At 63.5% G+C, this 55,363-nt stretch carries 52 protein-coding genes (2 of these 52 only partly in view); 24 read left to right on the plus strand and 28 right to left on the minus strand.

The genetic code is table 11. The annotated features are described in order from the left end of the window. Positions 1–675 carry the 3' portion of a 2-hydroxyacid dehydrogenase gene (locus tag ACGYK9_RS10690; RefSeq protein ID WP_394410385.1) on the plus strand. Its footprint begins 276 nt before the window's first position, so only the last 675 of its 951 coding nucleotides appear in the window; its start codon lies beyond the left edge, outside the window; the stop codon is at positions 673–675. On the opposite strand, the gene ACGYK9_RS10695 is transcribed toward ACGYK9_RS10690, so the two are convergent. Next, positions 672–1,253 (minus strand): thymidine kinase, encoded by a 582-nt coding sequence (locus ACGYK9_RS10695; protein WP_394410382.1) that lies wholly within the window; start codon positions 1,251–1,253, stop codon positions 672–674. The two genes, ACGYK9_RS10690 and ACGYK9_RS10695, sit on opposite strands and share 4 nt — an antisense overlap. A gap of 77 nt (positions 1,254–1,330) precedes the next feature. Then, a complete protein-coding gene (locus ACGYK9_RS10700) occupies positions 1,331–2,455 on the minus strand; it encodes a beta-ketoacyl-ACP synthase III (RefSeq protein ID WP_394410379.1) in 1,125 nt (374 codons plus the stop codon). 416 nt (positions 2,456–2,871) lie between these two features. Here ACGYK9_RS10700 and ACGYK9_RS10705 point away from each other — a divergent pair, with 416 nt between their 5' ends. From ACGYK9_RS10705 to ACGYK9_RS10715, 3 genes are read left to right on the plus strand one after another with little or no spacing between them, the layout of a single operon-like run. Continuing rightward, positions 2,872–4,554, plus strand: coding sequence for a pilus assembly protein TadG-related protein (locus tag ACGYK9_RS10705; protein ID WP_394410376.1), 1,683 nt, complete (start codon positions 2,872–2,874; stop codon positions 4,552–4,554). Continuing rightward, a complete protein-coding gene (locus tag ACGYK9_RS10710) occupies positions 4,551–5,081 on the plus strand; it encodes a TadE/TadG family type IV pilus assembly protein (RefSeq protein WP_067267295.1) in 531 nt (176 codons plus the stop codon). The genes ACGYK9_RS10705 and ACGYK9_RS10710 overlap by 4 nt, the downstream gene beginning before the upstream one ends. Beyond that, positions 5,078–5,641 carry a TadE/TadG family type IV pilus assembly protein gene (locus ACGYK9_RS10715; protein WP_394410372.1) on the plus strand — a complete coding sequence of 188 codons (564 nt, stop codon included), beginning with the start codon at positions 5,078–5,080 and terminating at the stop codon, positions 5,639–5,641. Before ACGYK9_RS10710 ends, ACGYK9_RS10715 begins: the two co-directional genes overlap by 4 nt. Positions 5,642–5,696: 55 nt before the next feature. On the opposite strand, the gene carB is transcribed toward ACGYK9_RS10715, so the two are convergent. Together carB and ACGYK9_RS10725 are read right to left on the minus strand one after the other, a co-directional pair. Beyond that, positions 5,697–9,056, minus strand: a complete 3,360-nt coding sequence (gene carB / locus ACGYK9_RS10720) for a carbamoyl-phosphate synthase large subunit (RefSeq protein ID WP_394410369.1) — start codon at positions 9,054–9,056, stop codon at positions 5,697–5,699. Positions 9,057–9,215: 159 nt separating this feature from the next. Continuing rightward, positions 9,216–10,001, minus strand: coding sequence for an alpha/beta fold hydrolase (locus tag ACGYK9_RS10725; protein ID WP_394410366.1), 786 nt, complete (start codon positions 9,999–10,001; stop codon positions 9,216–9,218). Between the two features lie 53 nt (positions 10,002–10,054). Between ACGYK9_RS10725 and ACGYK9_RS10730 the strand changes: the two genes are divergently transcribed. Further along, a complete protein-coding gene (locus tag ACGYK9_RS10730) occupies positions 10,055–10,429 on the plus strand; it encodes a hypothetical protein (protein WP_394410363.1) in 375 nt (124 codons plus the stop codon). Between the two features lie 18 nt (positions 10,430–10,447). On the opposite strand, the gene ACGYK9_RS10735 is transcribed toward ACGYK9_RS10730, so the two are convergent. Continuing rightward, positions 10,448–10,846 carry a cupin domain-containing protein gene (locus tag ACGYK9_RS10735; protein WP_394410360.1) on the minus strand — a complete coding sequence of 133 codons (399 nt, stop codon included), beginning with the start codon at positions 10,844–10,846 and terminating at the stop codon, positions 10,448–10,450. A gap of 276 nt (positions 10,847–11,122) precedes the next feature. After that, a complete protein-coding gene (gene glyA / locus ACGYK9_RS10740) occupies positions 11,123–12,400 on the minus strand; it encodes a serine hydroxymethyltransferase (RefSeq protein ID WP_394410357.1) in 1,278 nt (425 codons plus the stop codon). A 181-nt stretch (positions 12,401–12,581) separates the two neighbouring features. On the opposite strand from glyA, the gene ACGYK9_RS10745 reads away from it, so the two are divergent. Further along, entirely contained in the window at positions 12,582–13,343 is a 762-nt protein-coding gene (locus tag ACGYK9_RS10745) for an NAD kinase (RefSeq protein ID WP_067267283.1), read from the plus strand. Between the two features lie 123 nt (positions 13,344–13,466). After that, a complete protein-coding gene (locus ACGYK9_RS10750; RefSeq protein ID WP_067267282.1) occupies positions 13,467–13,664 on the plus strand; it encodes a CsbD family protein in 198 nt (65 codons plus the stop codon). 64 nt (positions 13,665–13,728) lie between these two features. On the opposite strand, the gene ACGYK9_RS10755 is transcribed toward ACGYK9_RS10750, so the two are convergent. The 3 genes from ACGYK9_RS10755 to ACGYK9_RS10765 all read right to left on the minus strand — a co-directional run bounded on the left by ACGYK9_RS10755 (position 13,729) and on the right by ACGYK9_RS10765 (position 18,203). After that, on the minus strand, positions 13,729–14,970 hold the full coding sequence (locus ACGYK9_RS10755; RefSeq protein ID WP_394410354.1) for a saccharopine dehydrogenase family protein: 1,242 nt from the start codon (positions 14,968–14,970) through the stop codon (positions 13,729–13,731). Between the two features lie 20 nt (positions 14,971–14,990). Next, entirely contained in the window at positions 14,991–16,085 is a 1,095-nt protein-coding gene (locus ACGYK9_RS10760; RefSeq protein WP_394410351.1) for a carboxynorspermidine decarboxylase, read from the minus strand. A 225-nt stretch (positions 16,086–16,310) separates the two neighbouring features. Further along, positions 16,311–18,203: a propionyl-CoA synthetase gene (locus tag ACGYK9_RS10765; protein WP_394410348.1), complete on the minus strand. Its 1,893-nt coding sequence runs from the start codon at positions 18,201–18,203 to the stop codon at positions 16,311–16,313. A gap of 190 nt (positions 18,204–18,393) precedes the next feature. On the opposite strand from ACGYK9_RS10765, the gene ACGYK9_RS10770 reads away from it, so the two are divergent. Beyond that, positions 18,394–19,155, plus strand: a complete 762-nt coding sequence (locus ACGYK9_RS10770) for a MipA/OmpV family protein (protein WP_394422508.1) — start codon at positions 18,394–18,396, stop codon at positions 19,153–19,155. A gap of 42 nt (positions 19,156–19,197) precedes the next feature. Here ACGYK9_RS10770 and ACGYK9_RS10775 read toward each other — a convergent pair whose 3' ends face one another. Beyond that, the gene (locus ACGYK9_RS10775; protein WP_394410342.1) at positions 19,198–21,471 is read right to left on the minus strand and encodes an NADP-dependent malic enzyme; all 2,274 of its coding nucleotides are present in this window, start codon (positions 21,469–21,471) and stop codon (positions 19,198–19,200) included. 220 nt (positions 21,472–21,691) lie between these two features. On the opposite strand from ACGYK9_RS10775, the gene ACGYK9_RS10780 reads away from it, so the two are divergent. The 5 genes from ACGYK9_RS10780 (at position 21,692) to ACGYK9_RS10800 (ending at position 26,816) form a co-directional block, all read left to right on the plus strand. Further along, positions 21,692–22,084, plus strand: coding sequence for a cytidine deaminase (locus ACGYK9_RS10780; RefSeq protein ID WP_067267269.1), 393 nt, complete (start codon positions 21,692–21,694; stop codon positions 22,082–22,084). A 4-nt stretch (positions 22,085–22,088) separates the two neighbouring features. After that, positions 22,089–23,393, plus strand: coding sequence for a thymidine phosphorylase (locus ACGYK9_RS10785; protein WP_394410339.1), 1,305 nt, complete (start codon positions 22,089–22,091; stop codon positions 23,391–23,393). Next, positions 23,393–24,583: a phosphopentomutase gene (locus ACGYK9_RS10790; RefSeq protein ID WP_394410336.1), complete on the plus strand. Its 1,191-nt coding sequence runs from the start codon at positions 23,393–23,395 to the stop codon at positions 24,581–24,583. The genes ACGYK9_RS10785 and ACGYK9_RS10790 overlap by 1 nt, the downstream gene beginning before the upstream one ends. Before the next feature lie 70 nt (positions 24,584–24,653). Next, entirely contained in the window at positions 24,654–25,295 is a 642-nt protein-coding gene (gene upp / locus ACGYK9_RS10795; RefSeq protein WP_067263778.1) for a uracil phosphoribosyltransferase, read from the plus strand. 87 nt (positions 25,296–25,382) lie between these two features. Beyond that, a complete protein-coding gene (locus ACGYK9_RS10800) occupies positions 25,383–26,816 on the plus strand; it encodes an SPOR domain-containing protein (RefSeq protein WP_394410333.1) in 1,434 nt (477 codons plus the stop codon). Positions 26,817–26,884: 68 nt separating this feature from the next. Here the strand turns inward: ACGYK9_RS10800 and ACGYK9_RS10805 are convergent, their stop codons facing one another. Then, positions 26,885–27,898 carry a hypothetical protein gene (locus tag ACGYK9_RS10805; RefSeq protein WP_394410330.1) on the minus strand — a complete coding sequence of 338 codons (1,014 nt, stop codon included), beginning with the start codon at positions 27,896–27,898 and terminating at the stop codon, positions 26,885–26,887. 84 nt (positions 27,899–27,982) lie between these two features. Then, a complete protein-coding gene (locus ACGYK9_RS10810) occupies positions 27,983–29,608 on the minus strand; it encodes an AMP-binding protein (RefSeq protein WP_394410328.1) in 1,626 nt (541 codons plus the stop codon). A 94-nt stretch (positions 29,609–29,702) separates the two neighbouring features. Between ACGYK9_RS10810 and ACGYK9_RS10815 the strand changes: the two genes are divergently transcribed. Together ACGYK9_RS10815 and ACGYK9_RS10820 are read left to right on the plus strand one after the other, a co-directional pair. Further along, a complete protein-coding gene (locus tag ACGYK9_RS10815; protein ID WP_394410325.1) occupies positions 29,703–30,635 on the plus strand; it encodes a DMT family transporter in 933 nt (310 codons plus the stop codon). Then, entirely contained in the window at positions 30,632–31,273 is a 642-nt protein-coding gene (locus ACGYK9_RS10820; protein WP_394410322.1) for a sulfotransferase family 2 domain-containing protein, read from the plus strand. Before ACGYK9_RS10815 ends, ACGYK9_RS10820 begins: the two co-directional genes overlap by 4 nt. Before the next feature lie 224 nt (positions 31,274–31,497). On the opposite strand, the gene ACGYK9_RS10825 is transcribed toward ACGYK9_RS10820, so the two are convergent. The 7 genes from ACGYK9_RS10825 to ACGYK9_RS10855 form a co-directional block, all read right to left on the minus strand. Next, the gene (locus tag ACGYK9_RS10825; protein WP_394410318.1) at positions 31,498–33,699 is read right to left on the minus strand and encodes a 3-hydroxyacyl-CoA dehydrogenase NAD-binding domain-containing protein; all 2,202 of its coding nucleotides are present in this window, start codon (positions 33,697–33,699) and stop codon (positions 31,498–31,500) included. 20 nt (positions 33,700–33,719) lie between these two features. Next, positions 33,720–34,934 carry an acetyl-CoA C-acetyltransferase gene (locus ACGYK9_RS10830; RefSeq protein ID WP_394410315.1) on the minus strand — a complete coding sequence of 405 codons (1,215 nt, stop codon included), beginning with the start codon at positions 34,932–34,934 and terminating at the stop codon, positions 33,720–33,722. 15 nt (positions 34,935–34,949) lie between these two features. Next, positions 34,950–35,588 carry a glutathione S-transferase family protein gene (locus tag ACGYK9_RS10835; protein WP_394410312.1) on the minus strand — a complete coding sequence of 213 codons (639 nt, stop codon included), beginning with the start codon at positions 35,586–35,588 and terminating at the stop codon, positions 34,950–34,952. A gap of 134 nt (positions 35,589–35,722) precedes the next feature. Beyond that, positions 35,723–36,871, minus strand: coding sequence for an acyl-CoA dehydrogenase family protein (locus tag ACGYK9_RS10840; protein ID WP_394410309.1), 1,149 nt, complete (start codon positions 36,869–36,871; stop codon positions 35,723–35,725). 23 nt (positions 36,872–36,894) lie between these two features. Further along, the gene (locus tag ACGYK9_RS10845) at positions 36,895–37,107 is read right to left on the minus strand and encodes a hypothetical protein (RefSeq protein WP_067261198.1); all 213 of its coding nucleotides are present in this window, start codon (positions 37,105–37,107) and stop codon (positions 36,895–36,897) included. Between the two features lie 50 nt (positions 37,108–37,157). After that, positions 37,158–38,939 carry an acyl-CoA dehydrogenase C-terminal domain-containing protein gene (locus ACGYK9_RS10850; RefSeq protein ID WP_394410305.1) on the minus strand — a complete coding sequence of 594 codons (1,782 nt, stop codon included), beginning with the start codon at positions 38,937–38,939 and terminating at the stop codon, positions 37,158–37,160. A 52-nt stretch (positions 38,940–38,991) separates the two neighbouring features. Further along, positions 38,992–39,393 carry a MerR family DNA-binding transcriptional regulator gene (locus ACGYK9_RS10855; RefSeq protein ID WP_067261195.1) on the minus strand — a complete coding sequence of 134 codons (402 nt, stop codon included), beginning with the start codon at positions 39,391–39,393 and terminating at the stop codon, positions 38,992–38,994. A gap of 185 nt (positions 39,394–39,578) precedes the next feature. Between ACGYK9_RS10855 and ACGYK9_RS10860 the strand changes: the two genes are divergently transcribed. Both ACGYK9_RS10860 and ACGYK9_RS10865 read left to right on the plus strand, forming a co-directional pair. Beyond that, positions 39,579–40,340, plus strand: coding sequence for a LuxR C-terminal-related transcriptional regulator (locus ACGYK9_RS10860; protein WP_394410302.1), 762 nt, complete (start codon positions 39,579–39,581; stop codon positions 40,338–40,340). A gap of 99 nt (positions 40,341–40,439) precedes the next feature. Beyond that, positions 40,440–40,664, plus strand: coding sequence for a hypothetical protein (locus ACGYK9_RS10865; protein ID WP_394410299.1), 225 nt, complete (start codon positions 40,440–40,442; stop codon positions 40,662–40,664). 9 nt (positions 40,665–40,673) lie between these two features. Here ACGYK9_RS10865 and ACGYK9_RS10870 read toward each other — a convergent pair whose 3' ends face one another. Continuing rightward, positions 40,674–41,054: a MerR family DNA-binding transcriptional regulator gene (locus ACGYK9_RS10870; RefSeq protein WP_067261191.1), complete on the minus strand. Its 381-nt coding sequence runs from the start codon at positions 41,052–41,054 to the stop codon at positions 40,674–40,676. A gap of 118 nt (positions 41,055–41,172) precedes the next feature. Between ACGYK9_RS10870 and ACGYK9_RS10875 the strand changes: the two genes are divergently transcribed. From ACGYK9_RS10875 to ACGYK9_RS10885, 3 genes are read left to right on the plus strand one after another with little or no spacing between them, the layout of a single operon-like run. Beyond that, positions 41,173–41,595 carry a PaaI family thioesterase gene (locus tag ACGYK9_RS10875; protein WP_067261213.1) on the plus strand — a complete coding sequence of 141 codons (423 nt, stop codon included), beginning with the start codon at positions 41,173–41,175 and terminating at the stop codon, positions 41,593–41,595. Then, positions 41,592–42,104: a PaaI family thioesterase gene (locus ACGYK9_RS10880; RefSeq protein ID WP_209218213.1), complete on the plus strand. Its 513-nt coding sequence runs from the start codon at positions 41,592–41,594 to the stop codon at positions 42,102–42,104. The genes ACGYK9_RS10875 and ACGYK9_RS10880 overlap by 4 nt, the downstream gene beginning before the upstream one ends. 22 nt (positions 42,105–42,126) lie before the next feature. Then, a complete protein-coding gene (locus ACGYK9_RS10885; RefSeq protein ID WP_394410803.1) occupies positions 42,127–43,479 on the plus strand; it encodes an MATE family efflux transporter in 1,353 nt (450 codons plus the stop codon). Here the strand turns inward: ACGYK9_RS10885 and arsC are convergent. From arsC to ACGYK9_RS10900, 3 genes are read right to left on the minus strand one after another with little or no spacing between them, the layout of a single operon-like run. Beyond that, complete coding sequence (arsC, locus tag ACGYK9_RS10890; RefSeq protein ID WP_394410296.1) at positions 43,476–43,817, minus strand: arsenate reductase (glutaredoxin); 342 nt, start codon at positions 43,815–43,817, stop codon at positions 43,476–43,478. The two genes, ACGYK9_RS10885 and arsC, sit on opposite strands and share 4 nt — an antisense overlap. Further along, positions 43,814–44,857, minus strand: coding sequence for a quinone-dependent dihydroorotate dehydrogenase (locus tag ACGYK9_RS10895; protein ID WP_394410293.1), 1,044 nt, complete (start codon positions 44,855–44,857; stop codon positions 43,814–43,816). The genes arsC and ACGYK9_RS10895 overlap by 4 nt, the downstream gene beginning before the upstream one ends. After that, the gene (locus ACGYK9_RS10900; protein WP_394410290.1) at positions 44,854–45,204 is read right to left on the minus strand and encodes a DUF952 domain-containing protein; all 351 of its coding nucleotides are present in this window, start codon (positions 45,202–45,204) and stop codon (positions 44,854–44,856) included. The genes ACGYK9_RS10895 and ACGYK9_RS10900 overlap by 4 nt, the downstream gene beginning before the upstream one ends. Before the next feature lie 129 nt (positions 45,205–45,333). Here ACGYK9_RS10900 and ACGYK9_RS10905 point away from each other — a divergent pair, with 129 nt between their 5' ends. Both ACGYK9_RS10905 and ACGYK9_RS10910 read left to right on the plus strand, forming a co-directional pair. Next, positions 45,334–46,893: a bifunctional metallophosphatase/5'-nucleotidase gene (locus ACGYK9_RS10905; protein WP_394410287.1), complete on the plus strand. Its 1,560-nt coding sequence runs from the start codon at positions 45,334–45,336 to the stop codon at positions 46,891–46,893. Positions 46,894–47,072: 179 nt separating this feature from the next. Continuing rightward, on the plus strand, positions 47,073–47,486 hold the full coding sequence (locus tag ACGYK9_RS10910; protein ID WP_394410284.1) for a VOC family protein: 414 nt from the start codon (positions 47,073–47,075) through the stop codon (positions 47,484–47,486). Positions 47,487–47,556: 70 nt separating this feature from the next. Here ACGYK9_RS10910 and ACGYK9_RS10915 read toward each other — a convergent pair whose 3' ends face one another. Together ACGYK9_RS10915 and ACGYK9_RS10920 are read right to left on the minus strand one after the other, a co-directional pair. Continuing rightward, the gene (locus tag ACGYK9_RS10915) at positions 47,557–47,886 is read right to left on the minus strand and encodes a hypothetical protein (protein WP_394410281.1); all 330 of its coding nucleotides are present in this window, start codon (positions 47,884–47,886) and stop codon (positions 47,557–47,559) included. A gap of 89 nt (positions 47,887–47,975) precedes the next feature. Next, a complete protein-coding gene (locus ACGYK9_RS10920) occupies positions 47,976–48,875 on the minus strand; it encodes a LysR substrate-binding domain-containing protein (protein WP_394410278.1) in 900 nt (299 codons plus the stop codon). A gap of 97 nt (positions 48,876–48,972) precedes the next feature. On the opposite strand from ACGYK9_RS10920, the gene ACGYK9_RS10925 reads away from it, so the two are divergent. Then, positions 48,973–50,196: an acyl-CoA dehydrogenase gene (locus tag ACGYK9_RS10925; protein WP_394410275.1), complete on the plus strand. Its 1,224-nt coding sequence runs from the start codon at positions 48,973–48,975 to the stop codon at positions 50,194–50,196. A gap of 138 nt (positions 50,197–50,334) precedes the next feature. Continuing rightward, positions 50,335–52,509, plus strand: a complete 2,175-nt coding sequence (locus tag ACGYK9_RS10930) for a thiamine pyrophosphate-dependent enzyme (RefSeq protein WP_394410272.1) — start codon at positions 50,335–50,337, stop codon at positions 52,507–52,509. A gap of 224 nt (positions 52,510–52,733) precedes the next feature. On the opposite strand, the gene ACGYK9_RS10935 is transcribed toward ACGYK9_RS10930, so the two are convergent. The 3 genes in view from ACGYK9_RS10935 to ACGYK9_RS10945 are tightly spaced (at most 23 nt apart) and all read right to left on the minus strand, a layout consistent with a single transcriptional unit that may run on beyond the window. Next, positions 52,734–53,966, minus strand: a complete 1,233-nt coding sequence (locus tag ACGYK9_RS10935) for a mandelate racemase/muconate lactonizing enzyme family protein (RefSeq protein WP_394410269.1) — start codon at positions 53,964–53,966, stop codon at positions 52,734–52,736. 23 nt (positions 53,967–53,989) lie between these two features. Beyond that, entirely contained in the window at positions 53,990–54,832 is an 843-nt protein-coding gene (locus tag ACGYK9_RS10940; protein WP_394410266.1) for an NAD-dependent epimerase/dehydratase family protein, read from the minus strand. A 12-nt stretch (positions 54,833–54,844) separates the two neighbouring features. After that, positions 54,845–55,363: the 3' portion of an HpcH/HpaI aldolase/citrate lyase family protein gene (locus tag ACGYK9_RS10945; RefSeq protein ID WP_394410263.1), read on the minus strand. It continues 261 nt past the right edge of the window; 519 of the gene's 780 nt are visible here — the last part of the coding sequence; its start codon lies beyond the right edge, outside the window — the gene reads right to left on this strand; its stop codon occupies positions 54,845–54,847.

A 55,363-nucleotide genomic window follows, 5' to 3' on the forward strand; every position in this document is an offset into this window, starting at 1 on the left:
GTGACCAACACGCCCGGCGCCGTCACCGATGCCACGGCGGATGTCGCCATGACGCTCATGCTGATGTCCGCCCGCCGCGCTGCCGAAGGGGAGCGGCTGGTCCGCTCCGGCGGATGGGCGGGCTGGCACCCGACGCAGATGTTGGGGCTGCATTTGACCGGCAAACGGGTCGGCATCGTTGGCATGGGCCGGATCGGGCAGGCCATCGCGCGGCGCTGCCACTATGGGTTCGAAATGCAGGTCAGCTATTTCAACCGCAGTGAGAAAGACCTCGATTTTCCCGCCACCCGTGTCGAAAGCCTGCCCGCGCTGGCCGAAGCCGTGGATGTGCTCGTCATCGCCGTGCCCGGCGGCGGCGAGACGCGGCATCTGATCGATGAAGCCGTTCTCGGCGCGATGCAGCCCCATGCCCATCTGATCAACATCGCCCGCGGCGATGTGGTGCAGGAGGCCGCGTTGATCGAAGCCCTTCAAGCGGGGCGCATTGGCGGTGCGGGTTTGGATGTCTATGAGTTCGAGCCCAAGGTGCCGCAGGCGCTGCGTGATCTCGACAATGTTGTGCTGCTGCCGCATCTCGGCACCGCGGCGCATGAAGTTCGTGTCGATATGGGGCTGATGGCGGTGGCCAATCTGCAAGCCTTCATTGACGGAGAGACCCCGCCAAACCGGGTTTAACCGTCGCCCACAGCGGCGCGCCAGTGTTTGCGGCAGAGCGAGACATAGGTCTCGTTCCCGCCAATCTGCACCTGCGCGCCGTCCCGCATCGCTTGCCCTTCGGCGTCGCGGCGCACGACCATCGTGGCTTTCTTGCCGCAATGGCAAATGGTGCGCACTTCGCGCATCTCATCGGCCAGCGCCAGCAGGGTGGCGGAGCCGGGGAAAAGCTCACCCCGGAAATCGACGCGAAGGCCAAAACACATGATCGGCACGCCCAGATCATCCACCGCGCGGGCCAGTTGCCAGACCTGCTCGCCCTCAAGAAATTGCGCCTCATCGACAAAGATACAGGCGCAGGGGCCTTGCTCCAACCGGGCTTCGATCTTGGCCAAAAGGTCTTCGCCCGGGGCGAAAGTATCGGCCTCTTGCCCAATGCCGATGCGGGAGGCGATGCGCCCTTCGCCCGCGCGGTTGTCGAACTGCGCGGTGAGCAAAAAGGGCACCATGCCGCGTTCCACATAGTTATGCGCCGCTTGAAGCAGCACCGTGGATTTACCGGCGTTCATGGTGGAGTAATTGAAGTAGAGCTTTGCCATGGGCAGGGTGTTACGCCGCCCATGACAGCGGATCAAGATGCAAACCCCGCCCTGATCTTAGGGCCGGGCGCCGCGGGTTAGCCGCGCTTTTTGACGATGACGGAGCCTACGGAATAGCCCGCCCCGAAGGAGCAGATCAGCCCAGTGTCGCCGTCTTCCAGATCGTCGGAGTTCTTGGCGAAAGCGATGATCGACCCGGCGGAGGAGGTGTTGGCGTAGTCTTGCAGAATGTTGGGCTGTTCGCCCGGCTCAGGCTCCCGCCCCAGCACTTTGCGCCCGATGAAATCGTTCATCGACTTATTCGCCTGATGCAGCCAGATGCGCTTGAGGTCGGCGGACTCCAACCCATTGTCGGCCATATGCCCCCCGATATGGTCGGCCACCATGGGTAACACTTCCTTAAACACTTTGCGCCCATTCTGCATGAACTGCATATCGCGCCGGTCGCTCAGCCCATCGGGGCGGGAGCGGCGGAGGAAGCCGTTGTTGTTGCGGATGTTGTTGGAATATTCGGTCGCGCAGCGGGTCGAGATAACGTCGAAACAGGGGCCGTCGACATCTTCGGCCCGTTCCAGCAGCGTGGCGGTGGCCACGTCACCAAAGATGAAGTGGCAATCGCGGTCACGCCATTCGAGGTGGGCGGAGCAAATCTCGGGGTTCACCACGAGGGCGGAGCGGATAGAGCCGGAGCGGATCATATCCGCCGCCGCCTGAATGCCGAAAGTGGCCGAAGAACAGGCGACGTTCATGTCAAAGGCAAAGCCCTTCACGCCAAGAAGCTCCTGAATCTCAATGGCCACGGCAGGATAGGCGCGCTCGAGGTTGGAGGCGGCGCAGATCACCGCGTCCACATCCTCGGCACTCTTTCCAGCGGCTGCGAGCGCCTTTTGCGCGGCATCAATGGCCATTTCGGCCATGAGGGAAGGCTCCTCATCCGCGCGCTGGCGCAGCAGGGGGTGCATCACATTGGGGTCCAGTACGCCGGATTTATCCATGACATAGCGCTGTTCGATGCCGCTGGCTTTGACGATGAACTCTTCCGAGGAATGCGCCTTGGCCTCTAGGGTGCCCGCTTCGATCGCCTCGGCATTTTCGGCGTTGTAGAGGTCGGCATAGGCGTTGAAGGCTTCAACCAATTCGGCGTTGGTGATGGTTTGCTTCGGCGTGAAAACGCCCGTACCGGTGATGGCGGCTTGATACATCGGTGTGATCCCTTTCTCTCCAACGGCATGGCTGGTCTGATAAAGCTGAGCAGCCCCGGGCGAATTGCAAGGGCCGTTGTCATGTCGGTGCACTTTGATGCAGGGGGCAGCAAGGTGCAGGTTCCATACTTTAGCGAAACCGCGCAGGACTTGCCACGGCTTTGACGGGGCAGACGTGTGAATGCCGCTACAGTTGCGAATTTTGATCGCCCCGGCCCCCGCGCGCTGGCTTGACTATGCAACCGGAAGCGCGCAGTGATTGAGCATTAGCAATCATTAATTGAACGAGAACAGTCAGGGTTTTTTTGAGGCAGCGGCCCCTCCGGCGCGTGATTTACAGGTCCACCATCCGCGGATGCCGCAGCCTAAAGCACAGAATTTGCTTACGGATTCAACCTCCGAAAAAGAGAGGTGTCATGAGGCGCAGTATTATCAGTCGAATGCTTTGCGAGCGGGCAAAGCGTTTTCGCAAGGACGAGGGCGGCGGCATGCTGGTCCTCATGTTGGTCGTGTTTTTCGGGATCACGATCTTTGGCGGGCTGGCCGTGGATCTGGCGAACCACGAGCGGACGCGGACCACCTTTCAGACCCATCTCGACAATGCCGTGCTGGCCGCGGCGAGCCTGTCGCAAGACCTCGACCCAGAAGAGGTCGTGCGCAGCTACCTGACCTCCGCGGGGCTTGATCCATCCGAGGTGGTGATCGACTCGAGCGAAGAAAAGATCGGCGGCATTCTGGTGGGGCGCACCGTCGAAGCCTCGCTCCCCGCCGGGCTGAACACCTATTTCTTCCGGTTTTTCGACATCGATTCACTCGGGATGACGATCAGCTCTGAGGCGACCGAACGGGTCGAGGACATCGAGATTTCGCTGGTGTTGGATGTGTCGGGGTCGATGGGGGAGAGGACCAGCGACCGCAGCCGAATGGTCAAACTTGACCTGCTCAAGAACGCGGCCAGCGATTTCGTTGAGACGATCTTGAGCGATTCCGAAGAGGGGCGGGTGTCGATTTCAATTGTTCCCTATTCGACCAAAGTGAACCCCGGCTCAGCGTTGCTGGGTCATTATACGGTGACTGAAGAGCATAGCTATTCACATTGTGTCGATTTCGACGCGAACGACTTTGGCTCTCTCGGGATTAGCACAAGTGCACAATTGCAGCGCACCGGTCATTTTCTTATTGGCGAAGGGTACTACTCGATACCGATGTCAGGTCAATGGGTGTGTCGTTTCGATGCAGGTTTTGCGATAACGCCTCTGTCGAGCTCCGTGGCTGAATTGCAGGCCCAAATTCGAGCGCTTACGGCCTTAGGTTCGACTTCAATCGATATGGGGGCAAAATGGGGGCTCGCCTTGCTAGATCCATCGGCCCAAAGCCCCGTCTCGGGATTGATCGCTGCAGGCCAGATTGACCCAGCCTTTCGTGGGCGCCCTCATGTCTATGGTGCTGACAATAGCATGAAGGTACTGGTCTTGATGACTGACGGAGAGAACCGCGAAGAATATCGCCTGAAACCCGAGTTCGCTTCAGGACCGTCGGAACTGATTAAGACGACTTATGGAAGTAGCACCTACTACACTGTGGATTCTTCTGAAAATAGGATGGAGAACGACGGCGACCGATCCTATCCAGAACCCTATTTCTACGCTCAGCATCCTTTCGGAAGCCGTGCCATGTGGAGCCGCGACACGATCGCCAATAACTCAGACTACCGCTTTGCGAACCGTGCAAGCGAAGAGCGCCTTGATTGGCCTGAGGTTTGGGCAGAAATGTCACCCCTTTTCTATGGCTACAAAATGTATGCGCGGCGCTTTGATAGCTATTGGGAGTACCGCGCGGAGGCTTACCGCGATTATGTTCAATGGACAGTTGACGCCGAGGAAAAAGACCGTCGTTTGCGTCAGATTTGCGGTTTGGCGAATACCGCTGGCGTCGTTGTCTATTCCATCGGCATGGATGTCGACAACACCAATTCCCTTAGCCTGTTGAAAGACTGCGCCTCTTCCGAGGCCCATTACTTCGACGTTCAGGGTCTGGAGATCCAAACCGCCTTCGACATGATCGCGGCGTCCATCTCCATGTTGAGGCTGACCAAGTGATCCGCTTCGTCAAAGACCGCTTTCGCCGGTCCGAGGCGGGCGGGGTCACCATTGAGTTCGTCATCCTCTTGCCGCTCGTCTTTTACTTTTTCTTCCTCGCGCTTGAGACGGGCCTGTGGAGCGCGCGTGAGATCATGCTGCGCCGGGCCACGAATTTGGCCGTGCGGGACGTGCGTTTGGCCACCGGTTCTGTGCCAGGCTATGACGCGATGAAGGCGCTGATTTGTGAGCGGTCGGTTTTCGATGCGGGCTGCATCGAGAATATCCGGATCGAGATGCGCGCCATGCCGATTGCCGATTGGGCTGATCTGAGCGGGGCTGCCCCCTGTGTCGACCGGGATGAGGATTTCGACCCGGCAAATGGCTTTCTGCCCGGCCAGCAAAACAATCTGATGATGATGCGGGTCTGCCGTCTGTTCGATCCGCTTTTGCCGGGGACAGGCTTGGGCCGGAAATTGCCCGAAGGGTCGGATGGCACATATGGCGTGCGGGTCACCACCGCTTTCGTGACGGAGCCGCGCGGATGAGGGGGGGCGTATTCAAAGGTTTCGTCCGGTCGGAAGAGGGCAGCCAGACGATTGCCTTTCTGGTTCTGCTGCCGTTGTTGGTCTGGTCGATCATGGCGATGCTGACCTTTACCGATGCCTTTCGGGTGCGCGGGATGGCGACCGATGCCACCGCCGTCATCGCCGACAGCCTGTCGCGGCAGACGACGCCGATCAACGCCGCTGACCTCTTGGGCCTGCAATCGGTGGCGGAGCAACTCACCGGTTACGAAGTCTCTCTGCGCGTCACGCAGGTGCGGTGCATTCTGAATTGCGACAGTCTGGACCGCCGGATTTTGGCGGTGGATTTCTCGCAAGGCATAGGGCTGGACAGCCTGCTCGACATCGACTTTATCGCGGGGCTTTCGCGTGAACGGGTGCCGCTGATGGCCAATGGTGACCGTCTGGTGCTGGTGGAGACTTCTTTCATGCACGAGCCGATTGCGCAGATCGGCTTGGAGGGCACGGAGGTCAACGTCTCGCATGCCACAAGGATGCGTTTCGCGCCTCAGCTTTGCTGGATCCGGTGCATCATCAGCTAGGCGGGCACCGATGCCCAAATGCGAAAGGGGCCGCCCAATGGGCAGCCCCTTTTTCTTATCCCTGAAGCGCTTTCACGCCGATCGCATCCTCGGCCTGCGCCTTGATCGCCAATGCGGCGGCATGGGCGCCTGCGGCGGTGGTGAAATAGGGGATCTTGTCATAAAGCGCGATGGAGCGGATCGACTTGCTGTCTTCGACCGCCTGCGCGCCTTCGGTGGTGTTCATCACCAGATGCACCTCGCCGTTCTTCATCATATCGGTGATGTCGGGGCGCCCCTCGTAGACCTTGTTCACCACATCGCAGGCATGGCCATTGGCGGTGAGCCATTCCGCCGTGCCACGGGTGCCGATGAGGGTAAAGCCTTGGTCCAGCAGGATCTTCGCCGCATCCAGCATGTTCTGGCCCTTATCCGCATCCTTGACCGACAGGAAGGCGCAGCCCTTGCGCGGCAGCGGGTTGCCCGCGCCCATCTGCGCCTTGAGGAAGGCGCGGGGGAAGTCGCGGTCCCAGCCCATGACTTCGCCGGTGGAGCGCATCTCTGGCCCAAGCAGCGTGTCGACGCCGGGGAAGCGGGCAAAGGGCAGCACCGCCTCTTTGACCGAGAACCAAGGCATATCGGGGTCGGCCAGTGTCATCGGGTCGCCCAAGGGCAGCGTGTCTTCGTAGGCCGCCTGATCGGGGTAGGGCGGGCGCTGCGGGAAGTTCGACAGCGGCTCGCCGGCCATGATCCGCGCGGCGATGGAGGCAATGGCAGAGTCGGTCGCCTTGGCCACGAAGGGCACGGTGCGCGAGGCGCGGGGGTTGACCTCGATGAGGTAGATTTCGCCGTCTTTGACCGCGAACTGGATGTTCATCAGGCCCACGACATTGAGCGCCTTTGCCAAAGCGCGGGTCTGCTCTTCGACCTCTTCGATCACCTCGCGCGGGAGGGAGTAGGGCGGCAGCGAACAGGCGCTGTCGCCGGAGTGGACGCCCGCCTCTTCGATGTGCTGCATGATGCCCGCGACATGGACATTCTCACCATCGCAGAGCGCGTCGACATCAAGCTCCACCGCGCCCGACAGGTAGCTGTCGAGCAGCACCGGGCTGTCGCCCGAGACGACGACGGCGGTGGTGATGTAGCGCTCAAGGCTGGCCTGATCGCGCACGATCTCCATCGCGCGACCGCCCAGAACGTAGGAGGGGCGGATCACCAGCGGGAAGCCGATTTCCTTGGCGATTTCCATCGCCTCCGCATCGGAATGGGCGATGCCATTGCGCGGCTGTTTCAGGCCGAGGTTCAGCACAAGCTGCTGGAAACGCTCACGGTCTTCGGCCAGATCGATCATGTCGGGCGTGGTGCCGAGGATCGGAATGCCCGCTTCTTGCAAACCATTGGCAAGCTTCAGCGGGGTCTGGCCGCCGAACTGGACGATGACGCCGTGTAGCGTGCCGTTCTCCTGCTCGACGCGCAGGATTTCCATGACATGCTCAAAGGTAAGCGGCTCGAAATACAGGCGGTCCGAGGTGTCATAGTCAGTCGAAACCGTCTCGGGGTTGCAGTTGACCATGATGGTCTCATAGCCCGCATCCGTCAGCGCGTAGCAGGCGTGACAGCAGCAATAGTCGAACTCGATGCCCTGACCGATCCGGTTCGGGCCACCGCCGAGGATGACGACCTTCTTGCGGTCCGAAGGCCGCGCTTCGCATTCCGCCTCGCCCATCAGCGGGGTCTCATAGGTGGAGTACATGTAGGGTGTCTGCGCCTCGAACTCGGCGGCGCAGGTGTCGATGCGTTTGAACACGGCCTTGACGCCAAGCGCCAGCCGCGCGTCGCGGACCTGTGCCTCGCGGCTGTCGGTCAGCATGGCGAGGCGGGCGTCGGTGAAGCCCATCATTTTCAGCTCGCGGAAGGTATCGGCATCGCTTGGCAAGCCGTTTGCGCGAACGCCTTCCTCGGCCTCGATGATCTCGCGGATGCGGGCAAGGAACCACGGGTCGAACATCGTATGCGCGTGCAGATCGTCGTCGGACATGCCGTGGCGCATCGCTTGGGCGATGGTGCGCATCCGGTCGGGCGTGGGCGCCGACACGGCTTTGATGAGTGCCGCCATATTCTCGGGCGCGTCGCCGGGCAAGTCACTGTTAAGGCCAGCGATTTCGACTTCGTCAAAGCCTGTGAGGCCCGATTCCATCGACGCCAGCGCCTTTTGCAGGCTCTCGTGGATGGTGCGGCCAATGGCCATGGTCTCACCCACCGATTTCATCGCGGTGGTCAGGTTGGGCTCGGCCCCGGGGAATTTCTCGAAGGCAAATTTGGGGATCTTGGTGACCACATAGTCGATGGTCGGCTCGAAGGAGGCGGGGGTGACGCCGGTGATGTCGTTGTCGAGCTCGTCCAGCGTGAAGCCCACGGCGAGCTTCGCGGCGATCTTGGCGATGGGGAAGCCCGTGGCCTTGGACGCCAGCGCGGAAGAGCGCGACACGCGCGGGTTCATCTCGATCACCACCATGCGGCCATCGGCGGGGTTCACCGCCCATTGCACGTTGGAGCCGCCGGTCTCCACCCCGATCTCGCGCAGCACCGCGATGGAGTGGTTACGCATGATCTGGTATTCTTTGTCAGTCAGCGTCAGCGCAGGGGCCACGGTGATGCTGTCGCCGGTGTGCACGCCCATCGGGTCGATGTTCTCGATGGAGCAGACGATGATCGCGTTGTCGGCGGTGTCGCGCACCACCTCCATCTCGTATTCCTTCCAGCCGAGCAGCGACTCATCGACGAGGATTTGCCCCATCGGCGAGGCATCCATGCCCGAGCGGCAGTAGAATTCGTAGTCTTCGCGGTTGTAGGCCACGCCGCCGCCGGTGCCGCCCATGGTGAAGGCGGGGCGGATGATCGCGGGCAGGCCGACGTATTCAAGCGCCTCAAGCGCGAGGTTTACACCTGCGGCGAGGTCTTTCTTGCCGTCCTCGCGCTTGGGCGCGGTGACGATGGTGGCCTTGGGGTTTTCGATGCCCAGACGGTCCATCGCTTCGCGGAACAGCTTGCGGTCTTCGGCCATCTCGATGGCCTCGCGCTTGGCCCCGATCATCTCAACGCCGAATTTCTCCAGCACGCCCATTTCTTCGAGCGCGAGCGAGGTGTTGAGGCCCGTCTGGCCGCCCATGGTGGGCAGCAGCGCATCGGGGCGCTCTTTCTCGATGATCTTGGCGACGATTTCGGGCGTGATCGGCTCGATATAGGTGGCATCGGCGAGCCCGGGGTCGGTCATGATCGTGGCCGGGTTGGAGTTGACGAGGATAACGCGGTAGCCTTCCTCTTTCAGCGCTTTACAGGCTTGGGCGCCGGAATAGTCGAACTCGCAGGCTTGTCCGATGACAATCGGCCCCGCACCAATGATCATGATCGACTGGATGTCGGTACGTTTCGGCATGGCGGCCCCCTAATTTTGCAAATTGTCCTGCCTTATAGGCAAGGCGGCTCTGGCTGCAAGGGGGGAATGGCCATCACGGCCCGAGAAATAAGGGTGGCGCTGTGGCTTTACCCCCTCAAGGGCAACGATCCGGGGGGCCTTAGGGGGCTGCTGAAAGGATCAGCTTGGCTGGTCGGACCCTTCGGTATTGAGGAAGATGCGCAGCGTCGCCTCGAACTCGCGCGGTTTTTCCGCGTGCAGCCAATGCCCCGCGCCGGGGATTTTGGCAAAACGGGCCTGCGGGAAAAGCGCCTTGATCGGCTCGCGATGTTCGGGTTGGACATAATCCGAGGCACCGCCCGACAGGAACAGGGTTGGTCCCGTGAACTGGCCGGTCATATCCTCGGGCCAGCCGACGATCTTGGGCATCTCCGCCTCAAGCGCGTCAAGGTTCAACCGCCAGCGTTTGCCGGGCAGGTCGAGCGATTGGGTGAAGAAACTTTGCAACGCACGCTCGACCCCGGCTGAGGCCAGCTGCGCCTCGGCGTCCGAGCGGCGCTCGACCCCGGTTAGGTCCACGCCGCGCATGGCGTCGATGAACATTTGCTGCGTGTGGCCATAGGTGACGGGCGCGATGTCGGCGACGATCACGCGGCGCAGCAGCTTGGGCCGGGTCAGCGCCAGCATCATCACCGCCTTGCCGCCCATGGAGTGGCCGCAGATATCCACCGGGCCGCCGAGCTGCTCAATCACCTCGGCCAGATCCTGCGCCATTTCGGGGTAGCTATGGGTGTCGTGATGCGGGCTGCTGCCGTGGTTGCGCATGTCGACGGTGACGACATGACGCTCGTCCGCAAGACGCTTGGCGATCACGCCCCAGTTGCGGCCAGAGCCATAGAGGCCATGGACGATCAGCAGGGTCGGGCGGTCGGCGGCGGCTTCGCCATATTCGGTGTAATTCAACATGCGGGCAAATTACGGGCATTGCAGCCCGGGGACCAGAGCGATTAGATGCGCGCATGATTGACCGGCAAAATTTCAACACCCGCGCCGAGGCGCTGCGCCCCCTGTTCGAGGACCGTCTGCGCATCAAGGCCCGTGACCTACGCGAAGCGTTTCACCGCGCCGGACCAGAACTGCCACGCGGCATTCGTGGTGACGGGGTGTTGCTCAGCAAGACCGAGCATTTGGTCGGCAATCCCCACATTGCCCGTCAGTTGGAAGATGCCCCGGTTTGGGCCGCCTTCAACCGGGTTGCAGCGCATTTGAAAGAGATCGACCCCAAAGCCCGGCGGCGCGGCATCATCCTTGACCGTTTGGCCGGGGTTGCCTTCAACATCCTTGTGGTCATCGTGGGCTTCGTGATCTGGCTTTGGTGGCGCGGCTACGTGTAAGCCGCCGCGCCCAAGGGCTCAGGCCGGGTCGTAATCCGCGTCCGTTACCTTTTCCATCCATTCGACCGCCTCACCGACCTGTGCCTCTTGCAGGGCGATATGGGTCATGGCGCTGTCGGGCGCGGCGCCGTGCCAGTGTTTCTCTCCGGGGCCGAACCAGACGACATCGCCCTTGTTCAACGTTTGCACCGGGCTGCCTTCGGTCTGGGCGCGGCCTGTGCCTTCGGTAACGATCAGGGTCTGGCCCAGAGGGTGGACATGCCACGCGGTGCGCGCGCCGGGCTGAAAGGTTACCGTCACCCCGCGCAGGCGGGCGGGGGCGGGGGCCGAGATCAGCTGCGTCATCTCGACCTCTCCGGTGAAGTAATCGTCAGGGCCGGGTTCAGAGGGGCGGCTGCCCTTGGGATGAATGATCATGCGGTTCTCCTTTGCGAGAGAATGTGGCGCGGGGAGGGGGGATCGGCAAGGGGGCTGTCTGGCGATGATCGCCCGGAATCAAGGCGCTTTGCGCCGCCGGGCAGCGCCCGACCGCCCCCTGGGCGGGCGCTTTTGCTGCCGGGCACATCACCTTGGCCGCAGATCATGGTTGAGAAATAAAGCGGTAGGAACGCAGGTTGCGATGCCCACCCGCGGACGGGCGCCGCCCGGCCGGAGGGTAAAGTGGCCCCCGCATCGCTGCGAGGGCCAGAGAGCTTACAGGTTCGGATACATCGGGAAACGCTGGCACAGCGCTTCGACTTCGGCTTTCACCTTGGCCTCGACCTCGGCATTGCCATCGGCACCATTGGCCGCCAGCCCATCGACCACTTCGATGATCCAATCGGCGATCTGGCGGAACTCGGCCTCACCAAAGCCGCGTGTCGTGCCCGCGGGGGAGCCGAGACGGATGCCGCTCGTCACCATCGGCTTTTCCGGATCAAACGGCACGCCGTTCTTGTTGCAGGTGATATGCGCGCGACCCAGAGCCTTCTCCGTGTCGTTGCCTTTCACGCCTTTCGGGCGCAGATCGACCAGCACAACATGGGTGTCGGTGCCGTGGGTCACGGTGTCGAGGCCGCCTTTGATCAACTGATCCGACAGCGCCTGCGCATTGGCGATGACCTGTTTGGCATAGGCTTTGAACTCAGGCTGCTGCGCTTCGCCAAAGGCCACGGCCTTGGCCGCGATCACATGCATCAAGGGGCCGCCCTGAATGCCGGGGAAGATGGCCGAGTTGATCTTTTTCGAGATCGCCTCGTCATTGGTCAGGATCATGCCGCCGCGCGGGCCGCGCAGGGTCTTGTGGGTCGTGGTCGTCGCCACATGCGCATGGGGGAAGGGGGAGGGATGCTCACACGCTGCCACGAGCCCCGCGAAATGCGCCATGTCGACGAGCAGATAGGCACCCACGCTATCGGCAATCTCGCGCATCTTGGCAAAGTCGATCTGACGCGGGATGGCAGAGCCACCGGCGATGATCATCTTGGGCTGATGCTCAGCCGCCAATTCAGCGACTTGGTCGTAGTCCAGCAGGTTGTCCTGTTTGCGCACACCGTATTGCACGGCGTTGAACCATTTGCCCGACTGGTTCGGCTTGGCCCCGTGGGTCAGGTGGCCGCCGGCATCAAGGCTCATCCCCAGAATGGTGTCGCCGGGTTGCAAAAGCGCGGTGAAGACACCTTGGTTCGCTTGGCTGCCGGAGTTCGGCTGCACATTGGCGAACTGGCAATCGAACAGCGCGCAGGCGCGTTCGATGGCAAGGTTCTCGGCCACGTCCACATGCTCGCACCCGCCATAGTAGCGGCGCCCCGGATAGCCTTCGGCGTATTTGTTGGTCATGATGCTGCCCTGCGCCTCAAGCACCGCAGCCGAAACGATGTTCTCGCTGGCGATCAACTCGATCTCGTCGCGCTGGCGGCCCAGTTCGGCATCGATCGCAGCGGCGAGGGCGGGGTCGGAATCAGCGAGAGATTTGGTGAAGAAATCGGACATCAGGGGATCCTCATTGGAGCTGGTTTCGCGTGTTGCCTATCGGAAACCCGGCCTGAGGTGAAGGCTGTAAACCGACAGGTTGCAAGATATGTGCGTCAACACTGGTGGCGCACGGAATAATGTGATTGTTTTGGCCCCAAACGCCGATGATCGGAAACTTCGCCGGAATGAGCCTGCTGACATGTCCTTAAAGATCGCTTTTGTGGCCAGCCGGGCCAGCGTGGCACAGACGGCGCGGGCCGCTTTGATCGGGCGGTATGGCGATGTGCCACTGCGTCAAGCCGAGGTGATCGTGGCGCTTGGGGGCGACGGGTTCATGCTGCACACGCTGCACAGCACCCAAGACATGGACGCGCCGGTCTATGGGATGAACCGGGGCACCATCGGCTTTTTGATGAACGCCTACCGAGAGGGCGACCTGCAAGCACGGTTGGCGGCGGCGGAAGAGGCGGTGATCAACCCTCTGGTCATGCGCGCCACCCATATCGACGGGACGATTTCGACCGCGCTGGCGATCAACGAGGTGTCTTTGCTGCGCGCGGGGCCGCAGGCGGCCAAGCTGCGCATCACGATAGACGGGCGTCAGCGGATGGAGGAACTGGTCTGCGACGGGGCGCTGGTGGCGACGCCTGCGGGCTCCACCGCCTATAACTACTCGGCCCATGGGCCGATCCTGCCCATCGGTTCTGACGTTTTGGCTTTGACCCCGATTGCCGCCTTCCGCCCGCGCCGCTGGCGTGGGGCTTTGCTGCCGAAACGGGCCACGGTGCGTTTCGATGTGCAAGAACCGCAAAAACGCCCCGTGATGGCCGATGCCGACGGCCAGTCGCACCGCGATGTCACGACGGTTGAAGTTTCCTCGGACCCCAGCGTCAGCCACCGGATCCTCTTCGATCCCGGTCATGGGCTGGAAGAGCGGTTGATCTCGGAACAGTTCAACTGACCGGGAAGGGCGGCGCCTTTCCGCCGCACCTCGCGCTCGCCGGAACCCAGACTTCGCGCCAGCGTTGAGCCTGCAAGAGCGGGATCCTCCCGCGTCTTAACAGCCGAAGAAAGGAGACCTAAGATGAATTGGGACCGTATCGAAGGCAATTGGAACCAGATGACCGGCGCGGTAAAATCGCAATGGGGCGATCTGACCGATGACGAAATCGCCGAAGCCCGTGGCAATCGCGAGCAACTCGTTGGCAAGATCCAAGAACGCTATGGCATCGCCAAAGACGAGGCCGAGCGTCAAGTTGATGACTTCGCCGCGAAATACTAAGTTTCGTCGGCAGAATTAGAAAAGGCGACCCTTTGAGGGTCGCCTTTTGCGTTTCAAGAGAGGCTCAGGCCTCGTGCCACGCGCGGTCACCCTTGTCGTCTTTGACGCGAGTGGGCAGGCCGATGTCGTCGAGCAGACCGAAGAGGGGCTTGGGGTCCAACTCTTCGACATTGACCATGGTGGCGGTGTCATAGGTGCCATCGGCGATCAGCATCGCAAAGGCCACCGGCGGCACGCCCGCGGTGTAGGAAATGCCTTGGCTGCCCACTTCGTTATAGGCGTCCTTGTGATCGGCGACGTTATAGACAAAGACCTCGACCTCTTCGCCGCCCTTCACGCCTTTCACCAAGTCACCGATGCAGGTCTTGCCGGTGTAGTTGGGGGCAAGGCTCGACGGGTCGGGCAGCACGGCTTTCACCACTTTCAGCGGCACGACCTCAAGCCCCTCGGCAGTGGTGACCGGCTGTTCGGAGAGCAGGCCGAGGTTTTGCAGCACGGTGAAGACGTTGATGTAATGATCGCCAAAGCCCATCCAGAAGCGCACGTCAGCCTGCGGGTAGTTCGCAGACAGCGAATGCACCTCGTCATGGCCCGACAGATAGGCCTTTTGCTTGCCGACCACGGGCAGGTCCCATTCGCGGCCCACTTCGAACATCTTGTTCTCTTGCCACGCGCCTTCCTGCCAGCTGTAGACCGTGCCGGTGAACTCGCGGAAGTTGATTTCGGGGTCAAAGTTGGTCGAGAAATACTTGCCGTGGTTGCCCGCGTTGATGTCGACGATGTCGATGGATTTGACCTCATCCATGAATTCATCCACGGCGAAACGTGCGAAGGCGTTGACCATGCCGGGATCGAAACCGGCGCCGAGGATCGCGGTCACCCCCGCTTCGGCGCAGGCCTCGCGGCGCTTCCACTCGTAGTTGCCGTACCACGGCGGGGTCTCGCAAATTTTGGTCGGGTCTTCGTGGATCGCCGTGTCGATATAGGCAGCACCGGTGTCGATGCAGGCTTGAAGCACGGTCATGTTCACGAAAGGCGAGCCCACGTTGATGACGATTTGGCAGCCGGTCTCCTTGATCAGGGCGGCCACGGCATCGGTGTCCATCCCGTCAACGGCATGCGCCTTGAAGACGCCATCCTGCTTCATCGCGCTTTTCTCATGCACGCTGGCGATGATCGCCTCGCATTTGGAGAGGGTGCGGCTGGCGATATGCAAGTCACCCAAACGGTCATTATTCTGCGCGCATTTATGCGCCACAACCTGTGCGACGCCGCCCGCGCCGATGATAAGAACATTGCGTTTCATAGTGTTGACCTCTTTCCTTGTCACGACAGGGCGGCGGCGAAATCGTCATAGTCGAAATCGCGCACCATTCGGGTGGTTCCGTCCAACTCGCGCACCGCGATGCCGGGCATCTTCACGCCGTTGAACCAGTTTTTCTTGACCATCGTGTAACCGGCGGCGTCCTGAAACGAGAGCCGGTCGCCCGCCTTCAGCGGCGCGTCGAAGCGAAACTCGCCAAAGATATCGCCCGCAAGGCAGGATTTTCCGCAGATCATCCATTCGTGGTCACCGCTGTCGGGAATGACCTTCGCAGGCTCGCGGTAGATCAGCAGGTCGAGCATATGCGCCTCGATGGAACTGTCGACGATGGCGAGGTTCTTGCCGTTGTACATCGTGTCGAGCACGGTGACCTCCAGCGTCGCCGCCCCGGTAATCGCGGCCTCCCCGGGCTCCAAATAGACCTGCACGCCGAACCGGTCGGCAAAGGCTTTGAGGCGCAGGGCCAGATCGTCGAGCGGATAGCCCTCGCCGGTGAAATGAATACCGCCGCCAAGGCTGATCCAATCCATCTTGTGCAGCACCGCGCCGAAGCGGTCTTCGATCAGGGTCAGCATCTCATCAAAACGGGCGAAGTCGTCGTTCTCGCAATTGTTGTGGAACATCAACCCGCTGATCCGGTCGGCGACCGCATCGATCGCTGCCGGATCATGCTCGCCCAGACGGCTGAAGGGGCGGGCGGGGTCGGCGAGATCAAAGTCCGAAGTGGAGACGCCGGGGTTCACGCGCAGCCCGCGCACATGACCTGAGGATTGCGCATCGAACTTGTCGAGCTGGCCGATGGAGTTGAAGATGATCTTGTCGGCATGGCCCAGCACCTCGTCGATCTCATGCTCGGCATAGGCCACCGAATAGGCATGGGTCTCACCGGGGAATTTCTCGGCCCCGAGCCGCACTTCGTAAAGCGACGAGGAGGTCGAGCCGTCCATATACTCGGACATGAAGTCAAAGACCGACCATGTGGCGAAGCACTTCAGCGCCAGCAGGCAGCGCGCACCGGAAAGCGCGCGGAGGCGGGCGATCTTTTCCATATTGTCGCGGAGATTGGCCTTGTCGATCAGGTAATAGGGTGTCTGCACGTCGAAAACCTTTCTGCGCGGCCGGAAGGCAAGCTCCGGGAGGGAAAAGACCCACTGAATGTGCTGTCGTGGTTGGCCCCGCCGGGGGGCATTTCCGGGGGCGCTTCGCATATTTTGCGCAAGCAACGCAATTGTAAAAAACGCGCGGGCTGGGCTGCGCGCGCGTTTCTGTGGGGGTAACTGTAGCGCCGGACAGGCAAAGGTCCACCGCCAGGTGATTTTTGGTTAGCCCTGCGGGTAGCCGATGCCCTTCAGCGCCGTGCGGATTTCGTCCAAGATCGCCGGGTCGTCGATGGTGGCGGGGGTCTTGAAATCCTCCCCATCGGCGATCTTCACCATCGTCGCGCGCAGGATCTTGCCCGAGCGGGTCTTGGGCAGGCGGTCGACCACCACGGCCTGTTTGAAGGCGGCGACGGGGCCGATCTGCTCGCGCATCCGGGTCACACATTCGGCGACGATTTCCTCATGCGGGCGGTCGACACCCTTGGTCAGGCAGAGAAACCCGACCGGCATCTGTCCTTTAAGCTCATCGCTGACCCCCACTACGGCGCATTCCGCCACATCGGGGTGCCCGGCCAAGACCTCTTCCATCGCGCCGGTCGACAGGCGGTGGCCCGCGACGTTGATCACGTCATCGGTGCGCGCCATGATCCAGACATAGCCGTCCTCGTCGATCCGGCCCGCATCGCCCGTCTCGTAATAGCCGGGGAAAGTGCTGAGGTAGGATTTGCGAAAACGGTCTTCGGCGTTCCAGAGCCCCGGCAGGGTGCCGGGGGGCAGGGGCAGCTTGATGGCGATGGCGCCCAACTCTCCGGCGGGCAGGGGGTCGCCGCGCTCATCCAAGATCTGCACGTCATAGCCCGGCATCGGCACGGTAGGGGAGCCGACCTTGACCGGCAGCGCCTCAAGCCCCGCCGGGTTGCCGACGATGGTATAGCCGGTCTCGGTCTGCCACCAGTGATCGTAGACCGGCTTGCCCAGTTTCTCCTGCGCCCATTCGACGGTATCGGGATCCGCCCGCTCCCCCGCGAGATAGAGCGCACGCAGGCTCGACAGGTCGTATTTCTTGATCTCTTCGCCCTCGGGGTCTTCGCGTTTCACGGCGCGGATGGCGGTGGGGGCGGTAAAGAAGCTCGCCACGCCATGTTCCTCGATCACCCGCCAGAAGGTGCCGGCATCGGGCGTGCCCACGGGCTTGCCTTCGAACACGACGGTGGTGTTCCCGGCGATCAGCGGGGCATAGCAGATATAACTGTGGCCCACGACCCAGCCCACGTCCGAGGCGGCCCAAAAGACCTCTCCCGGTTCGACGTTATAGACGTTTTTCATGGTCCAGTTCAGCGCCACCAGATGCCCCGCCGTGGGCCGCACCACGCCCTTGGGTGCGCCGGTGGTGCCGGATGTGTAGAGGATATAGGCCGGGTGGTTCCCCTCCACAGGCACGCAGGGCGCCGGGCGCACGCCGTCTTGGGCGGCGTACCAATCGATGTCCCGCTCGGGGTTCAACTCACAGGGTTTCTGGCCGCGCTGCAGGATGATGCAGGTGTCGGGCTTGTGGCTGGCCTGTTCGATGGCTCCGTCAAGCAGCGGTTTGTAATCCACCACCCGCGACGGCTCCACCCCGCAGGAGGCGGCGATGATCGCCTTGGGTTTGCAATCGTCGATCCGCACCGCCAATTCGCTTGAGGCGAAGCCGCCGAAGACCACGGAATGGATCGCGCCGATGCGCGCGCAGGCCAGCATCGCCTCCACCGCTTCGGGGACCATCGGCATATAGATCACCACGCGGTCGCCCTTTTCCACGCCTTGGGCCACCAGCGCCCCGGCGAGCGAGGCGACATGGGCCTGCAACTCCCCATAGGTCAGGGTGGATTTGCTGCCGGTGATCGGGCTGTCATGGATGATCGCCACGCGTTTGCCGTTGCCTTGGTCGACATGGCGGTCGACGGCGTTGTAGCAGGTGTTCACACTGGCATCCGCGAACCATTCATAGATATGGTCGCCCCGGTCAAACAGCGCACGCGTCGGCGCGATGTCCCAGTCGATCGCCTCGGCTTGCTCTAGCCAATAGGCTTCCGGGGCGGCCTTCCAGCGGTCGTAGGTGTCGCGATATCCCATGGTGTTCCTCCTCCTGTTGCGCTGTCCGGCAAACCCGCGGGCCGGGTATAGGTGCACTGTCGCGCAATTATTTCCAGTCACTCTGGCTGCTTAGAAAGATTTCGGCAAGCGGAACGCTATTGTTCCTGTCAGTCGCGCCGCGTCATGCTAGATTGGGCGGAAATTCACTGTTTTTCCGGAGCCTGCCATTATGCGTCTCGCCCTTTCTTTGCCTCTTGCATCCTGCCTTGCCATTGTTGCCGCGCTGCCTGCGGCGGCGCAGGACCGTAGCATCAACTTCGCCCTGCGCGGCGGTGTCGGGGCGGCGCCGGATTATCCGGGCGCCAGTAGCTATCGCGCGACGCCGGATTTGGCCTTTACCTTCGGTTCGCTGGAATGGGGCGGGCGCAAGATCGGCACCAACATCGGCGAAGCGCCCAAGACCGGTTTCGGCTTCACCGGCGCGTTCCGCTATCTGGGCGAACGTGACAGTTCCGATCATTCCGAACTGGCAGGGCTTGAGGATATCGACGCGGCGGTCGAACTGGGCTTTGGCATGGTCTACCGCGAGGTGAACTGGCAGGTCTTCGGCAAGGTGCGCCGTGGCTTTGGCGGCCATGAAGGCGTGACGGGCGACATAGGGGCGGACGTGATCTTCCGCCCCGATGAGCGCTGGACCATCACCGCAGGCCCGCGTTTCAGCCTTGGGAATGACACCTATGCCGACACCTATTACGGGGTCGACACCGGGGCCACGAACCTCGCCGCCTATGAGGCCGGTGGCGGTCTTCTGGGCGCGGGCGTCGAGATCGAGGCGACCTACCGTCTGGATGAAGCATGGGCGCTGGAGGGGGCCGTGGCCTATCAGCGTCTGCTGAATGACGCCGCCGACAGCCCGATCACGCAGGCCGGGTCAGAGGATCAATGGACCATGCGCATTGGCGTCAGCCGCGCCTTTACTTGGCGGTTCTAAACGGCTTTGCGCCGCCCCTTGAGGGCGGCGCCTTGTCTTGTCTTAGCCGTAATGCGCGACCGGCGTGCCCGCGATGGCGCCCACGTTCAGCAGCCCGCGCGCGGTGATCGATGGCGACACGATATGCGCGCGGTTGCCCATGCCCATCAGGATCGGCCCGACCTCAAGCCCGTCGCCCTTCATTTTCAGGATGTTGCGCACGCCCGAGGCAGCATCGGCATGGGCGAAGACCAGCACATTGGCGGCCCCTTCCATCCGGTTGCAGGGCGGCAGCCGCGCGCGCAGTTCGGCATCAAGCGCGGTGTCGATGTTCATCTCACCTTCGTAGACGAAATCATGGTTGCCCGCGTCGAGGATTTCCAGCGCCGCGCGCAGACGTTTGCCCGATCCTTCGCCCTGATTGCCGAACTGGCTTTGCGAGCAAAGCGCCACCTTCGGCTCGATCCCAAAACGCCGGACGTGGCGCGCGGCCCCGATGGCGATCTCGGCGATCTGTTCGGGGGTGGGGTGCAGGTTCACTTGGGTATCCGCGATAAAAAGCGGCCCGTCTTCGAGGATCATCATCGACAGCGCGCCATGCGGGCGGAAACCGTCGCGGCCCAGCACTTGGTTGACGTAATTGAGGTGCCAGCCAAACTCGCCAAAGGTGCCGCAGATCAGGCTGTCGGCCTCACCACGATGCACCATGACCGCGCCAATGGCGGTGGTGTTGGTGCGCATGATCGCCCGCGCGATGTCGGGGCTGACGCCGCGGCGGCACATCAGGCTGTGATAGGTCTCCCAGTAATCGCGGTAGCGGGGGTCATTCTCGGGGTTCACCAGATCGACGTTTTGGCCCAGTTGCAGGTTCAGACCCGCCTTTTCGATGCGCCGTTCGATCACCTCGGGGCGGCCAATCAGAATGGGCCGTTCCACCGTTTCTTCGATGATCGCTTGCGCGGCGCGCAGCACGCGTTCGTCCTCCCCCTCGGCAAAGACCAGACGGCGGGGGGAGGAGCGGGCGGATTCGAAGACCGGGCGCATGATGAGCGCCGATTTGAAGACCGATCCGTCGAGTTTGCGTTTATAGGCGTCGAGGTCTTCGATGGGCCGCGCCGCCACGCCCGTCTCCATCGCGGCCTTGGCCACGGCGGAGGAGACGACGCCGATGAGGCGCGGATCGAAGGGTTTTGGGATCAGATATTCCGCGCCAAAAGTCAGCTGTTCGCCTTGATAGGCCGCTGCCGCCTCCGCGCTCGTGGTGGCGCGGGCGAGGGCGGCGATGCCGTCGATACAGGCGATCTTCATCTCGTCGTTGATCGTGGTCGCACCCACGTCCAGCGCACCCCGGAAGATGAAGGGGAAGCAGAGCACGTTGTTGACCTGATTGGGAAAATCGCTGCGCCCTGTGGCGATGATCGCATCCGGTGCCACGGCGCGGGCCACCTCGGGCAGGATTTCCGGCGTGGGGTTCGCCAGCGCGAAGATGATCGGGCGTTTGGCCATCTTCGCCACCATCTCGGGCGAGAGCACGCCGGGGCCGGAGAGGCCGAGGAAGAGGTCGGCCCCGTCGATCACATCATCCAACGTGCGCAGGTCGGATTTCTGTGCATATTCGGCTTTGCTGGGGTTCATATCCTCGGTCCGGCCCTCATAGACCAGCCCGTTGATGTCGCAGAGCCAGACGTTCTCGCGCTTCACGCCGAGTTTCAGCAGCATGTTGAGGCAGGCGATGCCCGCAGCCCCGCCCCCGGTGGAGACGATCTTGATGTCCTCGAAACGTTTGCCCGCCACATGCAGCGCGTTCTTGGCGGCGGCGCCGACGACGATGGCGGTGCCGTGCTGGTCATCATGGAAAACGGGGATGTTCATGCGCTCGCGGCAGATCTTCTCGACCACGAAACAATCCGGGGCCTTGATGTCTTCGAGGTTGATCGCGCCAAAGCTCGGCTCCATCGCGCAGACGATTTCGGCTAGTTTTTCGGGGTCGGATTGATCAAGCTCGATGTCAAAGCAGTCGATATTGGCGAATTTCTTGAAGAGCACCGCCTTGCCCTCCATCACCGGTTTCGAGGCCAACGCGCCAATATTGCCCAGCCCCAGCACTGCCGTGCCATTGCTGACCACGGCCACCAGATTGCCGCGCGAGGTATAGCGCGCGGCGGTGTCGGGATCGTTCTTGATCTCAATGCAGGCCTCGGCCACGCCCGGTGAATAGGCCCGCGCCAGATCGCGGCCATTGGCCAGCGGTTTGGTCGCGCGGATCTCCAGTTTTCCGGGCCGGGGGTGTTCGTGGTAATCCAATGCAGCTTGGCGCAGGTTGGGGGTGTCGGACATCGTTTATGCTTCTCCCGAATAATGGTTTAGCGTTAAACTAATTTTCGCGCGCAAGCAAAGCGGCTTTTGGCGGGGGCGGTCTGGGCGCCGGATGGCTTTGCCCCAGCGTCGCCCTTGCAGGTCATTTTGCGCGGGCTTTAAGAGGCGATTGAGAGGACATGTGGTTTTGCATCGCACAGGGCGGGGCAATTTTCTATAGTCCGAGAAAAGGGAGAGCCTAATGACTGATTTGCGCGACGCGGCTGTATTGGTGCGGGAAAACGCCCATGCGCCCTATTCGAATTTCAAGGTCGGCGCGGCGATCCGCACCGCCTCGGGCGCGGTGTTCAGTGGCTGCAATGTCGAAAACGTCGCCTACCCGCAGGGCACCTGCGCCGAGGCGGGCGCGATTGCCGCCATGGTCGCGGCGGGCGAGCGTGAGATCGCCGAGGTCTATGTCGTGGCGGGCAGCGATATGCCGGTGACGCCTTGCGGCGGCTGCCGCCAGAAACTGGCGGAATTCTCAGGCGGGGATGTATCCGTGACCATGGCGACCGTGGCGGGCAAGGAACAGCAGACCACCATGGGCGACTTGCTGCCGGGGGCCTTTGGCGCCGCCCATATGCAGGGTTAACCGCATGAGCGCGCGGGACATTCTGGCGCGGCTGCGCCATGGTGAGGCATTGGATGCAGAGGCGCTGACCTGGATGGCCGGGGCGCTGGCCGATGGCCGTGTCAGCGACGCGCAGGCCGGGGCATTTGCCATGGGCATCTGCCTGAATGGCTTGGACCAGCAGGGCCGCGTGGCGCTGACCCTCGCGATGCGCGATTCGGGGCAGGTGTTGGACTGGGACTTGGACGGCCCCGTGCTCGACAAACATTCGACCGGCGGGGTCGGGGATTGCGTCTCATTGATCCTCGCCCCCGCGCTGGCCGCCTGCGGGGCCTATGTGCCGATGATCTCGGGTCGGGGGCTGGGGCATACGGGCGGCACGCTCGACAAGCTTGAGGCGATCCCCGGCGTCAGCACGCAGTTGGAAGAGGCGCGGTTTCGCGACGTGGTGCGGGACGTGGGTTGCGCCATTGTCAGCGCCAGCGGCGACATCGCCCCGGCGGATCGGCGGCTTTATGCGGTGCGGGATGTGACCTCGACCGTGGATTCGCTCGACCTGATCACCGCGTCGATCCTGTCGAAAAAGCTCGCCGCCGGGCTGGATGGGCTGGTGCTCGACGTGAAGGTGGGCTCGGGCGCTTTCATGAAGGAGCTCGCGCAGGCGCGTGCCTTGGCCGAAGCGCTGAGCGGCACCGCCACGGCGGCGGGCTGCCCGACGACGGCGGTGATCAGTGACATGAACCAGCCGCTGGTGCCGAGCCTTGGCAACGCACTGGAAGTGGCCGAGGTGATGCGGGTGCTCACTGGGGCGGTGACGGGGCCGATCCTTGATGTGACGGCTGAATTGGGTGGCGGGCTTCTTGTCAATGGCGGTTTGGCCGCGACGGCTGAGGCGGGGGCCGAAGCCTTGCGCGCGGCGGTCCGCGATGGCCGCGCGTTGGAGCGTTTCACCTGGATGCTCAGCGCCATGGGCGCACCCACCGATTTCGCCGAAAACTGGGAGCGTATTCTGCCCAAAGCCCCCGTGATCCGCGCGGTCCCCGCGCCGCGCGGCGGCTACGTGAGCGCGATCGACGGCGCGGCACTCGGCATGGCGGTGGTCAATCTCGGCGGGGGCCGGGTGGTCGAGGCGGACCAGATCGACCCGGCGGTGGGCCTTTCGCGGGTGCGGCGCTTGGGCGAAGAGGTCCGCGCGGGCGCGCCTTTGGCCACGGTCCACGCAGCGGGAGAGGCGGCTGCGGATGCGGCAGAGGCGGCGGTTCTGGCGGCGATCACGCTAGGGGACAAGGCGGTTGAAGCGCCGGATTTGATTTTGGAAAGGATCGATTGATGGGACGTGCATTCTTGGTCGTGATCGATTCCGTCGGCATCGGCGGTGCGCCGGACGCGGGGGATTTCTTTAACGGTGATCTGCCCGATACCGGGGCCAATACGCTGGGCCATATCGCGCAGGCCTGTGCCGCGGGAGAGGCCGAAGAGGGGCGCAGCGGGCCGCTGGCCCTGCCCAATCTCGACCGGTTGGGTCTGGGCGCTGCGCTGAAGCTGGCCAGCGGGATGGAGGCGCCGGGGCTGGGCGCTGCGCCCGAAGGCCGCTGGGGGGCTGCGACGGAGGTTTCGCAGGGCAAAGACACCCCCTCGGGCCATTGGGAATTGGCCGGGCTGCCGGTGCCTTGGGCATGGCATTACTTCCCGGATGAAACGCCTGCCTTTCCCGCAGACCTGACCGCAGAGGTCGCGCGGCTCGCGGGCACCGATGGCATTTTGGGCAACTGCCACGCTTCTGGCACGGCGATCATCGAACGGCTGGGGGCGGAGCATTGCGAAAGCGGCTGGCCGATCTGCTATACCTCTGCCGACAGTGTTTTTCAGATCGCCGCGCATGAAGAGACCTTTGGCCTCGACCGTTTGCTGAAGCTTTGCCAAGACATCGCACCGCGGCTGCATGAGATGAAGGTGGGCCGTGTCATCGCGCGGCCCTTCACCGGGGAAGTGGGCGCCTTTGAGCGCACCGCGAACCGGCGCGACTATGCCATCACGCCGCCCAAACCGGTGCTGACCAACTGGGTGCAGAACGCCGAGGGCCGCGTCTATGCCGTGGGCAAGATCGGCGACATCTTTACAATGCAGGGCATCGACGAGTTGCGCAAAGGGCCAGACGCCAAGCTGATGGACCATCTGCATGATCTGGTTGCCGAGGCCGAAGAGGGCAGCCTGACCTTTGCCAACTTCGTGGAGTTCGACAGCCTTTATGGACACCGCCGCGATGTCTCGGGCTATGCCCGCGCGTTGGAGTGGTTCGACGCCGAGATCGGCAAGGTGATCGCCGCACTGCGCGAGGGCGACATGCTGGTGGTGACGGCAGACCATGGCAATGATCCGACATGGGCGGGCAGCGATCACACCCGCGAAAGGGTGCCGGTGCTGGTTGCAGGGACCGGGGCGGGGGCGTTGGGGCAGATCGGCTTTACCGATGTCGCAGCCCTCGTCGCCGGGCATCTGGGGGTAGAGGTGCCGCAGTAGCCGCGCAGCCTTTGCTTGCGAGCGGGGCGCTTGTGCGGCTAGAAGCAGGGCAAATAAAGGAGCCTGCCGCATGACCGATACCCCCAATCACCTGACGATCGTCGACCATCCGCTGGTGCAGCACAAGCTGACCATCATGCGCGACAAAGCCACCTCGACCGCCGTCTTCCGGCAGTTGCTGCGCGAGATCAGCCAGCTTTTGGCCTATGAGGTGACGCGCGGCCTGCCGATGACGACCAAGCGGGTCGAGACCCCGATGCAAGAGATGGACGCGCCAACGCTCGACGGCAAGAAACTGGCGCTGATTTCGATCCTGCGGGCGGGCAACGGGCTGATGGATGGGGTGCTCGAATTGATCCCCTCGGCGCGGGTCGGCTTTGTCGGTCTCTACCGTGACGAAGAGACCCTCCAGCCGGTGCAGTATTACTTCAAAGTGCCCGAGGCGATGGAAGACCGTCTGGTCATCGCCGTGGACCCGATGCTGGCCACCGGCAACTCTTCGGTCGCGGCGATCAACCTGCTGAAAGAGGCAGGCGCCACCAATATCATCTTCCTCTGCCTGCTGGCCTCGCCCGAGGGGGTCGCCACGATGAAAGCCGCGCATCCGGACGTGCGCATCGTCACGGCCTCGCTGGACGAGTCCCTCAACGAGAAGGGCTATATCATCCCCGGTTTGGGCGACGCGGGTGACCGGATGTTCGGCACCAAGTGATCGGGTAAGTTTCGCTAATTGGCGCGCGGTGCTTTACTCAGGCCGCGCGCTGATGCATCGTTCTACCAGATAGTGTGGGGGCATTAGATGACACTTACCAGAAGTATTGCCATGGCGATGATCGTCGCAGCCTTGGGCGTCGGCGGATCGCAGACCCAAGCGCAGGACAGCCGCAGCCAACCGGCAGAGTTTCCGCCGTCCTCTTACAAGGGCAAGCAATATGTCGACAGCGCGGGATGTGTGTTCATCCGCGCGGGCATCGACGGCAATGTGTCTTGGGTGCCTCGGATGAGCCGCGCCCGCGAGCAAATCTGCGGGTTCCAGCCCACGAATGGCGTGAAAGTGGCAGAGGCCAAGGTTGAGGCGGCGCAGCCCAAGGTCGACCCCGCCCCGGCCAAGAGGCCCCCGGCTCGTGTCGCCGAAGCGCCCGCGCCCAAGGCGAAGCCGAAAGCCCCCGTGGCCCGGCCCGCGCCGCAAAAAGTGGTGCGCCGTGTCGCGCCAGCCCCGGCGCGGAGCGCTGCCCCCAAAGTCGTGCGCGAGACCGCGCCGCGCCCCGTGCCCGTGGTGCCCAGCAAACCTGTCGCGCTGGCCGCCCCGGCACCGGCTGGCTTCGTCACCGCTTGCCCCGGCGCTTCGCCCCTGTCGCAGCGCTATATGCGGCGCGGGGATGGGTATAGCGTGCGCTGCGGTCCGCAGGCGGAGCCGATTGTGACGGGGCGTCTTGCCCCTTCGAGCCCGCAGCGCGGCACCGCACCGCAGCCCTACCGCAGCGCGGGTGTGATGCCCGGCGTTGCCGCTGCACCCGCGCGGATCGTGGCCCCTGCCGCCGTTGCCGCCCCGGTGGTCAGCGCCAAACCCGCCCGCGCCGTGGGCACGCAGACGCGGATCGTGCCGAAACATGTGGCGATCAACCGGGTGAACACGACCAATGTGAAAGTCCCGAAAGGATACCGGAAGGTTTGGGAGGACGACCGTCTGAACCCGCACCGGGCCGAGCAAACCTTGGAAGGCCGCGCCGACATGCTGTTGGTCTGGACCCAGACCCTGCCGCGCCGTTTGGTCAACAAGGCCACCGGCGAAGACGTGACCGCCAAAGTGCCGCTGATCTATCCCTATCTCGATATCGAAACGCAGCGCCGCAAGCTGGGACGGGTCAAGATTGTCGAGCGGGACGGCCAAATCGTGAAACGGGTGCTGCGCTACCGCAACGCCGCGCCGATCCATCGGGATGCCCGCCCGATCAAGAAGGCCCCCGTCTATTCCAGCCGCTCGGCCCCGACAGCCCAGCCCAGCACCAAAGCGGGCTATGTGCAGGTCGGTGTCTTCGGCAGCCCCGCCAATGCGCAGCGCGCGGCGCGGCAGATCGCGGCCTTGGGCCTGCCCGCCCGCATCGGCAAACAGACCCGTGGCGGCAAGACCTACCACAGCGTTCAGGCAGGCCCCATCGCGGGCGGCTCTGCCCAAGCGGCGCTTGGCCAATTGCGGCGGGCAGGATACCGGGACGCCTATCTGCGGCGCTAAGCGTTTTGCAATGAGGGTAAAAGGCCAGCCGCGGTGTTCCCCGGCTGGCCTTTTTCTTAGCCAATCAGTCAGCCGCCGCAGATGCTTTGCAATCTCAGCCAATCGGCATCCGACATCAGCGGCGCGGTCAGCTTGCCGTTCATCGGGTCACCTTCGATCAGGGGCAGGGTGCTTTCGCCGGTGATGTCACGGGCAAAGGCATAGGGTTTGCTGCGCAGCTCGGCCTTGGCAAATCGCGCCAGTTGAGCCTCGACCTGCGGGGTCGCGGCGGGGCGCATCAGCAGTTGCTCGGCATAGGCATCCAGCGCCGCGGAAGAGATATCGCCGGTGGTCAGCAGGCGGAAATTCTCGCGCAGGCCCACGGCCTCCAGAAGGGCGCGCAGCGGGTCATGTTCCCGGCGCGCCACATCCTCGGTCAGCACATAGCCCGCAGCGACGTCGGGCTCTTCGTAATCCTCCAGCACCGCGCGGTCGAGCACGATGAGACGCCCTGGCAGATGCAGGCTGGCGCGGGTCATATCGGGTAGGATCGCCACGCGCCCGACCTCCAACCGTTTGGTGAGCCGCGACAGCGCGGCACTGCCGCCGGGGCTTTCGCAGGCGGGGCCAGAGACGCGTTCAAGCCGCTTGAGCAGGGCCGTGCCCAAAGAGACACGCTTGACCTCTGGCACCACTTTGATCGCATGATCGCGCAGCGCGCCGGGCATCCAAAAGACCGCCAGCGCCGCCACCACCGCGACGGAGGCCAACATGCCGACCGACCGCAAACGCCCCGGCTTGGGGCGGCTGCGGTTGATCGCGCGGCGCAGCTTTTCGATGGCCTCGATCATCTCGGTTTCATTGTCGGGCAGTTCCAGGGTTTCGCCCGGATCCCCGTCGGGATGATAGAGCGCGGGGGTCTGGCCGGGGTTGGCCCTGTCGACGGCGGCCAGCGACCAATGGGTCAGCGCCTGATCCTTGAGATCGCTGATCACCAGCGTCGCGTCACCGATAGAGACGATCACCTCGCGCCGCTGCGCATCGGGCGTGGCGCGCCAAAGGCCCGTCGCTTCGAGCCGGGCGTATTTTGTCAAGGCGGTCATGGGGTTCTGCTGCGGGCCTGTCAGTTTTCGCTACTCTACCACGCGCTGCGGGATCAGCAATGGCAGGTGACATAATGCCCCGCCTTAGAGGGCCGCCGCCTGTTTGCGCAACGCGAACTTCTGGATTTTCCCGGTGGAGGTTTTGGGCAGTTCGCCAAAGACCACGCGCTTGGGCGTCTTGAACCCGGCAAGGCGCGCGCGGGCGAAGGCGACCAGCGCCTCTTCGCTGGCCTCCGCCCCCGGTTTCAGCTCGACAAAGGCGCAGGGCACTTCGCCCCATTTTTCATCCGGCTGTGCCACCACGGCGGCGAGGTTGACCGCGCCGTGGCCCATCAACACACCCTCGACCTCGACGCTCGAAATATTCTCTCCGCCCGAGATGATGATGTCCTTGGCGCGGTCGGCGATCTGAATGTAGCCGTCGGGATGCTGCACTGCGATGTCGCCGGAGTGGAAGTAGCCGCCTGCAAAGGCTTCGGCCGTGGCCTCGGGGTTCTTGAGGTAGCCTTTCATCACCGCATTGCCGCGGATCATGATCTCGCCCTGCGCGGTGCCGTCGCGCGGGGTTTGGGCCATCTCGGCGTCCATTACGGTGATCTCTTCCATCATCGGCATGGCGACACCTTGGCGCGCTTTGATCCCGGCGCGTTCAGGCTCTGGCAGCCCGTCCCATGCGCCTTGCCAGAGACATTCGGTGACATGGCCAAAGGTCTCGGTCAGCCCATATACCTGCGTGACGTTGAACCCCAGCTTTTCGATCTTCGACAGGGTCGCGGGGGCCGGGGGCGCGCCCGCGGTGAAAACCTCGACCCGGTGATCAAAGGCGCGGCGGTCTTCTGCGTCCGCGTTGACCAGCATGTTCAACACGATGGGCGCGCCGCCGAAATGGGTGACGCCGTGATCGGCGATGGCGTCATAGATCGCCGCCGCGGTGATGTCGCGGCAACAGACCAGCGTGCCGCCCAAAAGCGGCATCATCCAAGTGTGGTTCCAGCCGTTGCAGTGAAACAGCGGCACGATCTGCATGAAGACCGGGCGCAGCACCATCTGCCATGAGATCACCGTGCCCATGGTCATCAGGTAGGCGCCGCGGTGGTGATAGACCACGCCCTTGGGCCGCCCGGTGGTGCCGGAGGTGTAGTTGAGCGCGAGGCTCTCCCATTCGTCCTGCGGCATGATCCAGCGGAAGTTCGGATTGGCCTCCGCAAGCAGCTCTTCGTATTGCGGGTGCCGCCCGCTGGCGGGGAAACCGGCGGGGGCGTCGGGCACTTCGATGATGGCGGGGCAGGGGCCCTCCATTCGCGCGCAGGCGTCTTCGGCCAGCGGCAGGAACTCGGTATCGGCCAAAAGCACCTTGGCGCCGCCGTGGTCGAGGATATAGGCCACCGTGTCGGGATCGAGGCGAATGTTGATGGTGTTGAGCACGGCCCCGCAGGCGGGCACGCCGAAATGCGCCTCGGCCTGTGCGGGGAGGTTGGGTATGAGGGTGGCCACCACATCGCCCGGGGTCACGCCGATCTCGGCCAGCAGGGCGGCGAGCCGGGTGCAGCGGTCATGGTACTGGGCATAGGTGACGCGGTGGTCGCTATGGATCACCGCCGTCTCTCCGGCAAAGACCTCAGCCGCCCGGCGCAGATGCGACAAGGGCGTAAGTGCCACAAAGTTCGCCGCGCATTTCTCAAGCCCGCGTTCGTCCGACATCCACCCCATGCGACCCCTCCCAAGGCATTGGTTGCGATTTGGGGTTGAGTATTGCTGCCCGGACGTGACTTTGAAAAGAGGGCAGGAGGGAAAAGGAGGGCAGATGCAGGACACAGCGGTAAAATCGGGGCTGGCGGCGCTTTGCGCGGTGAGCGGTATGGCGGCTTTGGGGCTGACGGACAATTTCGTCCCCTTCATCACCGAGCGCGGGTCGCTCTGGCAGTTTCACTTCCTGCGCGGGCTTATGGCGGTGGCCATTCTGATGGTGCTCGCGGCCTTGGGCTTCGGCATTCTGCGCCCGCGGCGGTTCTGGGCTGTGGCGGCGCGCAGCCTGTTTCAGGCCGGTGCGATGTTGATCTATTTCGGCTGTCTGGCCTTTCTGCCCATCGGAGTGGTGGTTGCCGGGCTCTTCACCTCGCCTCTTTTCGTGCTGATGATCTCGGCCCTGTTTCAGGGCAAGCGCGTGGGACCGTGGCGGTGGGGAGCCGTGGCCGTGGGCTTTGCCGGGGCCTTGATGGTGATCCGCCCTGACCCGAGCGATCTTGACCCCGTGGCCTTCCTCCCGCTGTTGGCCGGGGCGCTCTATGCCATCGGCGCCGTCGCGACGCGGGCGTGGTGCGAGGGGGAGAGCACGATGGTGATGACCGCGGGCTTCTTTGGCATGTTGGCCGTCATGGGCGGCATCGGTGTCTTGGTCCTGCCGGGGGCGGAGGTGGCGGGGGCCGAAGGTTTCGTCAGCCGCACATGGGGGCCGCTCGACGGCGCGATGTGGTTCTGGATCGCGGTGCAGGCGGTCGGCTCGCTGGTGGGCATCGGCTTTTTGGTGCGCGGCTACCAGTTGGGAGAGGCCGGGCATGTGGCGATTTTCGAATATTCGCTGCTGATCATCGCCAGTTTCTGGGCCTATATCCTCTGGGACCAAGAGGTGCCGCCCTTGGCTTTCGCGGGCATGGCGTTGATCGCACTGGCCGGGGCGGTGATCGCCCTGCGCAGCGATGAGCCTTCGACCCTGCGCGCGCCGGAGGCGGTGGAGTGATCATCAGTCGCGGTCGGCGTTACGTTTTCGTGCATATCCCCAAGACCGGGGGCACCTCACTGGCGCTGGCGCTTGAGGATCGCGCGATGAAAGACGATGTGATGCTGGGCGATACGCCAAAAGCGCGGAAGCGGCGGCGGCGGGTGCAGGGGGTCGAGACCGCGGGGCGGCTGTGGAAGCACTCGACGCTGGCGGACATCAACGGGTTGGTGACGGAGGAGGAACTCTCGGGGCTGTTCTGCTTCACGCTGGTGCGCAACCCGTGGGACCGGGTGGCGAGCTACTATCGCTGGCTGCGGGGGCAGGGGTTCGATCATCCGGCGGTGGCTTTGGCGAAGGCGACGGATTTTGCCGGGTTCCTGCGGCATCCGCAGACGCAAGCCAGCCTGCGCGCATGGCCGGCGCGGCGGTATATGCAGGATGCGGCGGGGCGGGAGCGTTGCGATCTCTATATCCGGTTGGAGCATTTTGCCGAAGATGCGGCGCCGTTGTTTGAGCATCTTGGGTTTGAGTTGGAATTGCCGCGGGTGAATGCCTCGGAGGGGGAGGCGGCCTATACGCCAGAATTGCGCAAGGTGGTGTCGGAGATCTGCGCCGAGGATATCGCGCGGTTTGGCTACGGTTACGAAGAGCGCTAGGGCCAGCGCCTGCCCGTGGGTCGGCGACCCGACCGGCGTCGCTGCCACTTTATCGTTCAACCGTGACGCGCCATTGAGAGGGCACGCCCAGCCTCACCAAATCGCCTACCCGGGGGACGGGCAGGCGATGGCCCGGCGCCTGCGGCTTGATTCCGGCCCGGGTGGCATCACAGACGATGACCCTCCTACCAAATAAAAAGGGGCGCCGAAGCGCCCCTCTCCCCTCACGCCGCCTTGGCGTCTGGGTTGAACCGTCCGTAGAAACTCTGGTTCTTCTGCGCCATATCGCGCAACAGGTCCGGGCAAGCAAAGCGCTCGCCATACTTCTCGGTCAACTCATCACAACGCTCCGCCGCGTAGGGCGCGCCGATCATGTCGAGCCAGCTCAGCGGGCCGCCGGACCAAGGCGCGAAGCCCCAGCCAAGGATCGCGCCCACGTCACCCTCACGGATGTCCATCAACACGCCTTCCTCTAGCGCGCGCACGGCCTCCAAGACCTGCGAGAACAGCAGCCGGTGCTGAACCTCGATCAGCTCGGGCTGATCGTCGGCCACGGGGTACTTGTCCCCCATGCCGCGCCACAGACCCTCGCGCTTGCCCTTGGCGTCATAGCTGTAGAAACCGGCGTTGGCCTTGCGACCCAGACGGCCCTCTTCCTCCATCCAGAACACGAGCGGGTCGATGTCGTCGTTGGGGTATTCATCGCCCATCGCCGCCTTGGTCGCGCGGGCAATCTTGGCGCCCAGATCGATCGACGTCTCATCCATCAGCTGCAGCGGCCCGAGCGGCATGCCGACCAACTTCGCAGCATTCTCGATCAGTGCGGGCTCGACACCCTCCTGCACCATCCGCACACCCTCGTTGATGTAAGGAATGATGCAGCGGTTGGCGTAGAAGAAGCGCGCGTCATTGACCACGATCGGCGTCTTGCGGATCTGGCGCACATAGTCGAGCGCCTTGGCCACGGCCCGGTCGCCGGTCTCCTTGCCCTTGATGATTTCCACCAGCAGCATCTTCTCGACGGGCGAGAAGAAGTGAATGCCGATGAACTGCTCAGAACGGCTCGACGCTTTCGCCAGTTCCGTGATCGGCAGGGTCGAGGTGTTGGAGGCAAAGATGCAATCCTCGGGGATCACCGCTTCGACCTTCTGAGTCATCTCGGCCTTCACCTTGGGGTCCTCGAAGACCGCTTCGATGATCAGGTCACAGCCCTTGAGCGCATCGAGATCGGTGGTCGCGGTGATCAGGTCCAGCGCCTTGGCCTTCTTCTCCTCGGTCGATTTTTTGCGGGCGATGCCCTTGTCAAAATAGCTCGCGGAATAGGCTTTGCCCTTGTCGGCAGCCTCTTGGGTCTGGTCAATCAGCACCACTTCGATACCGGCCTGCGCCGAGACCAGCGTAATGCCGGCACCCATCATGCCCGCGCCCAGAACGCCCAGCTTCTTCACGCGCTGGTCCGGCACACCTTCGGGCCGCACCGCGCCTTTCTCCAGCGCCTCCTTGTTGAGGAAGAGCGAGCGGATCATATTGCCCGACGACGGGTTCATCAGCACGTTGGTGAACCAGCGCGCCTCGACCTTCAGTGCGGTGTCGAAAGGCACCAGCGCACCTTCGTAGACCGCCGACAAAAGCGCCTTGGCCGCCGGATAGACACCTTGGGTCTTGCCGTTAACCATCGCGTTGGCGCCGACGAAGGTCATGAAGCCGGCCGGATGATAGGGCGCGCCGCCGGGCATCTTGTAGCCTTTGGCGTCCCAGGGTTTGACCAGATCAGCGTCCTTGGCGTTGAGCACCCAGTCACGCGCTGCGGCCATCGGGTCTTCGCTGACCTCGTCGATAATCCCGGCCTTCTGCGCGGCAGCAGGGGCAACCATCTTGCCTTCCAGAAGGAAGGGCGAGGCCGCCATGGCGCCGAGCTTGCGAACCATCCGCGTGGTGCCGCCGGCACCGGGGAAAATGCCAACGAGGATTTCCGGCAGGCCGATCCGCGCCTTCGGGTTATCCGCCGCAAAGGTGCGATGCGTGGCGAGCGGCAGTTCCAGCCCGATGCCCGCGGCAGTACCGGGGATCACACAGGCGACAGGCTTGCCGCCCTTGTTGGTCTTGGGGTCCATACCCGCGCGCTCGATCTTGCGCAGCAGCGCGTGCATCTGCATGGTGCCCTCGAAGAGACCCTTGGCCGGATCGTCGCCCGCGTCTTCCTTCATCTTCGCCAGCAGGTTCAGGTCCATGCCCCCGGCGAAGGAACCTTCCTTGCCCGAGGTGATGACGATGCCCTTCACGGCGTCATCGGCCAGCGCGTCGTCGATGTGCTTTTCCAGATCGCGCAGACCGTCGAAGGACATGACGTTCATGCTCTTGCCCGGCACGTCCCAGGTGATGGTGGCGATGCCCTTGGCATCCTTGTTCATTGTGAAATCGGTCATTCTCTTGCTCCCTTCGCGGCTCACACGCGCTCGATGATGGTGGCGGCACCCATGCCGGACGCGATGCAGAGCGTGGCCAGCCCCACTTCCTTGTCGGCGCGCTCCATCTCATCGAGCAGGATGCCGATGATCATGGCGCCGGTGGCGCCCAGGGGGTGCCCCATGGCGATGCCGCCGCCGTTCACGTTCACTTTGCTGTCGTCCACGTCGAAGGCCTGCATGAAGCGCAGCACCACGGCGGCGAAGGCCTCATTGACCTCGAACAGATCGATGTCGCCGATGGTCATGCCGTTGTCCTTGAGAATTTTTTCAGTCACCGGCACGGGGCCGGTCAGCATGATGGTGGGATCGGTGCCGATCTTGGCGGTGGCGCGGATGCGGGCGCGGGGCTTCAGCCCGTGCTGCTCGCCGAACTCCTTGTTACCGATCAGCACGGCGGCGGCGCCGTCGACGATGCCCGACGAGTTGCCCGCATGGTGGATGTGGTTGATCCGCTCAAGATGCGGGTATTTCATCAGCGCGACCTTGTCGAAGCCGGGCATGACCTCGCCCATCTGCTGAAAGGCGGGGTTCAAGCCGCCAAGGCTCTGCATATCGGTCTGCGGGCGCATGTATTCGTCGCGGTCGAGGATCGCGAGGCCGTTCTGGTCACGCACGGTGATGACGGACTTGTCGAAGCGGCCCTCTTCCCAGGCCCGCGCGGCGCGCTGCTGGGACTGCATGGCCAGTTGGTCGGCCTCGTCGCGCGAAAAGCCGAACTCGGTGGCGATGATGTCCGCCGAGATGCCTTGGGGCACGAAGTATTTCTCCATCGCCAGCGTCGGGTCCACGGCGATGGCCGCCCCGTCGCTGCCCATGGCCACGCGGCCCATCATCTCCACACCGCCGGCGATATAGCCGTTGCCCGCGCCGCCTTTGACTTGGTTCGCAGCGAGGTTCACCGCTTCCATGCCCGACGCGCAGAAACGGTTGATGGCCAGACCCGGGATGCGCTCATCAAGGTCCGAGGCCAGCACCGCCGAGCGGGCCAAGCAGCCGCCCTGTTCCATCACCTGGGTGACGTTGCCCCAGATCACGTCCTCGACAGCATGGCCTTCGAGGTTGTTGCGCTCCTTTACGGCGTTCAGGGTCTGGGCCGAGAGCCGCAGCGAGGTCACCTCGTGCAGGGCGCCGTCCTTGCGGCCCTTGCCGCGCGGGGTGCGCAGGGCGTCGTAGATGTATGCGTCTTGGGTCATGTCATGTCCTCCGGGTCAGGCGCGGTCAGCAGGGCTGCCGGGCATCAAATCATACGGGGCTTTCCAGCCCGGTGTTTCGCTCAGACGCGTGAGCCACGCGTCGATATGGGGCCAGTCGCTGCGGTCGAAGCCAAAGGGCTCGGGGTAATAAAGATACCCGCAGCAGCTGAGGTCCGCGTTGGTGATGTCGTCGCCCGCGATCCAATCGCGGCCGTCGAGATGGTCGTTCAGCACGCCGTAGGCCGCCTTGAGCCGGCCCTGGTTGAAGGCGATGACCTCGGCGGGTCGTTTGTCTTCGGGCAGGAAGTTCATCAAGAAACGGGTCATCCCGGCGACGGAGCTGAGCTTGTGGTTATCCCATAGCACCCACCGCAGGATTTCACGCCGTTCCGTCGCGTCGCGGCCGCCGAATTTTCCCGACTTTTCCGCGACGTAATCCTGAATCACGCCCGATTGGGTGAGCCGCAGATCGCCGTCGATCATCACAGGCGCCTCGCCCATGTTATTGATCTGGGTGCGGTAGTCGGGCTGGCGCGTCTGGCCACCGAAAAAGTCCACCTTCACCGGCTCCCAGTCGAGCCCGGACAATTCGAGCGCAAGCGCCGCCTTGTAGGCGTTGCCCGATTCGCCAAAGCAATAAAGCTGTATGGTCACCTGTCATTCCTCCTCTTCTGTCGGCGCCCGCTGAAATGTCGGAAGGTATTTGTGAAAGGATGAAGAGGGCAGGGGGCGCCTTATCTTCATCCTTTTTCAAATACCTCTGCGCCGGTGTTTCAACCCGCGCGCGGTCAGAGGCTGCGCGCGATCAGTTCCTTCATGATCTCGTTGGTGCCGCCGTAGATGCGCTGCACCCGGGCGTCGGCCCACATTTCGCCGACGGCATATTCCTGCATGAAGCCGTAGCCGCCGTGCATCTGCAAGCAGACGTCGAGCACTTCGCCCTGCGTGTCGGTGAGCCAGTATTTCTGCATCGCCGCCTTGTCGACGCTGAGCTCGCCGCGCAGATGTTCCGAGATGCATTCGTCGAGGAAAGCGCGGGCGACGGCGGTCTTGGTTTTGACCTCAGCCAGTTGGAACCGGGTGTTCTGGAACTGGGTGAGCGGGCCGCCGAAGGCTTCGCGTTCCTTGCAGTATTGGATGGTGCGCGCCACGGCGCCTTCCATCGCGCCCACCGCGCCGCAGCCGATGATCAAGCGTTCCTGCGGCAGTTGCTGCATCATCTGGTAGAAGCCCTGGCCCTCGTCTTGGCCGAGGATGTTCTCGGGCGGGATCTCGACATTGTCGAAGAAGAGCTCGGAAGTGTCGGCGGCATGCAGGCCGATCTTGTCGAGGTTGCGGCCGCGCTGGAAACCTTCGGCCTTGTCGGTTTCCACGACGACGAGGCTGACGCCCTTGGAGCCTTCCCTGGGGTCGGTCTTGGCCGCCACGATGATCAGGTTGGCGTGCTGGCCGTTGGTGATGAAGGTCTTTTGGCCCGAGAGTTTGTAGGCGTTGCCCTCGCGGATCGCCTTAGTTTTGATGCGCTGCACGTCCGAGCCGGTCGAGGGTTCAGTCATCGCCAATGCGCCGACCAGCTCGCCCGAGACCATCTTAGGCAGCCAGCGTTGTTTCTGGTCCTCGGTGCCATAGGCGAGGATGTAATGCGCCACGATGCCGGAGTGGATGCCGTGGCCCCAGGAGGCGAGGTTGGCGCGGGAGCCTTCGATGAGGATCGCGGCCTCATGGCCGAAGTCGCCACCAGCGCCGCCGTATTCCTCGGGCACCGAGGGGCAGAGCAGGCCCAGTTCACCGGCTTGGGCCCATGTGTCACGGTCCATCTGGCCTTGTTTGCGCCATTTCTCGAACTTGGGCGCCCATTCGGTATTGATGAACTGCGCCGTCATATCGGCGATCATCTGGTGTTCGTCGGTCATCCAGCTGGATGTTTTGGTCTGCATCTTCTGGCCCCCTCCCCAAGGGTTCAGCGTTTGCGGGCGTCCAGTTCGGCGTTGAACAGGCGCAGCCGCGCGATCAGGTTTTCTTCGTTCATGACCGAGTTGAAATTCTCGAACAGGAACGACAGCGCTTCCCCCTCATCAAGACCTGCATCCGTGCTGAACTTCTTCAGCCTGCGGTAGCCTTCTTCGGTCATGGCGACGGGGAAGCGGCGGGTCAGGCGGAAGCGTTTGGGCATGGTCTCTCCGGGTGTTGGGCAGGGTGGGGGGCTTGCCCCCACCCCCCGTTTTAGAAGTTTGCGGCCTCCAGCGCCATGACCGTATCCGCGCCCGATTGGATGCGGGTCAGGTGCAAGGCCGTGGCGGGCAGTTGGCGCGCCATATAGTAGCGGCCGGTGGCCAGCTTGGTCTCGTAGAAGGTGGCGTCGCCGCTGCCGTTCTTCAATGCTTCTTTCGCCGCCAGACCCATCTTGGCCCACATCAGGCCGAGGCAGACATGACCGAACATATGCATGAAGTCATTGGACCCGGCGAGCGCGTTGTTGGGGTTCTTCATGCCGTTCTGCATGAAGTACATGCCCGCCGATTGCAGGTCCTTACTGGCCGCCTTCAGGGGTTCAAGGAAGGCCGCGTCGAATTCGGCGTCTTGGCCCGCGTTGTCCTTGATGAAGCCCTTCACGAGGTCGAAGAAGGCCATGACGTGTTTGCCGCCGTCCTGCGCCAGTTTGCGGCCCACGAGGTCAAGCGCCTGCACGCCGTTGGCGCCTTCGTAGATCTGGGCGATGCGGGCGTCACGGGTGAATTGGGACATGCCCCATTCCTCGATATAGCCGTGGCCGCCGTAGACCTGCTGCGCCTTGACGGTCATGTCGTATCCTTGGTCGGTCAGGAAGCCCTTGATGACCGGGGTGAGCAGCGACACGAGGCCGTCGGCGTCCTTGTCCTCGGCGCGGTGCGCCGCGTCGATCATCGTGGCCCCCCAGAGGATGAAGGCACGGGCGGCTTCGACAAAGCTTTTCTGGTCCATCAGCGAACGGCGGATGTCGGGATGCACGATCAGCGGGTCGGCGGGCTTTTGGGGGGCGACGGCACCGGTGACGGCGCGGCCTTGCAGGCGGTCCTTGGCGTATTCCAGCGCGTTTTGATAGGCCACCTCGGCCTGAGCCAGACCCTGCATGCCGACGCCAACGCGGGCTTCGTTCATCATTGTGAACATGGCGCGCATGCCCTTGTGTTCGGTCCCCAGCAGATAGCCGGTGGCGCCGTCGTAGTTCATCACGCAGGTCGAGTTGCCGTGGATGCCCATTTTCTCTTCGATGGAGCCGACGGAGACGCCGTTGCGCTCCCCCAAAGACCCATCTTCGTTGACCATGAACTTGGGCACGATGAAGAGCGACACGCCCTTGATGCCCTCAGGCCCGCCCTCGATCTTGGCCAGCACCAGATGGACGATGTTTTCGGCCATGTCATGCTCACCCGAGGAGATGAAGATCTTCTGGCCGGAGATTTTGTAGCTGCCGTCGTCCTGCGGGGCGGCCTTGGTCCGCATCAGGCCCAGATCGGTGCCGCAATGCGGCTCAGTCAGGTTCATGGTGCCGGTCCATTCGCAGGAGACCATCTTGGGCAGGTAGGTGTCCTTCTGCGCGTCGGTGCCATGAGCAAGGATCGCCGAAGCCGCGCCATGGGTCAGACCTTGGTACATGGTGAAGGCTTGGTTCGCCGCCGAGAACATCTCGCCCACGGCGGTGCCGAGGACGTAGGGCATGTTCTGCCCGCCGTAGGCTTCGGGCATGTCGAGGCCGGGCCAGCCGCCTTCTTTCACCTTTTCAAAGGCTTCCTTAAACCCCTTGGGCGTGTAGACGACGCCGTTTTCCAAACGGCAGCCTTCCTTGTCGCCCACGACGTTCAGCGGGGCGAGCACTTCGGAGGTGAGCTTGCCTGCCTCTTCAAGGATGGCGGAGGTGAAATCAGGCTCCAGCTCATCATAGCCGGGGGTCTTGCTTTCGGTCACCTTCAGCACGTCGTGCAGAACGAATTGCAGGTCTTTGGTGGGGGCTGTGTAACTGGGCATCTTTGCTCTCCGGGTCGTCTTTTTATGGATGTGAGGGGCGGCGTCGCCGGGGCTATTCGGCGGCGCGGCGGGGTTGGTTCATGGAGGCGATCATCTTTTCCCCCCATTTCAACTGGTCCTTAAGGTCTTCGATGGCCTCGTTCAGCTCTTCGCGGCGCGACTCGAGGTCGGCCAAACGAGCGCGGGCGATCTCATAGGCCGCGGCGATCTGCGTCTGTTGCTGGTCGCCCATATGATAAAGGTCGAGCAGCTGGCGGATTTCTTCGAGGCTGAAGCCAAAGCGCTTGCCGCGCAGGATCAGCTTGAGCCGGGCGCGGTCGCTTTTGGTGAACAGGCGTTTCTGCCCCTCGCGCAATGGGAAGAGCAGCTCTTTCGCTTCGTAGAACCGCAGGGTGCGGGGGGTCACTTCGAAAGCGTCGCACATCTGGCGAATGGTCAGCGTGTCGGCGGTCATCTCATCACTCTCCAATCGTCGTTTCATGACTTCAGTTGGGGGCTGGCATTTCTGATACAATGGGAGTTGACGTTGACGTAAGTGATACGTTGCGTCACTTTATGCGCAGGGTAATTTCCTTTAGGTTTGAAAGGATGATGGGCGTGCGCCGCCGCCATGGCGCTGGGCATTAGAACGGGTGGGAGATGGCAAACCTCGATCAAAGCGGGCCGGAGACGTTGGACGGATTGGTTCACTGTGCGCAAAACGCCACCTCCGCGGCGCGTCTTCTGGCTTGCGGCCTTGCCTATTATCAAGGTCTTGGAATTGATCTGGTCAGCTATCACGGGGACAGCCCCGGCGCGCCTGCGATCCTCTATCAGTTCGACAGCAGTGGCGCAGAGGGGTCGCAGTGGCATTCGCAGTTTCTGGACATAGAGAAGCTGCGCGAAAGCCCGGTGGAGGCGCTGGCCCGGCAACAGGTGATGCCGATTTACTGGTCGGATGTGGCCCGCACGGAGCGGCTTACCTCTGCGGAAGGCCTCTATATGAAAGGATTGATGCGGCGCTACCCGAATGACGGCATTTCGCTTAGGGTGCATGGCCCGGGCAGGGATTCCGCCGTGGTAGGACTGGGGTTTGCCGCCAAACAGGCGCGTCTGTCGCCGGAGGCGTTGTACAAACTTCTCAGCGCCGCCCAGATCGCGCATCTGCGCTATTGCGTCTTGGCCGAAAGCCAATCGCCGCGGGATTTCGGCCTGTCCCCGCGCGAGGTCGAGGTGCTGGAGTGGATCGCTACCGGCAAGAGCAATGGCGTCATCGCCGAAATACTTGGGATTTCGCCCCATACGGTCGATACGATCGTGCGGCGAATTTTCTCCAAGCTTGAGGTGAATGACCGCACCACCGCTGCCATTCGCGGGCTCGGCGCCGGGCTGTTGCGCCGCCCGAAAGAGGGCGCGCCCTAGGGCAAGGTTGACCTCGCGTCGCTGTCGCGTGACTGCGTGACATGACCCCACGTCGTGGGGGCTGTAGGTGCGGGCGCTCGACCTAAAGAGGCACCAGGCATGTCAGAAAAACAAGAGCAGACAGGTAGCGGGGCTGAAAGCGGTTCCGTGGCAGAAACGCGCGCGCGCGTGGTTGCAGAACTGAAAGGCGCGTCCGAGACCATCGAAAACGGCGCATTCGATTTGGCCGGAGACGCGAGCGCGGATGTGGTGTCCGATCTCATCCGCATCACGGCGGATTTGCAGATGCTCATCGGGCAGTTGGCGCAGCGCAACAGCCGCTGAGCCAGCCGCTCAGCCCTTGTCCGAGGCGATGGCCGCGGCGGTGTCGTCGCGCAGTTTTTGCAATTCCGCCATGGCTTCGTCCAACTGGCGGCGCTGCTCGGCCAGTTCTTCCAACTGACCATCGGCCATGGTGACCCAAGTGCGCATCTGCGCCTCGGTCCCCTCTTTTTCGTAGATTAGCAGCCACTGGCGGATGTCCTCCAGCGCGAAGCCAAACTTGCGGCCCCGCAGGATCAGCTTCATCCGCGCCCGTTCGCGTGGGCCATAGAAACGCGAGCGCCCCTCACGGTGCGGTTGCAGCAATTCGATATACTCGTAATAGCGCAACGTGCGTGGCGTCACGTCAAATGCCGCGCACATCTCTTTGAATGTCAGGCGTTCATCGTCCAAAGCATCTTCTCCCTTCAGGCAAACTATGGTCAGGCGCGGGGATGCGCAACAGGCGGTCTTGCCCTTTGGCTATCTCCCCCTGATAAAGGACAAAACCAGACGCAGGGGGTTGGGTTGCATGTCCGACAAATTAAAGCTGGCGCGACAGTTCATTCAGGCGCTGCCCCATTCCATGGCACTGGGGATGGAGTTGCAGGAGTTGGGTGATGGCTCTGCCGTGATCACCATGCCCTATGACGACAAGCTGATCGGCGACCCGCAGACCGGGGTGATCAGCGGCGGGGCGGTCTCGGCGCTGATGGACACTTGCTGCGGGGCTGCGGTGATGAGCCACCCGAGCAACCCTGCGGCCACCGCCACGATGGATCTCAGGATCGAATATCTGCGCGCGGCCACACCGGGGCAGACGATCATCACCCGCGCGACCTGCTATCACGTCACCCGTTCGGTGGCCTTTGTGCGCGCCACGACGACGGATGAGGACGCCGACAACCTTGTCGCTACGGCGACCGGCACTTTCACCGTGGAGGGGCACACATGACCACACGTCGCAAGCCGGAGCCGGTTCAGGTCATCAAGCAACGCCGCGACGGGGTGCTGCGCGCCATGGTCGAAGGCGTGCCCTATATCCGTTTTCTGGGCATCGAGTTCGAGCGCCGTGGCGATGAGCTAACCGGCATCATGCCCTTTTCCGAGCAACTGATCGGCAACCCGATCCTGCCCGCCCTGCATGGCGGGGCCACGGCGGCCTTTCTTGAGGCGACCGCGATCATCACCCTCAGCTGGGGGCTGATCTGGGAGGATATGGAAAGCGGCGCGCTCGATCTGGACAATCTGGATGCCGACCACTTGCCGCGGCTGCCCAAGACGATCGATTTCACCGTGGATTACCTGCGGTCGGGCCTGCCGCGCGATGCCTATGCGCGGGCGCGGATCAACCGGTCGGGGCGGCGCTATGCCAGCGTCCATGTCGAGGCATGGCAGGACAACCGCAGCCGTATTTTCGCGCAGGCCACGGGCCATTTCCTGATGCCGCAACGGCGTGGCTGAGCCGCAATCAGAGACAGAGCCGCTGACCGAGGCAGAGGTGCGCGCGGTTGAGCGTGGCACGCTGGCGGCGCGCGATGTGGTGACCCACCGCCGCGTGCTCAAGATCGCGGTTCCCATTGTCATCTCCAACGCCACCGTGCCGATCCTCGGCGCGGTCGATACCGGCGTGGTGGGGCAGATGGGCGCCGCCGCCCCGATTGGCGCGGTGGGGCTGGGGGCGATCATCCTCTCGGCGCTTTACTGGATTTTCGGCTTTCTGCGGATGGGCACCGTGGGCCTCACCGCGCAGGCGGCGGGCAATGGCGAAGAGGGCGAGGTCGCCGCATTGCTGACGCGCGGGCTTTTGATCGGCGCGGGGGCGGGGCTGGCCTTGATGGCGCTGCAATGGCCGCTTTTCTGGGCCTCGTTCCAAATCGCCCCCGGATCGCCCGAGGTCGAGGGGCTGGCGCGGCAATATATGGCGATCCGCATCTGGTCTGCCCCCGCCGCGATCTCGATCTATGCGATCACCGGCTGGCTCATCGCGCAGGAGCGCAGCCGCGCCGTGCTGGTGTTGCAGGTCTGGATGAACGGGCTGAACATTCTGCTGGACCTGTGGTTTGTACTGGGCCTCGGTTGGGGTGTCGAAGGCGTCGCCATCGCCACCTTCCTTGCAGAGTGGAGCGGGGCGGCCTTGGGCCTGTGGTTCTGCCGCGCGGCTTTCGCAGGGGTGGCGTGGCGCGATTGGGCGCAGGTCTTTGACGGGCCGCGCTGGACGCGCATGATGCAAGTGAACACCGATATCCTGATCCGCTCGCTTTTGTTGCAGGCGATCTTTGTCTCCTTCCTCTTCATGGGGTCGGGCTTGGGCGATGTGACCTTGGCGGCCAATCAGGTGCTGCTGCAATTCCTGATGATCACCTCCTACGGGCTGGACGGTTTCGCCTTCGCCGCCGAGGCGATCATTGGCCGGGCCTACGGGGCGGGGCAGCGCGATGTCCTGCGGCGCGGGGCGGTGCTGACCTCCGCTTGGGCGCTGTTGGTTAGCCTGCTGTTGGCGGCGGTCTTTGCCGCCAGCGGCGGCGCGATTATCGACCTGATGGCCAAGGCCCCGCATGTGCAAGGCCTCGCTCGGGTCTATCTGCCCTATATGGTCGCGGCGCCGCTGCTGGGCTGTGCTGCCTATATGTTCGACGGTATCTTCATCGGCGCCACGCGGTCGCGCGACATGCGCAATATGATGCTCGTGTCGTTTCTGATCTATGCCGTGACCGCGCTGGCATTGGTGCCAAGCCTGGGCAATCACGGGCTTTGGATATCGCTTCTGGTGTCCTTCGTGGTGCGCGGCATCACCTTGGCGCTGCGCTATCCGGCGTTGGAACGCGCGGCGGGTTAGAGCAGCGCATGCACCGCTTCGGGCGGGCGGCCGATCACGGCGTGGCCATTAGCAAAAGCGATGGGGCGTTCGATCAGGATCGGATGGGCGGCCATGGCGTCGATCAGAGCCTCTTCGGGGCTGTCCTTGGTCAGGCCCAACTCTTTGAACAGCTTTTCGCCCGTCCGCATCATCTCGATCGCAGGCAGGCCAAGGGCGTCGCGGGCGGCGATGACCTCATCCCGTGTCGGCGCATCTTCGAGGTAGCGGCGGAGAGTTGCCTCCATTCCCGCCGCTTCGATCAGCGCCAGCGTCTGCCGCGATTTCGAGCAGCGCGGGTTGTGCCATAGGGTGATCATAGCCAATCCTCGCGTTTGCTGCCCACGGCCTCGGCCACGCTGGCAAAACCATCGCGGGCCAAGAGTGCATCCAGCCCGGTGGTGATCTCTCGGACCAGTCCGAGACCGCCGAAGACCAGCGCGGTGTAAAGTTGCAGGGCCGAGGCCCCGGCGCAGATCTTGGCATAGGCGGTCTGCGCGTCCGACACCCCGCCGACGCCGATCAGCGGAATATCCGTCAGCCCTGCCAGCCGCGCCAAGACGCGGGTCGAGCGGTCGAACAACGGCGCACCGGACAGACCACCCGCTTCGCCTGCATGGGCGCTGGCAAGGCCAGTCCGGTCAAGCGTGGTATTGGTCGCGATGATGGCAGCAACGCCCGAATTTTGGGCAACCTCGGCCACATCCTCAATCTCGGCTTCGCTGAGATCGGGGGCGATTTTCAGGAAAACCGGCGTGGCGCCGCGCACGTCCATCACCCCTTCGAGCAGGGCCGAAAGCGCCGCTTTGCCCTGAAGGTCGCGCAGCTTCTCGGTATTGGGCGATGAGACATTGACCGTCGCGAAATCGACGTGATTGCGCGCGGCGGTCATCACGCGGGCAAAGTCGGCGGCGCGGTCTTTGCTGGTCTTGTTCGCACCAAGGTTCAGCCCCACCGGCACCCCCGCACCCCGGCGCGAAAGCCGGGCGCAGATCGCCTCCATCCCCTCGTTGTTAAAGCCGAAACGGTTGATCGCGGCGCGATCCTTGGTCAGGCGAAACAGGCGCGGGCGCGGATTGCCGGGCTGGGGCAGGGGCGTGGCGGCCCCCACTTCGACAAAGCCAAACCCGGCGCGGGAGAGGGGGGCGATTGCAGTGGCGTTCTTGTCAAACCCCGCCGCCAACCCGACAGGGTTCGGCAGGTCCAGCCCGGCAAGCGTGGTGTGCAGCCGCGCCGAAGTCTGCGGCCCCGGCGCAGGCGCAAGCCCCGCCCGCAGCGCGCGGATCGCCAGACCGTGCGCCGCTTCGGGATCGACCCGGTGCAGCGCCCGCAGGCCCAGCCTTTCCAAGAGCGGCGTCATTTGCTGGCCTCGCCCAGTCCTGCGGGGAATTCATGCACGCCACCCACCAGCGGCAGGGGCTGCGCCCAGACCACGTCCTCGATCTTGAGCGGGCGGTAGAGATGGGGAAAAAGCGCACCGCCGCGCGAGGGCTCCCATTTCAGCGCATCGCCCAGAGCGTCGGCCTCAAACGCGAGCAGGAACAAGCCGTCCTCCCCCTTGAAATGTTTGGCAGCGGTTTCCGCCGCCTGTTCAGCGGTGGAGAAATGCACATAGCCATCGGTGACATCGATCGGCGCCCCGTCCGAGACCCCGTTCTTGCGCAGCGCAGCCCATTCGTCTGCGCGGAATATCTTGAAAATCAGCATGGCTTCTGATGCCCGCCGGGCGGGGCGGGGTCAAGACCCGCGGGTGACCATAGGGCAGGTCATATGACCTTTGACACGGGCCAAACCCCGCGCCACGATACCGGCATAACAAGCAACAGGGGAACTATCATGAAACGATTCCTGACCGCGACCGCTGCGCTGGCTTTGACCAGCGGCATGGCGGCGGCAGAGTATAATCTGACCATTCTGCATACCAATGATTTCCATGACCGGTTCGAGCCGATCAGCAAATATGATGGCCCCTGCAGCGCCGAGGATAATGCCGAGGGCAAATGCTTTGGCGGTGTCGCGCGGATGGTCACCGCCATCGAAGCCGCCCGCGAACGCGCGGGCGAGAACCACCTGCTGCTGGATGCGGGCGACTGGTTCCAAGGCTCGCTTTTCTACACCCGCTACAAGGGCGACATGGCAGCCGAGTTCATGTCGAAGCTCGACTATGACGTGATGGCCGTGGGCAACCACGAGTTTGACGACGGCCCCGAGGGGCTTGCCGATTTCGTGGCACAGGTCGATTTCCCGGTGCTCTCGGCCAACATCGACGTGAGCGGTGTCGAGGGGCTGGAGGGCGAGATCGGCAAGTCCACCGTGCTTGAGGTCGGCGGCGAGAAGATCGGCATCGTCTCCGTCCTTGCCGAAGACACGCCCGAGACCTCCTCGCCCGGGGCGGAGGTGATCTTCTCTCCCGCAGCGGATGCGGCACAGGCCGAGATCGACGCGCTGACCGAGGATGGGGTTAACAAGATCATCCTGCTCACACATGTGGGGCTTGCCGCCGACAAGCGGCTGGCCGAGGAGTTGACCGGGGTTGACCTGATCGTCGGCGGCCATTCCCACACGCTTCTGAGCAACAGCGAAGAGCGGGCAGAGGGCGCTTATCCGACCATGGTCAACGACGTGCCGATCGTGCAGGCCTATGCCTACAGCAAATATCTGGGCGAGGTGAATGTCACCTTCGACGATGCGGGGGAGGTGACCGCGATCTCCGGCGATCCGATCCTGCTCGACGCCTCGGTCGAAGAGGATCAGGCGACGGTCGATCTGGTGGCCGAACGCGCCGCCCCGCTGGAGGAGTTGCGCCAGAAGGTCGTGGCCGAGACATCGGAAACCATCGAAGGCAGCCGTGACATCTGCCGCGCGCAGGAATGTGCGATGGGCAACCTCGTCTCGGACGCGATGCTGGACCGGGTGAAGGATCAGGGCATCGACGTGGCGATCTCCAACGCGGGCGGTCTGCGTGCCTCCATCGACGCGGGCGAGGTGACCATGGGCGAGGTGCTGACGGTGCTGCCGTTCCAGAACACGCTCTCGACCTTCCAGATCAGCGGTGCGACCCTGATCGAAGCCTTGGAAAACGGGGTAAGCCAGTTGGAAGACGGCGCGGGCCGCTTCCCGCAGGTGGCGGGCATGTCCTACACCTTTGATCCCAAGGCCGAGCCCGGCAGCCGCATCAGCGATGTGATGGTGGGTGGCGAACCGATTGATCCCGAAAAGACCTATGGCGCCGTGTCCAACAACTATGTCCGCAATGGCGGCGACGGCTACGCGATGTTCAAGGACGCCGAGAATGCCTATGACTTCGGCCCCGATCTGGCGGATGTGACGGCGGAGTATCTGGCGAAGAACGGCAGCTACAAGCCCTACACCGATGGCCGCATCAAGATGAAGTAAGGGCCTCGGGCCTAAGCGGGAGGGCGCGTCCAGCGGAGCGCGCCCTTTTTGTTTACGAGTTGCCGGGCCTACGCCCTTGTTTCCGGGCTGTTGCCTAAGCTGCGCGTCCCCCCGCAAGCCAGCCCCTTGCACCTCTCCCGCCAAGGGATACACATGCGGTAACCAAATAGGAGACCGCTATGCTCACCCCCTTCCACCTTGCCTATAACGTCCGCGACCTTGATGAGACCCGCGCCTTCTACGGCGATGTGCTGGGCTGCACCGAAGGCCGGTCGACCGAAACTTGGGTCGATTATTCCTTCTTTGGCCACCAGATCTCCATGCATCTGGGCGAGCCTTTCAAGACAGAGGCCACCGGCAAGGTCGGTGAGCATATGGTGCCGATGCCGCATCTGGGCGTTGTCCTGGGGATGGAGCATTGGAAGGCGCTGGCAGAGCGGCTGAAGGGCGCAGAGGTCGACTTCGTGATCGAACCTTCGCTGCGTTTCGAAGGGGAGCCGGGCGAGCAAGCGACCATGTTCTTCCGCGACCCGTCGGGCAATCCGATTGAGGTCAAAGGTTTCGCCGATATGGACCGCGTTTTTGCCCAATAAGGCCAAGCGCTGAAACGACAAAGCCCCGCTGTCGAAAGCGGGGCCTTGAGTGGCTCAAGCTGATGCGGGCTCAATCGAAGCTGATCGCCCCTTCGAAAGCAGGCTCTTCCAAAGTCTGCCCGCTGAAGCTGGTCGGGGTCTGCGCGGTGATGTCGAGCGTGTAGCTGCCGTTCACGGGGATCGGGCCGCTGGTCCAAGCCTCATCCTCGCCAGTGATCGTATGGCTTCCGGTGGCGTTGTTGGTAAAGACCACCTGATCGCCCGGCTGCACATGGGACAGCGATGGGAAATAGGCGCCGTCGACGATCAGCACATTGCGGCTTTCGGCCATGGCGCCGGCGGCGCAGAGGCTCAGGGCAAGGGCCAGAGCGCCGGTGCTTTTGCGATATGAACTTAGCATCATCTGCTCCTTTGGAACGCCCGATGCGGGCGGGTTAGCCGGTTTCATACAAGGTAAATGCGGCATAACTTGGGCCATCTTTGCGCGGCTCATCCTACCGTCGCAGGCTCCGCCTGCTGGGCCAGCCAGCCACGGAATGACGCAAGCGCCGCCGTCTCGTCCCGGTCGTCAGGCCAGACGAGGTAGTAGTTGCCGATGCTCTGCGTGGTGGGCGACGCCGCCAGCACCAATTGCCCGTCGCGCAGGTAGGGGCGGGCGAAGAAGGTCGGCAGCAGCGCCACCCCTAGTCCGTGTATCGCCGCCTGCGCCATGGTCGAGAATTGGTCGAACATCATGCCGCCCGGCGGATCATCCTTAACCCCCAGCGAGGACAGCCAGCGCGCCCATCCGCGCGGACGGGTCTCCAGATGAAGCAGCGGCAGATGGCGCACGTCGCGTGCATCCTCCAAGGGTGCGGGCAGCAGGTCGGGCGCGCAGACCGCCACCACCGTTTCCGGCAAAAGCGGCAGGTAGCGCACGCCGGGCCAATCTTCATGACCAAAATGAATGGCGGCGTCGAATCGGCTGCCCGCAAAGGTAAAGGGCCGCAGCCGGGTCGATAGGTTCACCGTCACCTCCGGGTGATCCCGCGCGAAATCGCGCAGGCGCGGGGCCAGCCAATGCATCCCGAAGGCAGGCAGGATCGCCAGATTAAGCGTGCCCCCCGTAGGGTTCGTCCGGGCCGAGACCGAGGCCTGTGCCAGCCGGTTGAGGATGTCGCGCACCTGCGTTACATAATCCAATCCGGCCTGCGTCGGGGTCAGACGGCGGCCCTGACGGATCATCAGCGTCACGCCCAGCTGTTCCTCGAGCGTCTTGATCTGACGGCTGACCGCGCTCTGCGTGAGGTTCAATTCCTGCGCCGCCGCCGTGGCGGTGCCGAGCCGCACGACCGCCTCGAAAGACAGCAGGGCCGAGATCGAAGGCAGGAAGCGGCGCGGCGCGATCATATGACTTTTTCTCATGAACTCAGGACAAAGCAGCGATAGAGTTCGCGCCGCCGATTTGCAATACTGCCGCAAATCACATCACCCGAAAGGATGCATCATGACCGCTGACGCCCCCAAGCTGCGCGCCAAGGACAAACCCGATCTCGGAACCTTCGACTGGCAGGATCCCTTCCGCCTCGACAGCCAATTGACCGAAGACGAGCGGATGATCCGCGATTCCGCCCGCGCCTACGCGCAGGAAAAACTGCAGCCGCGCGTCATCGAAGCCTTCGCCGAGGAAAAAACCGATCCGGAGATCTTCCGCGAGATGGGCGAGATGGGCCTTCTCGGCGTCACCATCCCCGAGGAATACGGCGGTCTGGGCGGCAACTACGTCTCCTACGGCCTCGTCGCCCGTGAGGTCGAGCGCGTCGACAGCGGCTATCGCTCGATGATGTCGGTGCAGGCGAGCCTCGTCATGTATCCGATCTACGCCTATGGCTCCGAGGAACAGCGCCAGAAATACCTGCCCAAGCTCTGCTCGGGCGAATGGATCGGCTGCTTCGGCCTGACCGAGCCCGACGCGGGCTCCGACCCCGCCGGCATGAAGACCCGCGCGGCGAAAACCGACACGGGCTACAAGCTCACCGGTTCGAAGATGTGGATCTCGAACTCCCCGATCGCCGATGTCTTCGTGGTCTGGGCCAAGTCCGAGGCCCATGGCGGCAAGATCCGCGGCTTCGTGCTGGAAAAGGGCATGAAGGGCCTGAGCGCGCCGAAGGTGGGCAACAAGCTTTCCTTGCGTGCCTCGATCACCGGCGAGATCGTCATGGACGGCGTCGAAGTGGGCGAAGATGCGCTGTTGCCGCATGTGGAAGGCCTGAAAGGCCCCTTCGGCTGCCTCAACCGCGCCCGCTACGGCATCTCCTGGGGCGCGATGGGCGCTGCCGAGTTCTGCTGGCACGCCGCGCGCCAGTACGGGTTGGACCGCAAGCAGTTCAACAAGCCGCTGGCCCAGACCCAGCTGTTCCAGAAAAAGCTCGCCGACATGATGACCGAGATCTCGCTCGGCCTGCAGGGCTCGCTTCAGGTGGGCCGCCTGATGGATGCCGCAAACGCCGCGCCCGAGATGATCTCGATCGTCAAGCGCAACAACTGCGGCAAGGCGCTGGACGTGGCCCGCATGTCGCGTGACATGCACGGCGGCAACGGCATCTCCGGCGAGTTCCAGGTGATCCGTCACATGATGAACCTCGAGACGGTGAACACCTACGAAGGCACCCACGACGTGCACGCGCTGATCCTGGGCCGCGCCCAGACCGGCTTGCAGGCGTTCTTCTAAGAACCGGTATTGGGGGGATTTCCTCCCCCCAAGCCCCCCTCCAAGTATTTATGGCCAAAAAGAATGGGGACGCCCCGCTCTTTTTGGCCAAAAGTACTTTCGCCGAAGGCAAGAAGTTTTTTAATTCCAAGAGGCTCCATGGACCGCGTCGCCATCGTTCATGAGAATTTCCTCCGCCGCGTCGCGGAAGGGGATTTTCCCCAATCCACTTTTTCCGGCAAAGCGTTGGAGCGCGATCAGCTCTTGCAGCTCTACCGCGCGCAGGTTCTGAGCCGGGCGCTCGACCTGCACAGCCGGGTGATGCAGAAGGAGGGGCAGGGGTTCTATACCATCGGCTCATCGGGGCACGAGGGGATGGCGGCGGTGGCCGCGGCCTTGCGCGTCGATGACATCGCCTTCCTGCATTACCGCGATGCGGCCTTCCAGATCGCCCGGGCCGATCAGGCAGGTGGGCAGGACATGATGCGCGACATGCTGCTCAGTTTTGCCTGTTCCGCCGAGGACCCGACCAGCGGCGGGCGGCACAAGGTGCTGGGCTCGCGCCCGTTGATGATCCCGCCGCAGACCTCGACCATCGCGAGCCACCTGCCCAAGGCGGTGGGGGCCGCGCATTCCATCGGCATGGCGCGGCGACACCGGCCCGAACACGCAATCCTGCCGCGCGACGGCATCGCCATGTGCAGCTTCGGCGATGCCTCGGCCAATCACTCGACTGCGCAGGGCGCGATCAACGCTGCCTGCTGGACCGCCGTGCAGGGCGTGCCGCTGCCGCTACTCTTCGTTTGCGAGGACAACGGCATCGGCATCTCGACCAAGACGCCGACGGGCTGGATCAAGGCGTCGATGTCTGCCCGACCGGGGCTGAAGTATTTCGAGGGCGACGGGCTTGATCTTCACGCGGCCTATGCGGCGGCGAAGGAGGCGGCGGATTACGTGCGCGTGCACCGTAAGCCGGCTTTCCTGCACCTGCGCACGGTGCGGCTCTATGGCCATGCCGGGGCGGATGTGGCGACCTCCTACCTGCCGCGCGCCGAGGTCGAAGCCGATGAGGCGAATGATCCGCTGCTGCATTCCGCCCGGTTGTTGGTCGAGGCCGGGGTGCCCGCCGAAGAAGCGCTGGCAATCTATCGTGACACGCAAGAGGCGGTGGCCAAGGCCGCGGAGGAGGTGGTCAAACGGCCCCGCCTCAAGACGGCCTCGGACGTCATGGCCAGCCTCGTGCCACCCAAGCGCGCCTGCGCGTCCAGCAATGGGCCGAGTGCCGAGGCGCGGGCCGAGACCTTTGGCGGTGACATGGGCCAAATGGACAACCCCCAGCCGATGTCGCGGCTGATCAACTGGGCGCTGCACGACCTGATGCTTTCGCACCCCGAGACCATGCTGATGGGCGAGGATGTAGGTCGCAAGGGCGGGGTCTATGGCGTCACCCAGAAGCTGCAGAACCGTTTTGGCCCCGGTCGGGTGATCGACACGCTGCTGGACGAGCAGAGCATCCTCGGCCTCGCCATCGGCATGGCGCACAACGGTTTCGTGCCGATGCCGGAGATCCAGTTCCTCGCTTATCTGCACAATGCCGAGGACCAGTTGCGCGGCGAGGCGGCGACTTTGCCCTTCTTCTCGGACGGGCAATGGAGCAACCCAATGGTGCTGCGCATCGCGGGGCTGGGCTATCAGAAAGGGTTCGGCGGGCATTTCCATAACGACAATTCGCTGGCCGTGCTGCGCGACATTCCGGGCATTATCATCGCCTGTCCCTCGGCGGGGGACGACGCGGCGATGATGCTGCGCGAGGCGCACCGCTTGGCGCGTGAGGAGCAGCGGGTGGTGGTCTTTGTCGAGCCCATCGCGCTCTACCCGATGCGCGACCTGATGGAGGCCGGGGACGGTGGTTGGATGCGGCACTACCCGGCGCCGGGCCGGCGGATCGCTCTGGGCGAGGTCGGTGTGTCTGGCGAGGGCGCGGATCTGGCGATCGTGAGCTACGGCAACGGGCATTACCTGAGCCAGCAGGCGGCGCGCGATCTGGCCGAGGCGGGCGTCGATGCGCGGGTGATCGACCTGCGCTGGCTCGCGCCCTTGCCAGAGGATGCCTTGATCGAGGCCATCGGGGATCGTCCGGTGCTGATCGTCGACGAGTGTCGTCGGACGGGCGGGCAGGCCGAGGCGCTGATGGCGCTGATGGCGGAGCGCGGTGTGGCAAAGTTTGCTCGGCTGACGGCGGAGGACAGTTTTATCGCCACGGGGCCAGCCTACGCGGCAACGCTGCCTTCGCGCGAGGGCATCGTGGCGGCGGCGCGGGAGCTATTAGGGTAGTCGAGGGCTAGCGCCTGCCCGCGGATCGGCGATCCGCGGGTTGTTCATGCCACTTTATGGCACAGGTTCGATGCGGAATCGCAAATGGCCGCACGGGTTGCACGATCGCCTACTCGGTCGCACCAGAGGTGCGCCCTGAAATGCTGGCACGCCTCTGGCGTGACGAGCGGGCGGGCGATGGCCCGGCGCCTGCGGCTTGTTCCGGGCCGGGCAGGCGATGGTCCTTAGTGGCTATCCGCCGGTGCGCCGCCTTGGAAATTATTCCCATTCACATAATCGCAAGGCTCTTCGCGCATCTCCAGATGCAGGCCAGCGCCTGTGTAAGGATGCGCGCGGGCGAGTTCCTCATCGACTTCGATCCCCAAACCGGGCGCTTTGGGGGCGGTGATGAAGCCGTCCTCCACCCGGATCGACCCTTTGATCAATTGGTCATGGAACGGCGTCTCAATACATTCGCACATCAGGATGTTCGGGATCGCGGTGGCAAGCTGCACATTCGCGGCCCATTCCACCGGTCCGGCATAGAGATGCGGCGCCACTTGCGCGTTATAGACCTCGGCCATGGTGGCGATCTTCTTGGCCTCCGCGATGCCGCCCACACGGCCAAGGGCCGGTTGCAGGATCTCCGCCGCGCCCGCCCGCAACAGCGGCGCGAACTCGGCCTTGGTGGTCAGCCGCTCGCCCGTGGCCACAGGGACGCGCACGCCGCGCGCGACCTTGGCCATCTGCTCAGGCGCGTCTGGCGGGATCGGCTCTTCGTACCACAGCGGGCTATAGGGTTCGATCGCTTGGCCCAGCCGGATTGCGCCCGCGGTGGTGAACTGCCCATGGGTGCCAAATAGCAGGTCGGCGCGGTCGCCCACCGCCTCTCGGATAGCCTTGCAGAACGCCGCCGAGGTGCTGATGTCCGACATCGCAGGCATATGCCCGCCGCGCAGCGTATAGGGGCCAGCGGGGTCGAATTTCACCGCCGTATAGCCGCGCGCCACGCAATCCGCCGCCGATTCCGCCGCCATCTCGGGCGAGGTCCAGAAATCCGCCATGCTGTGATGCGGCAGCGGGTAGAGGTAGGTATAGCCGCGCACCCGGTCATTGGTGCGCCCGCCGATCAGCGCATGCACCGGGCGGTCGCGGTCCTTGCCCAGAATGTCCCAACAGGCGATCTCAAGCCCCGAAAACGCGCCCATGACCGTCAGATCTGGCCGCTGGGTGAAGCCTGCGGAATAGGCGCGGCGGAACATCAACTCGATATTCTCAGGATTTTCGCCCTGCATATGGCGGACAAAGACATCTTCGATCACCGCGCGCATCGCGTCCGGCCCGACGCTGGCGGCATAGCATTCGCCCCAGCCGGTTATGCCGGTGTCGGTGGTCAGTTTGACCAATATCCAATAGCGCCCGCCCCAGCCGGGGGCGGGCGGGGCCGTCACGATGATATCGAGGTCTTGCAGTTTCATGACGGTCCCTTTCATTTGGCCGCTTAGGTCTCTTTTTTGTCGTCGACGATGGTCATCTGCGCGATGCCGCTTTCGCCCAGATCGACCTTGGCGAAGGGGCCGCCGTGGCACATCTGGCCGGGGTCGGTGATGTCGACGGGGCCTTCCTCGGCCAGCACTTTTTCGGCGAATTGCTCGGCGTTGTCCTTCGGGCGGTAGCCGAGGAAGGAGGCTTTCGAGTTGTCCACCGGGGCGCGGTCGTTGTTCGACACGCCGTAGATCACCGAGAAGCCGACCGAAGGCGTATCCACCGCGCGGGTCACCAATTGGATCAGATCGTCATACGACAGCCACGAGCCAAGCGCGCGGGAGTTGTTGACCTGTGCCGCGCTGAGGATGCGCAGGTGTACGGATTCAAGTTGGCGTTTGTCCCAATACATGGAGCCGAGGTCTTCGGTGAAGCATTTGGCGAGGCCGTAGAAAGTGTCGGGCTTGTGAGGCGCATCGATGCCGATGAAGTCGGCCTTTTTGTGCATCCCCACCGCATGGATCGACGAGGCATAGACGACGCGCCGTGCGCCCGCCTGATAGGCCGCTTCCCATACGTTGTAAGAGCCGACGAAGTTCGGGCCGAGCAGTTCCATAAAGGGTTTCTCGTCCACGATGGCCCCGAAATGCACCACCATGTCGGCGCCCTCCATCAGGGCCGCGACTTGGTCGTATTCCGCCAGATCGGCCTTTTGATAACGCTCACCGTCGTAGAGCTTGCCAATGTCCTCGGCGATGTCGGAGCTGACCAGTTCTTCGCACATCGCGGCCAGTGGTTCGCGCAGGTAGGAGCCGAGCCGACCGGCGGCACCTGTCAGGACCAGTTTCTTAAATTTCATAACATCTTCCTTTCACGTCTCAGAAATCTTGTCGCGCACCTGCGCGCGCAGCGCATCGGCCCCTTGGGCCAAAAGCCCCACATCCGTGCCGCAGGCGACAAAGGTGAAACCTTCGTTCAGCAATTGGGCGGCGAATTCGGGGTCGGTGACCAGCGTGCCTACGGGAATGCCCTTGTCCATCAGAAGTTTGGCCGCAGGGCGGATCAGCTCCCAGACCTCGGGGTGCAGGGTCTGGCCCAGATGGCCCATGTCGGCGGCGATATCGGCAGGGCCAAAGAAGATGCCGTCGATCCCCTCAACCTCGGCAAAGGCGGCGGCGTTTTCGACTGCGGCGCGGGTTTCAAGCTGGATCAGGATGGCGGTCTGGTTCTCGACCTCGGCGTTGTAATCCTTAACCCGGCCAAACTGGTTGGCGCGGTTCAGCCCGGCCACACCCCGCACGCCGCGTGGCGGGTAGCGGCAGGCGGCCACGGCGGCGCGGGCCTCATCAGGGGTCTGCACCATGGGAAACAGCAGCCCCGGCGCGCCGAG

Origin of the sequence: Sulfitobacter sp. 1A15258 (genome assembly GCF_043557045.1) — a bacterium.
In the GTDB taxonomy this organism is placed as follows: Bacteria; Pseudomonadota; Alphaproteobacteria; order Rhodobacterales; family Rhodobacteraceae; genus Sulfitobacter; species Sulfitobacter faviae.

Bases quoted from the DNA above. Each gene is read 5' to 3' on its own strand.
- ACGYK9_RS10695 (WP_394410382.1), bottom strand. From the start codon at position 1,253: ATGGCAAAGCTCTACTTCAATTACTCCACCATGAACGCCGGTAAATCC.
- ACGYK9_RS10700 (WP_394410379.1), bottom strand. From the start codon at position 2,455: ATGTATCAAGCCGCCATCACCGGTACGGGCGTTTTCACGCCGAAGCAA.
- ACGYK9_RS10705 (WP_394410376.1), top strand. From the start codon at position 2,872: ATGAGGCGCAGTATTATCAGTCGAATGCTTTGCGAGCGGGCAAAGCGT.
- ACGYK9_RS10715 (WP_394410372.1), top strand. From the start codon at position 5,078: ATGAGGGGGGGCGTATTCAAAGGTTTCGTCCGGTCGGAAGAGGGCAGC.
- carB (WP_394410369.1), bottom strand. From the start codon at position 9,056: ATGCCGAAACGTACCGACATCCAGTCGATCATGATCATTGGTGCGGGG.
- ACGYK9_RS10725 (WP_394410366.1), bottom strand. From the start codon at position 10,001: ATGTTGAATTACACCGAATATGGCGAAGCCGCCGCCGACCGCCCGACC.
- ACGYK9_RS10730 (WP_394410363.1), top strand. From the start codon at position 10,055: ATGATTGACCGGCAAAATTTCAACACCCGCGCCGAGGCGCTGCGCCCC.
- ACGYK9_RS10735 (WP_394410360.1), bottom strand. From the start codon at position 10,846: ATGATCATTCATCCCAAGGGCAGCCGCCCCTCTGAACCCGGCCCTGAC.
- glyA (WP_394410357.1), bottom strand. From the start codon at position 12,400: ATGTCCGATTTCTTCACCAAATCTCTCGCTGATTCCGACCCCGCCCTC.
- ACGYK9_RS10745 (WP_067267283.1), top strand. From the start codon at position 12,582: ATGTCCTTAAAGATCGCTTTTGTGGCCAGCCGGGCCAGCGTGGCACAG.
- ACGYK9_RS10750 (WP_067267282.1), top strand. From the start codon at position 13,467: ATGAATTGGGACCGTATCGAAGGCAATTGGAACCAGATGACCGGCGCG.
- ACGYK9_RS10755 (WP_394410354.1), bottom strand. From the start codon at position 14,970: ATGAAACGCAATGTTCTTATCATCGGCGCGGGCGGCGTCGCACAGGTT.
- ACGYK9_RS10765 (WP_394410348.1), bottom strand. From the start codon at position 18,203: ATGGGATATCGCGACACCTACGACCGCTGGAAGGCCGCCCCGGAAGCC.
- ACGYK9_RS10770 (WP_394422508.1), top strand. From the start codon at position 18,394: ATGCGTCTCGCCCTTTCTTTGCCTCTTGCATCCTGCCTTGCCATTGTT.
- ACGYK9_RS10775 (WP_394410342.1), bottom strand. From the start codon at position 21,471: ATGTCCGACACCCCCAACCTGCGCCAAGCTGCATTGGATTACCACGAA.
- ACGYK9_RS10780 (WP_067267269.1), top strand. From the start codon at position 21,692: ATGACTGATTTGCGCGACGCGGCTGTATTGGTGCGGGAAAACGCCCAT.
- ACGYK9_RS10785 (WP_394410339.1), top strand. From the start codon at position 22,089: ATGAGCGCGCGGGACATTCTGGCGCGGCTGCGCCATGGTGAGGCATTG.
- ACGYK9_RS10790 (WP_394410336.1), top strand. From the start codon at position 23,393: ATGGGACGTGCATTCTTGGTCGTGATCGATTCCGTCGGCATCGGCGGT.
- upp (WP_067263778.1), top strand. From the start codon at position 24,654: ATGACCGATACCCCCAATCACCTGACGATCGTCGACCATCCGCTGGTG.
- ACGYK9_RS10800 (WP_394410333.1), top strand. From the start codon at position 25,383: ATGACACTTACCAGAAGTATTGCCATGGCGATGATCGTCGCAGCCTTG.
- ACGYK9_RS10805 (WP_394410330.1), bottom strand. From the start codon at position 27,898: ATGACCGCCTTGACAAAATACGCCCGGCTCGAAGCGACGGGCCTTTGG.
- ACGYK9_RS10810 (WP_394410328.1), bottom strand. From the start codon at position 29,608: ATGGGGTGGATGTCGGACGAACGCGGGCTTGAGAAATGCGCGGCGAAC.
- ACGYK9_RS10815 (WP_394410325.1), top strand. From the start codon at position 29,703: ATGCAGGACACAGCGGTAAAATCGGGGCTGGCGGCGCTTTGCGCGGTG.
- ACGYK9_RS10825 (WP_394410318.1), bottom strand. From the start codon at position 33,699: ATGACCGATTTCACAATGAACAAGGATGCCAAGGGCATCGCCACCATC.
- ACGYK9_RS10830 (WP_394410315.1), bottom strand. From the start codon at position 34,934: ATGACCCAAGACGCATACATCTACGACGCCCTGCGCACCCCGCGCGGC.
- ACGYK9_RS10840 (WP_394410309.1), bottom strand. From the start codon at position 36,871: ATGCAGACCAAAACATCCAGCTGGATGACCGACGAACACCAGATGATC.
- ACGYK9_RS10845 (WP_067261198.1), bottom strand. From the start codon at position 37,107: ATGCCCAAACGCTTCCGCCTGACCCGCCGCTTCCCCGTCGCCATGACC.
- ACGYK9_RS10850 (WP_394410305.1), bottom strand. From the start codon at position 38,939: ATGCCCAGTTACACAGCCCCCACCAAAGACCTGCAATTCGTTCTGCAC.
- ACGYK9_RS10855 (WP_067261195.1), bottom strand. From the start codon at position 39,393: ATGACCGCCGACACGCTGACCATTCGCCAGATGTGCGACGCTTTCGAA.
- ACGYK9_RS10860 (WP_394410302.1), top strand. From the start codon at position 39,579: ATGGCAAACCTCGATCAAAGCGGGCCGGAGACGTTGGACGGATTGGTT.
- ACGYK9_RS10865 (WP_394410299.1), top strand. From the start codon at position 40,440: ATGTCAGAAAAACAAGAGCAGACAGGTAGCGGGGCTGAAAGCGGTTCC.
- ACGYK9_RS10875 (WP_067261213.1), top strand. From the start codon at position 41,173: ATGTCCGACAAATTAAAGCTGGCGCGACAGTTCATTCAGGCGCTGCCC.
- ACGYK9_RS10880 (WP_209218213.1), top strand. From the start codon at position 41,592: ATGACCACACGTCGCAAGCCGGAGCCGGTTCAGGTCATCAAGCAACGC.
- arsC (WP_394410296.1), bottom strand. From the start codon at position 43,817: ATGATCACCCTATGGCACAACCCGCGCTGCTCGAAATCGCGGCAGACG.
- ACGYK9_RS10895 (WP_394410293.1), bottom strand. From the start codon at position 44,857: ATGACGCCGCTCTTGGAAAGGCTGGGCCTGCGGGCGCTGCACCGGGTC.
- ACGYK9_RS10900 (WP_394410290.1), bottom strand. From the start codon at position 45,204: ATGCTGATTTTCAAGATATTCCGCGCAGACGAATGGGCTGCGCTGCGC.
- ACGYK9_RS10905 (WP_394410287.1), top strand. From the start codon at position 45,334: ATGAAACGATTCCTGACCGCGACCGCTGCGCTGGCTTTGACCAGCGGC.
- ACGYK9_RS10910 (WP_394410284.1), top strand. From the start codon at position 47,073: ATGCTCACCCCCTTCCACCTTGCCTATAACGTCCGCGACCTTGATGAG.
- ACGYK9_RS10915 (WP_394410281.1), bottom strand. From the start codon at position 47,886: ATGCTAAGTTCATATCGCAAAAGCACCGGCGCTCTGGCCCTTGCCCTG.
- ACGYK9_RS10920 (WP_394410278.1), bottom strand. From the start codon at position 48,875: ATGATCGCGCCGCGCCGCTTCCTGCCTTCGATCTCGGCCCTGCTGTCT.
- ACGYK9_RS10925 (WP_394410275.1), top strand. From the start codon at position 48,973: ATGACCGCTGACGCCCCCAAGCTGCGCGCCAAGGACAAACCCGATCTC.
- ACGYK9_RS10930 (WP_394410272.1), top strand. From the start codon at position 50,335: ATGGACCGCGTCGCCATCGTTCATGAGAATTTCCTCCGCCGCGTCGCG.
- ACGYK9_RS10935 (WP_394410269.1), bottom strand. From the start codon at position 53,966: ATGAAACTGCAAGACCTCGATATCATCGTGACGGCCCCGCCCGCCCCC.
- ACGYK9_RS10940 (WP_394410266.1), bottom strand. From the start codon at position 54,832: ATGAAATTTAAGAAACTGGTCCTGACAGGTGCCGCCGGTCGGCTCGGC.